Annotated in this window: 56 protein-coding genes and 1 pseudogene (2 of these 57 running past the window's edge); 25 read left to right on the forward strand and 32 right to left on the reverse strand. The window is 58.3% G+C overall.

The features are described 5' to 3' along the window. Together G5182_RS01190 and fdhD are read left to right on the forward strand one after the other, a co-directional pair. Window positions 1–775, forward strand: partial view of a sigma 54-interacting transcriptional regulator gene (locus G5182_RS01190; protein ID WP_227340642.1) — the final stretch only. The gene continues 1,358 nt to the left of window position 1, outside the view; the window shows 775 of its 2,133 coding nt (coding positions 1,359–2,133); its start codon lies off the left edge, out of view; the stop codon is at window positions 773–775. Beyond that, window positions 772–1,623 carry a formate dehydrogenase accessory sulfurtransferase FdhD gene (gene fdhD / locus G5182_RS01195; protein ID WP_227340641.1) on the forward strand — a complete coding sequence of 284 codons (852 nt, stop codon included), beginning with the start codon at window positions 772–774 and terminating at the stop codon, window positions 1,621–1,623. Before G5182_RS01190 ends, fdhD begins: the two co-directional genes overlap by 4 nt. 101 nt (window positions 1,624–1,724) lie before the next feature. Here fdhD and asd read toward each other — a convergent pair whose 3' ends face one another. The 4 genes from asd to G5182_RS01215 form a co-directional block, all read right to left on the reverse strand. Beyond that, a complete protein-coding gene (asd, locus tag G5182_RS01200; protein WP_005345266.1) occupies window positions 1,725–2,837 on the reverse strand; it encodes an aspartate-semialdehyde dehydrogenase in 1,113 nt (370 codons plus the stop codon). 361 nt (window positions 2,838–3,198) lie between these two features. After that, window positions 3,199–4,506: a D-amino acid dehydrogenase gene (locus tag G5182_RS01205; RefSeq protein ID WP_339385145.1), complete on the reverse strand. Its 1,308-nt coding sequence runs from the start codon at window positions 4,504–4,506 to the stop codon at window positions 3,199–3,201. A gap of 142 nt (window positions 4,507–4,648) precedes the next feature. Then, window positions 4,649–6,169 (reverse strand): cryptochrome/photolyase family protein, encoded by a 1,521-nt coding sequence (locus G5182_RS01210; RefSeq protein ID WP_421254116.1) that lies wholly within the window; start codon window positions 6,167–6,169, stop codon window positions 4,649–4,651. Beyond that, on the reverse strand, window positions 6,169–6,333 hold the full coding sequence (locus tag G5182_RS01215; protein ID WP_227340638.1) for a DUF2256 domain-containing protein: 165 nt from the start codon (window positions 6,331–6,333) through the stop codon (window positions 6,169–6,171). Before G5182_RS01215 ends, G5182_RS01210 begins: the two co-directional genes overlap by 1 nt. Before the next feature lie 460 nt (window positions 6,334–6,793). Between G5182_RS01215 and G5182_RS01220 the strand changes: the two genes are divergently transcribed. Beyond that, window positions 6,794–8,179, forward strand: a complete 1,386-nt coding sequence (locus G5182_RS01220; protein ID WP_227340637.1) for a tryptophanase — start codon at window positions 6,794–6,796, stop codon at window positions 8,177–8,179. A gap of 131 nt (window positions 8,180–8,310) precedes the next feature. On the opposite strand, the gene cdd is transcribed toward G5182_RS01220, so the two are convergent. The 3 genes from cdd to G5182_RS01235 all read right to left on the reverse strand — a co-directional run bounded on the left by cdd (window position 8,311) and on the right by G5182_RS01235 (window position 10,420). Further along, window positions 8,311–9,195, reverse strand: a complete 885-nt coding sequence (gene cdd / locus G5182_RS01225; RefSeq protein ID WP_005333283.1) for a cytidine deaminase — start codon at window positions 9,193–9,195, stop codon at window positions 8,311–8,313. A gap of 185 nt (window positions 9,196–9,380) precedes the next feature. Then, window positions 9,381–10,067, reverse strand: coding sequence for an LrgB family protein (locus tag G5182_RS01230; protein WP_033112624.1), 687 nt, complete (start codon window positions 10,065–10,067; stop codon window positions 9,381–9,383). Then, window positions 10,064–10,420 carry a CidA/LrgA family protein gene (locus tag G5182_RS01235; RefSeq protein ID WP_227340636.1) on the reverse strand — a complete coding sequence of 119 codons (357 nt, stop codon included), beginning with the start codon at window positions 10,418–10,420 and terminating at the stop codon, window positions 10,064–10,066. The genes G5182_RS01230 and G5182_RS01235 overlap by 4 nt, the downstream gene beginning before the upstream one ends. A 160-nt stretch (window positions 10,421–10,580) precedes the next feature. Here G5182_RS01235 and G5182_RS01240 point away from each other — a divergent pair, with 160 nt between their 5' ends. After that, a complete protein-coding gene (locus G5182_RS01240; protein WP_227340635.1) occupies window positions 10,581–12,290 on the forward strand; it encodes a glycoside hydrolase family 36 protein in 1,710 nt (569 codons plus the stop codon). A gap of 78 nt (window positions 12,291–12,368) precedes the next feature. Here G5182_RS01240 and G5182_RS01245 read toward each other — a convergent pair whose 3' ends face one another. Together G5182_RS01245 and sbcB are read right to left on the reverse strand one after the other, a co-directional pair. Continuing rightward, window positions 12,369–12,869: a hypothetical protein gene (locus tag G5182_RS01245; protein ID WP_005360277.1), complete on the reverse strand. Its 501-nt coding sequence runs from the start codon at window positions 12,867–12,869 to the stop codon at window positions 12,369–12,371. Window positions 12,870–13,024: 155 nt separating this feature from the next. Next, complete coding sequence (gene sbcB, locus G5182_RS01250) at window positions 13,025–14,440, reverse strand: exodeoxyribonuclease I (RefSeq protein WP_227340634.1); 1,416 nt, start codon at window positions 14,438–14,440, stop codon at window positions 13,025–13,027. Window positions 14,441–14,628: 188 nt separating this feature from the next. Here sbcB and G5182_RS01255 point away from each other — a divergent pair, with 188 nt between their 5' ends. After that, window positions 14,629–15,276, forward strand: a complete 648-nt coding sequence (locus tag G5182_RS01255) for an Arm DNA-binding domain-containing protein (protein ID WP_227340633.1) — start codon at window positions 14,629–14,631, stop codon at window positions 15,274–15,276. Between the two features lie 87 nt (window positions 15,277–15,363). Beyond that, window positions 15,364–15,607, forward strand: a pseudogene (locus G5182_RS01260) (IS5/IS1182 family transposase); the annotation flags it as partial. Window positions 15,608–15,687: 80 nt separating this feature from the next. Here G5182_RS01260 and G5182_RS01265 read toward each other — a convergent pair. The 4 genes from G5182_RS01265 to G5182_RS01280 all read right to left on the reverse strand — a co-directional run bounded on the left by G5182_RS01265 (window position 15,688) and on the right by G5182_RS01280 (window position 19,103). Then, window positions 15,688–15,891: a CPXCG motif-containing cysteine-rich protein gene (locus G5182_RS01265; protein ID WP_042012540.1), complete on the reverse strand. Its 204-nt coding sequence runs from the start codon at window positions 15,889–15,891 to the stop codon at window positions 15,688–15,690. Between the two features lie 271 nt (window positions 15,892–16,162). After that, the gene (gene hxpB, locus G5182_RS01270) at window positions 16,163–16,822 is read right to left on the reverse strand and encodes a hexitol phosphatase HxpB (protein ID WP_005360961.1); all 660 of its coding nucleotides are present in this window, start codon (window positions 16,820–16,822) and stop codon (window positions 16,163–16,165) included. 126 nt (window positions 16,823–16,948) lie between these two features. After that, window positions 16,949–18,127 carry a formate-dependent phosphoribosylglycinamide formyltransferase gene (gene purT / locus G5182_RS01275; RefSeq protein ID WP_227340632.1) on the reverse strand — a complete coding sequence of 393 codons (1,179 nt, stop codon included), beginning with the start codon at window positions 18,125–18,127 and terminating at the stop codon, window positions 16,949–16,951. A gap of 85 nt (window positions 18,128–18,212) precedes the next feature. Then, complete coding sequence (locus G5182_RS01280; RefSeq protein WP_100653666.1) at window positions 18,213–19,103, reverse strand: DMT family transporter; 891 nt, start codon at window positions 19,101–19,103, stop codon at window positions 18,213–18,215. Window positions 19,104–19,329: 226 nt separating this feature from the next. On the opposite strand from G5182_RS01280, the gene G5182_RS01285 reads away from it, so the two are divergent. After that, entirely contained in the window at window positions 19,330–19,917 is a 588-nt protein-coding gene (locus tag G5182_RS01285) for an FMN-dependent NADH-azoreductase (RefSeq protein WP_162506373.1), read from the forward strand. A 186-nt stretch (window positions 19,918–20,103) separates the two neighbouring features. Here G5182_RS01285 and G5182_RS01290 read toward each other — a convergent pair whose 3' ends face one another. From G5182_RS01290 to G5182_RS01305, 4 genes are all read right to left on the reverse strand, one after another. Next, window positions 20,104–20,283 (reverse strand): hypothetical protein, encoded by a 180-nt coding sequence (locus G5182_RS01290; protein WP_139741912.1) that lies wholly within the window; start codon window positions 20,281–20,283, stop codon window positions 20,104–20,106. Window positions 20,284–20,446: 163 nt separating this feature from the next. After that, on the reverse strand, window positions 20,447–20,635 hold the full coding sequence (locus G5182_RS01295; protein ID WP_227340630.1) for a DUF4250 domain-containing protein: 189 nt from the start codon (window positions 20,633–20,635) through the stop codon (window positions 20,447–20,449). A 2-nt stretch (window positions 20,636–20,637) separates the two neighbouring features. Then, window positions 20,638–21,102: a MarR family winged helix-turn-helix transcriptional regulator gene (locus tag G5182_RS01300; protein WP_005336856.1), complete on the reverse strand. Its 465-nt coding sequence runs from the start codon at window positions 21,100–21,102 to the stop codon at window positions 20,638–20,640. A gap of 170 nt (window positions 21,103–21,272) precedes the next feature. After that, the gene (locus G5182_RS01305) at window positions 21,273–22,487 is read right to left on the reverse strand and encodes a UPF0149 family protein (RefSeq protein ID WP_227340629.1); all 1,215 of its coding nucleotides are present in this window, start codon (window positions 22,485–22,487) and stop codon (window positions 21,273–21,275) included. 231 nt (window positions 22,488–22,718) lie between these two features. Here G5182_RS01305 and G5182_RS01310 point away from each other — a divergent pair, with 231 nt between their 5' ends. Continuing rightward, on the forward strand, window positions 22,719–23,579 hold the full coding sequence (locus tag G5182_RS01310; protein WP_005336853.1) for a CvfB family protein: 861 nt from the start codon (window positions 22,719–22,721) through the stop codon (window positions 23,577–23,579). A gap of 1 nt (window position 23,580) precedes the next feature. Beyond that, window positions 23,581–23,892: a DUF1289 domain-containing protein gene (locus G5182_RS01315; protein WP_107683055.1), complete on the forward strand. Its 312-nt coding sequence runs from the start codon at window positions 23,581–23,583 to the stop codon at window positions 23,890–23,892. A 57-nt stretch (window positions 23,893–23,949) separates the two neighbouring features. Here G5182_RS01315 and G5182_RS01320 read toward each other — a convergent pair whose 3' ends face one another. Further along, window positions 23,950–24,273 carry an HI1450 family dsDNA-mimic protein gene (locus tag G5182_RS01320; RefSeq protein ID WP_005336851.1) on the reverse strand — a complete coding sequence of 108 codons (324 nt, stop codon included), beginning with the start codon at window positions 24,271–24,273 and terminating at the stop codon, window positions 23,950–23,952. A 147-nt stretch (window positions 24,274–24,420) separates the two neighbouring features. Between G5182_RS01320 and G5182_RS01325 the strand changes: the two genes are divergently transcribed. Further along, window positions 24,421–24,549, forward strand: a complete 129-nt coding sequence (locus tag G5182_RS01325; protein WP_019445852.1) for a hypothetical protein — start codon at window positions 24,421–24,423, stop codon at window positions 24,547–24,549. 3 nt (window positions 24,550–24,552) lie between these two features. Here the strand turns inward: G5182_RS01325 and mtgA are convergent, their stop codons facing one another. From mtgA to minC, 5 genes are all read right to left on the reverse strand, one after another. Then, entirely contained in the window at window positions 24,553–25,344 is a 792-nt protein-coding gene (mtgA, locus tag G5182_RS01330; RefSeq protein ID WP_227340628.1) for a monofunctional biosynthetic peptidoglycan transglycosylase, read from the reverse strand. After that, window positions 25,329–25,655, reverse strand: coding sequence for an HI1450 family dsDNA-mimic protein (locus tag G5182_RS01335; RefSeq protein WP_005352317.1), 327 nt, complete (start codon window positions 25,653–25,655; stop codon window positions 25,329–25,331). Before G5182_RS01335 ends, mtgA begins: the two co-directional genes overlap by 16 nt. A 196-nt stretch (window positions 25,656–25,851) precedes the next feature. Next, window positions 25,852–26,118: a cell division topological specificity factor MinE gene (gene minE / locus G5182_RS01340; protein ID WP_005336848.1), complete on the reverse strand. Its 267-nt coding sequence runs from the start codon at window positions 26,116–26,118 to the stop codon at window positions 25,852–25,854. Window positions 26,119–26,120: 2 nt separating this feature from the next. After that, complete coding sequence (gene minD, locus G5182_RS01345; protein ID WP_005336847.1) at window positions 26,121–26,933, reverse strand: septum site-determining protein MinD; 813 nt, start codon at window positions 26,931–26,933, stop codon at window positions 26,121–26,123. An 18-nt stretch (window positions 26,934–26,951) separates the two neighbouring features. Then, window positions 26,952–27,671: a septum site-determining protein MinC gene (gene minC / locus G5182_RS01350; RefSeq protein ID WP_227340627.1), complete on the reverse strand. Its 720-nt coding sequence runs from the start codon at window positions 27,669–27,671 to the stop codon at window positions 26,952–26,954. Window positions 27,672–27,778: 107 nt separating this feature from the next. On the opposite strand from minC, the gene G5182_RS01355 reads away from it, so the two are divergent. After that, window positions 27,779–28,057 (forward strand): YcgL domain-containing protein, encoded by a 279-nt coding sequence (locus G5182_RS01355; RefSeq protein WP_005360946.1) that lies wholly within the window; start codon window positions 27,779–27,781, stop codon window positions 28,055–28,057. Between the two features lie 824 nt (window positions 28,058–28,881). Here G5182_RS01355 and G5182_RS01360 read toward each other — a convergent pair. The 3 genes from G5182_RS01360 to G5182_RS01370 all read right to left on the reverse strand — a co-directional run bounded on the left by G5182_RS01360 (window position 28,882) and on the right by G5182_RS01370 (window position 32,349). Next, window positions 28,882–30,252, reverse strand: coding sequence for an L-serine ammonia-lyase (locus G5182_RS01360; RefSeq protein WP_005336844.1), 1,371 nt, complete (start codon window positions 30,250–30,252; stop codon window positions 28,882–28,884). A gap of 275 nt (window positions 30,253–30,527) precedes the next feature. Further along, window positions 30,528–31,913, reverse strand: coding sequence for an L-serine ammonia-lyase (locus G5182_RS01365; RefSeq protein ID WP_139443603.1), 1,386 nt, complete (start codon window positions 31,911–31,913; stop codon window positions 30,528–30,530). A 151-nt stretch (window positions 31,914–32,064) separates the two neighbouring features. Continuing rightward, entirely contained in the window at window positions 32,065–32,349 is a 285-nt protein-coding gene (locus tag G5182_RS01370; protein WP_005336842.1) for a pyrimidine/purine nucleoside phosphorylase, read from the reverse strand. Window positions 32,350–32,619: 270 nt separating this feature from the next. Between G5182_RS01370 and G5182_RS01375 the strand changes: the two genes are divergently transcribed. After that, window positions 32,620–33,861 carry a dicarboxylate/amino acid:cation symporter gene (locus tag G5182_RS01375; protein ID WP_005352303.1) on the forward strand — a complete coding sequence of 414 codons (1,242 nt, stop codon included), beginning with the start codon at window positions 32,620–32,622 and terminating at the stop codon, window positions 33,859–33,861. 1,614 nt (window positions 33,862–35,475) lie between these two features. Here the strand turns inward: G5182_RS01375 and pfkA are convergent. The 3 genes from pfkA to elyC all read right to left on the reverse strand — a co-directional run bounded on the left by pfkA (window position 35,476) and on the right by elyC (window position 38,258). After that, window positions 35,476–36,447 carry a 6-phosphofructokinase gene (pfkA, locus tag G5182_RS01380; protein WP_005336840.1) on the reverse strand — a complete coding sequence of 324 codons (972 nt, stop codon included), beginning with the start codon at window positions 36,445–36,447 and terminating at the stop codon, window positions 35,476–35,478. Between the two features lie 149 nt (window positions 36,448–36,596). Next, window positions 36,597–37,352: a triose-phosphate isomerase gene (gene tpiA / locus G5182_RS01385; protein ID WP_047440675.1), complete on the reverse strand. Its 756-nt coding sequence runs from the start codon at window positions 37,350–37,352 to the stop codon at window positions 36,597–36,599. A gap of 135 nt (window positions 37,353–37,487) precedes the next feature. Further along, on the reverse strand, window positions 37,488–38,258 hold the full coding sequence (gene elyC / locus G5182_RS01390; protein WP_227340626.1) for an envelope biogenesis factor ElyC: 771 nt from the start codon (window positions 38,256–38,258) through the stop codon (window positions 37,488–37,490). A gap of 101 nt (window positions 38,259–38,359) precedes the next feature. Between elyC and cmoM the strand changes: the two genes are divergently transcribed. The 10 genes from cmoM to G5182_RS01440 all read left to right on the forward strand — a co-directional run bounded on the left by cmoM (window position 38,360) and on the right by G5182_RS01440 (window position 49,702). Further along, on the forward strand, window positions 38,360–39,136 hold the full coding sequence (cmoM, locus tag G5182_RS01395; protein ID WP_033113262.1) for a tRNA uridine 5-oxyacetic acid(34) methyltransferase CmoM: 777 nt from the start codon (window positions 38,360–38,362) through the stop codon (window positions 39,134–39,136). A gap of 100 nt (window positions 39,137–39,236) precedes the next feature. Then, window positions 39,237–40,571, forward strand: a complete 1,335-nt coding sequence (gene mukF, locus G5182_RS01400) for a chromosome partition protein MukF (RefSeq protein WP_005345760.1) — start codon at window positions 39,237–39,239, stop codon at window positions 40,569–40,571. Then, window positions 40,552–41,271, forward strand: coding sequence for a chromosome partition protein MukE (mukE, locus tag G5182_RS01405; RefSeq protein WP_005345759.1), 720 nt, complete (start codon window positions 40,552–40,554; stop codon window positions 41,269–41,271). Before mukF ends, mukE begins: the two co-directional genes overlap by 20 nt. Window positions 41,272–41,274: 3 nt before the next feature. Continuing rightward, window positions 41,275–45,702, forward strand: coding sequence for a chromosome partition protein MukB (gene mukB / locus G5182_RS01410; RefSeq protein ID WP_227340625.1), 4,428 nt, complete (start codon window positions 41,275–41,277; stop codon window positions 45,700–45,702). A gap of 260 nt (window positions 45,703–45,962) precedes the next feature. Then, on the forward strand, window positions 45,963–46,349 hold the full coding sequence (locus tag G5182_RS01415; protein ID WP_227340624.1) for a septal ring lytic transglycosylase RlpA family protein: 387 nt from the start codon (window positions 45,963–45,965) through the stop codon (window positions 46,347–46,349). A gap of 103 nt (window positions 46,350–46,452) precedes the next feature. Further along, window positions 46,453–46,950: a GNAT family N-acetyltransferase gene (locus G5182_RS01420; RefSeq protein ID WP_069528181.1), complete on the forward strand. Its 498-nt coding sequence runs from the start codon at window positions 46,453–46,455 to the stop codon at window positions 46,948–46,950. Window positions 46,951–47,068: 118 nt separating this feature from the next. Continuing rightward, a complete protein-coding gene (locus tag G5182_RS01425) occupies window positions 47,069–47,695 on the forward strand; it encodes a DJ-1/PfpI family protein (protein WP_151285952.1) in 627 nt (208 codons plus the stop codon). A gap of 141 nt (window positions 47,696–47,836) precedes the next feature. Then, entirely contained in the window at window positions 47,837–48,319 is a 483-nt protein-coding gene (locus G5182_RS01430; protein ID WP_151285953.1) for a GNAT family N-acetyltransferase, read from the forward strand. Beyond that, complete coding sequence (gene def / locus G5182_RS01435; RefSeq protein WP_151285954.1) at window positions 48,319–48,822, forward strand: peptide deformylase; 504 nt, start codon at window positions 48,319–48,321, stop codon at window positions 48,820–48,822. The genes G5182_RS01430 and def overlap by 1 nt, the downstream gene beginning before the upstream one ends. Window positions 48,823–48,871: 49 nt before the next feature. Next, on the forward strand, window positions 48,872–49,702 hold the full coding sequence (locus G5182_RS01440; protein ID WP_151285955.1) for a hypothetical protein: 831 nt from the start codon (window positions 48,872–48,874) through the stop codon (window positions 49,700–49,702). Window positions 49,703–49,781: 79 nt separating this feature from the next. Here the strand turns inward: G5182_RS01440 and G5182_RS01445 are convergent, their stop codons facing one another. After that, the gene (locus G5182_RS01445) at window positions 49,782–49,985 is read right to left on the reverse strand and encodes a hypothetical protein (protein ID WP_005352285.1); all 204 of its coding nucleotides are present in this window, start codon (window positions 49,983–49,985) and stop codon (window positions 49,782–49,784) included. Window positions 49,986–50,462: 477 nt separating this feature from the next. Next, on the reverse strand, window positions 50,463–51,704 hold the full coding sequence (locus G5182_RS01450) for an esterase/lipase family protein (RefSeq protein WP_227340622.1): 1,242 nt from the start codon (window positions 51,702–51,704) through the stop codon (window positions 50,463–50,465). Window positions 51,705–51,916: 212 nt separating this feature from the next. Here G5182_RS01450 and G5182_RS01455 point away from each other — a divergent pair, with 212 nt between their 5' ends. Continuing rightward, on the forward strand, window positions 51,917–52,921 hold the full coding sequence (locus G5182_RS01455; protein WP_227340621.1) for a Wadjet anti-phage system protein JetD domain-containing protein: 1,005 nt from the start codon (window positions 51,917–51,919) through the stop codon (window positions 52,919–52,921). 41 nt (window positions 52,922–52,962) lie between these two features. On the opposite strand, the gene G5182_RS01460 is transcribed toward G5182_RS01455, so the two are convergent. Continuing rightward, complete coding sequence (locus tag G5182_RS01460) at window positions 52,963–53,556, reverse strand: hypothetical protein (RefSeq protein ID WP_227340620.1); 594 nt, start codon at window positions 53,554–53,556, stop codon at window positions 52,963–52,965. 557 nt (window positions 53,557–54,113) lie between these two features. Here G5182_RS01460 and ygeW point away from each other — a divergent pair. Beyond that, window positions 54,114–55,301, forward strand: a complete 1,188-nt coding sequence (ygeW, locus tag G5182_RS01465) for a knotted carbamoyltransferase YgeW (protein WP_005336811.1) — start codon at window positions 54,114–54,116, stop codon at window positions 55,299–55,301. A gap of 137 nt (window positions 55,302–55,438) precedes the next feature. Then, window positions 55,439–56,029 carry the beginning of a diaminopropionate ammonia-lyase gene (gene dpaL, locus G5182_RS01470; protein ID WP_421254117.1) on the forward strand. The gene runs 609 nt beyond the window's last position, so the window shows 591 of its 1,200 coding nt (coding positions 1–591); the start codon lies at window positions 55,439–55,441; its stop codon lies off the right edge, out of view.

A 56,029-nucleotide genomic window follows, 5' to 3' on the forward strand; every position in this document is an offset into this window, starting at 1 on the left:
TGGCCACGAGAAGGGGGCCTTTACCGGCGCCTTGACCCAGCGGATCGGCCGTTTCGAGCGGGCCCACAAGGGCACCCTGTTCCTCGACGAAGTGGGGGATATGCCGCTGGACTTGCAGCCCAAACTCTTGCGGGTATTGCAGGAGCACGAGCTGGAGCGGGTGGGCAACAGCAACCCCATCGCAGTGGATGTGCGGTTGGTGGCCGCCACCAACTGTGATCTGCTCTCCATGGTCAAGAACAAGCGTTTCAGAAGCGATCTCTACTACCGTCTCAACGTCTTTCCCATCGAGTTGCCGCCCCTGCGGGAGCGGCGCGAGGATATTCCGCTCTTGGTCAATTTCTTTATCAAGAAGATTGCCAAGCGGATGCGCCGCACCATCACCTCGATCCCCGCCGATGCCATGAAGATGCTGGTGTCGCTCCCCTGGTACGGCAATATCCGCGAGCTGGAGAACGTCATCGAGCGCGCCGTGGTGATGACCCGCGGCCATGTGCTCAACCTCTCGCCCGATGAGCTGATGCCGCTCAAGGGCTACCACAAGATTGAGACCCTGGTTTATGACGAACCCGCCACGCCGCTCTTTGCCGAGGAGGGGCCGACCGATGAGCGCGAGGCGATCATCGCTGCCCTGCGTGACTGCAACGGCATCGTCGCTGGCGAACGAGGGGCGGCCAACCGCCTCGGCATGAAGCGCACCACCTTGCTTTCGAAAATGAAGCGGCTCGGCATTTCGGCCAGAGATCCCGAGATCATTGACGGGGTTGCACCATGAGAGAGGCCATAGAGCTTGAGGCGCGAAGCGAGCAGAGCAAACAGAACGAGCTGGCCCGCTGCGCCATCCACCGCGAGGTGGTGCACTACCGCGCTGATACCTTGACCTGCGACAGCGAGATGGAGCTCCCCTCCGAGACGCCGGTGGCGCTGGTCTACAACGGCATCGCCCACAGCGTGATGATGTGCTCGGCCTCTGATCTGGAGGATTTCGCCATCGGGTTTTCGCTATCCGAGGGGATCATCGACAGCCTGCTCGATATCCACGACATCGAGCAGATCGACGGCTGTCAGGGGATTGAGCTGCATATCACCCTGGCCAATCGCTGCGTCCATCGCCTCAAAGAGAAGCGGCGCACCATGGCGGGGCGCACCGGTTGCGGCATCTGTGGCAGCGAGAGTCTGGAGCAGGTGATCCGCACCCAACCAAGCTTGCCCGACAGCCAGCGTCTGGCGGTAGGGCATATCGACAAGGTGCTGAGCGCGCTGCGCCCGCTCCAGCTGCTGGGTCAGCGTACCGGCGCTACCCATGCGGCAGTGCATCTGGATGGTGAGGGCAACATTCTCGCCATCCGTGAGGATGTGGGACGCCATATTGCACTGGACAAGCTGGTAGGCCATCTGTGCCGCGTTGGCCGCCGTGACGGTGCCATTCTGGTGACCAGCCGCGCCAGTTTCGAGATGGTGCAAAAGTGCGCCAGCGCCGGCGTGGAGATCTTGCTCGCCATCTCGGCCGCTACCGAGCTTGCGGTCGAGCGGGCCGAGCAGACCGGCCTGACGCTGGTGGGTTTTTGCCGTCCCGGGCGGGCCGAAATCTACAGCGGCTGCCAGCGTATCCTGCTCAAGTAATGGCAAGGCCGCAAACCCGCTAAACGGGTAACGAAAACAGGCAATGAAAAAGGGCGGGGAGTGTGACTCCCCGCCCTTGTTGTATCTGCTGCTGTGGCGAATTAGCGCGCCAGCAGAATACGCAGCATGCGGCGCAGCGGCTCGGCGGCGCCCCACAGCAGCTGGTCACCCACGGTAAAGGCGGCCAGATACTCAGGGCCCATATTGAGCTTGCGCAGACGGCCCACCGGAATGCTGAGGGTGCCGGTGACGGCCGCCGGAGTCAGCTCGCGGGCGGTGATGTCGCGATCGTTGGGGATCACTTTCACCCAGTCGTTGTGGGCAGCCAGCAGGGCTTCGATCTCCGCCAGCGGCACATCCTTTTTCAGCTTGATGGTGAACGCCTGGCTGTGGCAGCGCAGGGCGCCGATCCGCACACAGAGACCATCCACCGGAATGACGGCATTCTCGATACCCAAAATCTTGTTGGTCTCGGCCTGACCCTTCCACTCTTCACGGCTCTGGCCGTTGTCGAGCTTGGTGTCGATCCAGGGGATAAGGCCACCGGCCAGCGGCACGCCGAAGTTGTCCACCGGCAGGGTGCCGGAGCGGGTCTTCTCGGTGATCTTGCGCTCGATGTCGAGGATGGCGGAGGCAGGGTCGGCCAGCTCGACCGCTACTTCGTCACGCAGCATCCCCATCTGGGTGACCAGCTCGCGCATATGGCGGGCACCGCCACCGGAGGCCGCCTGATAGGTGGCCACGCTCACCCACTCCACCAGGTCGGCCTTGAACAGGCCGCCGAGGGCCAGCAGCATCAGGCTGACGGTGCAGTTGCCGCCGACGAAGGTCTTGATGCCATCGTTCAGGGCCTGCTCGATGACATCGCCGTTGACCGGATCCAGAATGATGACGGCGTCTTTCTCCATCCGCAGGGAGGAGGCGGCGTCAATCCAGTAACCCTGCCAGCCAGCGGCTTTCAGGCGCGGATAGACATCCTTGGTGTAGTCGCCGCCCTGGGCTGTGATGATGATATCCTGCTTGGCCAGCGCCTCGATATCGAAGGCGTCCTGCAGAGTACCGGCATCGACGCCGAAGTTGGGGGCGGCCTCACCGGCCTGGGAGGTGGTGAAGAATGTGGGTTGAATATGGGCGAAATCCTGCTCTTCCTGCATCCGGCTCATCAGAACCGATCCCACCATGCCACGCCAACCGACCAAACCTACTTTTTTCATATTGTCCTACCCTGGATTGCTGCTAAAGAAACTCGCGATGACACCCGTAACCCCTTGTCTGGCGACGCCTGTTTACAAGCGGTTTACAGGCCATTTAAAAAATATGCGCTGCGAAAAATGCGTCTATCCACATTACGGATTGTGACGGCTTGCGCAAGTCGAATTGCGCAATATTCTGTGCCGTTTGCTGCATTAACCGGCAGCCAGAGCACCGCTCAGGCAGACGGGGAGGGAGAAGGTCAACATCAGACGAAAAGGCCACCGTTTATGGCGGTGGCCTGTCAATAAAGCGGTCGAGAACGTCCTCTGCTGTTGTCTGGGGGCGCAGTTGGCGAGTGAAACAGCCCGACAGCGTAGGCGCTTAGCCGTAACGGGCCAGGGTCAACCCCTCATCGCTGATGGCAGGTTCGCTGCCGCTGATAAGATCGCACAACAGCTGACCCGAACCGGCCGCCATGGTCCAGCCCAATGTGCCGTGGCCGGTATTGAGCCAGAGGCCGGGAATGGGGCTTGGCCCCACCAGTGGGGTGCCATCCGGCGTCATGGGGCGCAGGCCGGTCCAGAACTCGGCTTGGCTGATATCGCCCCCTTCGGGAAAGAGATCGCCCACCACCATCGCCAGAGTGTCGTGGCGTCTGGGGTTGAGAGCGAGGTTGTAGCCCGACAGCTCCGCCATGCCGCCGACCCGGATCCGCTCGTCAAAGCGGGTGATGGCCACCTTGTAGGTCTCGTCGAGCACGGTGCTGCGCGGTGCGGCCTCGGCATTGATCATCGGCAGGGTGAGGGAGTAGCCCTTGACCGGATAGACAGGTAGCTCCAGCCCGAGCGGGCGCAGCAGCGGCCGCAAAAAGCCGGTGGCATAACTGCCAAGTGCACAGACGATGGCATCGGCGCGATAGCGCTGCTCGCCCGCCCGCACCGCCACGGCGCGGCCGCGGGCTTGCTCAATCTCGTCGATGTCGCAGTTGAAGACGAACTTGACCCCGAGCTTCTCGGCTTCAAAGGCAAGTGCCTTGGTGAAGCGGAAGCAGTCGCCGGTCTCGTCGCCGGGCAGACGCAAGCCGCCGACGATTTTGCCACGCACCCGCGCCAGCGCAGGCTCTGCCGCTTCGCAGCCGCTGGCATCCAGCGACTGGTAGGGGACGCCATACTCCTCCAGCACCTCGATATCGCGTTGACTGGCATCGAGCTGGGACTGGCTGCGAAACAGCTGCAGGGTGCCGAGCTGGCGCCCTTCGTAATCGATGCTCAGCTCGTCGCGCAGCAGCTTCATACAGTCGCGACTGTATTCGGCCAGACGCACCATGCGCCCCTTGTTGGTGGCATAGGCGGTCGGAGTGCAGTTGGCGAGCATTCTGAGCATCCAGCGTAGCTGGAAGGGGTCGGCAGTGGGGCGCACAGTGAAGGGGGCATGCTTTTGCAGCATCCACTTGGCGGCCTTGAGGGGAATGCCGGGGGCCGCCCAGGGGGCCGCATAACCCGGGGATATCTGCCCGGCGTTGGCATGGCTGGTTTCAAGGGCGACGCCACCTTGTCGCTCCAGCAGGGTCACCTTGTGACCCGCTTTGGCCAGATACCAGGCGCTGGTTACCCCTATCACGCCGCCACCGAGAACCACTATCTCCATATCGTCTTTCCTTGACTGATCTCCTGATGTGGCCACCACCATAATCAGCCGCCACAGGATATTCAACCGCTCTGCGCAGGATTGGGATCTCCGTCTGCTTGCCTGTCACAGGCTGGTGTTTGGTGCGATAACGTGCCTGATTTCCAGCGTAAAGCGCTGTGATGTTGTGAGGGGCATGGCCCACTTACAGCTGCTCCAGCTTGATCAGGTACTGCTCCGCCGTCGCCAGAATGGCCTGCTGCTGTTCGGCGGCTTGGCTATCCCAGTTGGCATAGGGGAGGGCGAGGCGGGGATTGCCGCCCAGTTTGTCCCGATTGCGCCAAAGAAAGTGCCAGTAGAGGCTGTTGAAGGGGCAGCTCCCGTCGCCGTGGCGTGCTTTGACCTGATAGTGGCACCCCTTGCAGTAGTGGCCCATCCGCTCGAGATAGGCGCCGCTGCTGGCGTAGGGCTTGCTGCCCATCAGGCCACCGTCGGCAAACTGGCTCATGCCGCGGGTGTTGGGCAGCTCCACCCACTCGATGGCATCCACATAGATGCCGAGATACCACTGATCCACCTCATCGGGGTCGATCCCCGCCAGCAGGGCAAAATTGCCGGTCACCATCAGCCGCTGGATATGGTGGGCGTAGCCGTGCTCAAGGGATTGGTTGATGGCGTGGCGCACGCAGGCCATCTTGGTTTCGCCGCTCCAGAAAAAACCGGGCAGCGGCCGGTTGGCCCCGAGAAAATTGGTCTGCTGGTAGTCGGGCATCTTTTCCCAGTAGAGGGCGCGGACAAACTCGCGCCAGCCGAGGATCTGGCGGATAAAACCCTCTACCTGCGCCAACGTGATAGTGCCCTGATTGGCCTGCCAGTGGGTCTCGGCGGCGCGGATCACCTCAAGCGGATGAAGCATCTTGCTGTTGAGGGAAAACGACAGACGGCTGTGAAACAGGCTCCAGCCCCGCTCGCTCAGGGCATCCTGATAGCGGCCAAAGTGAGGCAGGCAGTGGGTGAGAAAATGGGTCAGCAGATCGCGACTCTGACGCCTTGTGATGGGCCACGGTAGTTGGCTGGCATCTGCCTCGCCGATGGTGCTGACCCCGTGGCGGGTCAGCATGGCATCAATCTCGCTCACCTTGTTGGCAAAGGTGAGGGGTTCCGGGATGGGCTGTCTCGCCGGCAGCTTGGCGCGGTTCTCGTCATCAAAATTCCAGCGCCCGCCAAGGGGTTGGCCGCGCTCATCGAGCAGCACCCTGTATTGCTTGCGCAGGGCGCGGTAGAAGAACTCCATCCGGCTGTGAGGATAGCGCTGCCAGCCATCACGGGGGGTGAGAAAATGTTCGCTATCTACCTCGGTAGCAGGGATGGCAAGGCCCGCCGCCCAGCTTTTCAACTGGCTGGCGAGGCGCCACTCATCCGGGCTCTGCCAGGCAAAGCTGTCGGCCTGATGCGCCGCGATTTGGGCTGCCAGCAGGCTGGGCAAGTCGGGCCAGCGGGCACTCTCATCGAGGGTCAGGTAACAGACGCGGTGGCCCGCTTGGGTGAGGGCTGCCGCGAAGGCGCGCATGGCGGCAAAGAAGGCCAGCACCTTCTGACGATGGTGGCGGCAGTAATCGGTCTCCTGACGCAGCTCCGCCATCAGATAGCAGATTGCCGGATCCGGGGTGCGAAACCAGCTGTGACCGGCATTCAGCTGATCGCCGAGAATCAGGCGCAGCTCCATCACACTGGCTCCCCGTTATGTTGGCAGCAGCAGTGACGAGCGTGTCGACAGCGCTCGCTGCAGTAGCGAACTTCCTCCCAACTGCGCGCCCACTTGCGTCGCCAGCTGAAGGGGCGCTGGCAGACGGGGCAGATCTTCTCGGGCAGATGGGGTTTGCGATGCATGATGGCTTCCGGCCCTGGCTGATGGGGGATGCGGCGTGTGGGTAGGGAGAATAACGAACCGGGGGCGCGGGCGGATCAACTTCACAGCCGGTTTGCCGCGCAGATGCCTACTTTGTGAGCGGGCGCACAGCCCATCGGTGCTCCCCTTGTTTGCAAATTAACCAGCCGTTAACATGGCGAGGCTGCCCGTTGGCAGCATCCATCAACGGATCTTATTGGCCATCGACTGTCTACAACCGATATGGAGGGGAGTGATGCCAATCATGACAGCTACGCCCCGGGCAGCTTGCCTGCTCGCCCACTGGTATACCCGGGATCCCATTCTCACCTTCGACTTTCCTCACCGCTGATTGGCGGCACCCGCCGTTTGAATTTGTCAGCCGGACGACCCTGATCGCCCCGGCCTCTTTGCCAATCCCGATTTCAAACACACTGGCCTTGCGCCGGTGAGGAGTCTTTTATGCGTCGTATACCCGAGCCGTTTCGTATCAAGATGGTCGAGCCCATCAAACAGACCACTGGAGCCGAGCGTCGTGCTGCCCTCGAGGCCGCTGGCTGGAACCCCTTCCTGCTGCTGGCCGAAGATGTCTATATCGATCTGCTGACTGACAGCGGTACCGGTGCCATGTCCGATCGTCAGTGGGCCGGCATCATGATGGGGGATGAGGCCTATGCGGGCAGCCGCAACTTCGTCGAGCTGGAGCGCACGGTGCGCGACATTTTTGGTTACCAGCATGTGATGCCCACCCACCAGGGGCGCGGGGCCGAGCAGATCCTCTTCCCCGAGCTGGTCAAGCGCTGCAAGGGCAAGGCACCTGTCTTTATCTCCAACTATCACTTCGACACCACCAAGGCCCATGTGGAGTTGGCTGGCGCGCGGGCCATCAACCTGCTCACCCCGAAAGCCCTCGATACCACGGCCCCCTACGCCTGGAAGGGGGATTTTGATCTTCCTCGCCTGAGCGACACCATCGAGACTATGGGGGCCGACAACGTGGCCGGTATCATCATCACGGTCACCTGCAACAGCGCCGGTGGCCAGCCGGTTTCCATGGCTAATATGGAGGCGGTCTCGGCGCTGGCCCGTCGTCACCAGATTCCGGTGGTGATCGACGCTGCCCGCTTTGCCGAGAATGCCTGGTTTATCAAGGAGCGGGATCCGGCTTATGCGAAGTGCAGCATCAAGGAAATAGTGCGCCAGATGTTTGCGCTGGGGGACATCTTCACCATGTCGGCCAAGAAGGACGGGTTGGTCAATATCGGCGGGCTCTGCTGCTTTAAAGAGGATCTCGACCTGTTCCGCGCGGTGCAGGTGCGCTGCGTGGCGATGGAGGGGTTTGTCACATACGGGGGCCTTGCCGGGCGGGACATGGCGGCGCTCGCTATCGGCCTGCGGGAGGGGATGGATGAGGAGTATCTCACCTACCGCATCAGTCAGGTGGCTTATCTCGGCGAGCGGCTGGCCGAGGCGGGGATCCCGATCCAGACCCCCACCGGCGGTCATGCAGTGTTTGTGGATGCCAAAAAGCTGCTGCCCCATATTCCGGCCGAGCAGTTCCCCGCCCATGCGCTCGCTTGCGAGCTCTATCTGGAAGGGGGCGTGCGCGGGGTGGAGATTGGCTCCCTGCTGCTGGGGCGCGATCCCGCCACCGGCAAGCAGGAGGCGGCGGACTTTGAACTGTTGCGTCTCACCATTCCGCGCCGGGTCTACACCCGGGATCACATGGACTATGTGGCCGACTGCCTGATCGCGGTGAAAGCGCGGGCCAGCGACATTCGCGGGCTCACCTTTGACTACGAGCCGCCGCTGCTGCGCCACTTCACCGCGCGGCTGAAACCGGTCTGATCAGCAATCGGTTAGACGGGGTGATCAACCACGCCAAGCTGTGAAGACTAAGAGCAGTTCCCGGTTAAACAGCCAAGTAAAAAGCCCCCGCACCAAGGTGCGGGGGCTTTCGTTTATCGAAGCAAACTGGATCAGACCGCCTGATACTCCAGCTCGACCGAGCCCAGCGCCTTGAGGGTGGACTGGGCGGAGTCACGCTGGCTGATCTGGCCGTTTTTATTCTCCAGCAGCACGGCGCGGCGGATGGTGGCGAGATCTTCGCCGTTAAGCACCGCATGGGCGCAGGCCATCTGCATCGGCGGCAGGCTGGGGTTGAAGGCGGCGTTCTCGGCGTAGCGGCCAGAGAAGATGCGGCCATCGGCAAACTGCAGCGCCACCGCGGCATAGCCCTGGCTATAGGGGGCGTAGCTTTGACGGGCGGCGGCCAGCGCGGCCTGCCACAGCGGGTCTTCGCTTTGAAGCTCAAGCTCTGCGTGATCCTGCGGGCTCATCAGCGCATCAGTGATGTCGAGATCCGCTGGGCCAAACGAGTGGGGCAGGAAGGATTGCAGGGCGCTCAGGTCATCGGGCAGAGAGACTTTCAGGATCTTAGCGGTGCTCAGCTCGTTCATGAACTGACGGCAGTGGCCACAAGGGGTGTAGTTGACGGTGATTTCAGAGATCCCGGTCTCGCCACCCAGCCAGGCGTTGGAGATGGCGGACTGCTCGGCGTGGACCGAGTGGAACAGACCTTGCCCCGCAAACTCCATGTTGGCGCCGAAGTACCAAGTGCCGCTCAGGCCACAGGCGATGGCACCGACATAAAACTTGGAGATGGGGGCTACCGAGCAGGCGGCAGCCAGCGGCAACAGGGCGAGGCGCAGGGCGCGATCATCGAGACCTGTGGCGGCTTTCAGGGTGGCGACTTGCTCCGGCGTGAAGCGGGCGTTGAAGTCGGCACTATCCAGCATGGGCTGCACGGCTGCTTTGAGCGGGGCAGAGAGGGTATCGAATGGCTTGGCAAAACGGGGATGCATAGTGTGTCCTCAAAGGCCAATTGGGCGGCCATTGTAGGGAGCAAGCTCGGGTAAATGTGTGAGCAGGCTCACGCCCTGACGGGCAAACGGAGGGGGATGGTAATGGAAACGTTTGTCTTGTGCAAATTGTGCGGCAGGTCGCACCCCGACAGCGCTGCAGAGCTGTCGGGGTGGCTAATCATCGGTCAGGTGAGCCAGTGATAGATGGCAAAGAGGAGGGGAGCGACGGCAGCGGTGAGAATGCCGCACACCACCATGGCGAGCGATGCAAAGGCGCCCTGGGTGATCCCCTTCTCGGCGGAGGTGGCGGTGCCGATGGCGTGGGCACAGGCCCCCATGGCGAGCCCTTGAGCTTCCGGGTCGGTCACTTTCAGCAGTTTGAGCAGCGGGTAGCCGATCAGGGCACCGACAATCCCCACCACCACCACCACGGCGGCCGCGATGGCGGGAATGCCGCCGATGGACTGGCTGACGCTCATGGCGAGCGGGGTGGTAATCGATTTGGTGGCAAGCGAAGCGAGCAGTGCCGGATCTGTGCCCATAAAATGACCGATCAGCAGAGTTGTGCACACCGAGATCAAGACGGAGGCGAGGGTACAGATTAGGATAGGCTTGAGCTTGGCCTGGATCTGGCGCGCCTGCTGATAGAGCGGTAGCGCCAGCGCCACCACGGCGGGCTCCAGCAGCATGGTAATGGGGCTGCTGCCGCGCTCGTACTGCTCAAGGGGCAGATCGAGCCAGAGCAGCAGGCCAATGATCACCGCAGTCGGCACCAGCACCGGATTGATGATGGGCCAGGGCAGGCGTCGATAGAGGGCGCGGGTGGCGAAATAGAGCGCCAGGGTCAGGGGAATTGCGAGCCAGAAGATCATTTGTTCATCCTCTGGTAGAGCCGACCGACGGTGGCGAGGATCAGGACGATCCCGAGCACGATGCAGAGCATGATGACGCCGAAGGATTGGCGCAGGGGCTCAAGCCAGGCCACCAGTCCGACCGCAACCGGCACGAACAGCACACCCATGTGGCGCAGCAGCAAGCCTGCCCCCAGCTCAACCCAGTGCAGCTTGATCAGTTGCAGGGAGAGCAGCACAAACAGCAGCAGCATGCCGATGATGCTGCCGGGAAAGGCGAAAGGCAGGATGGCTGCCACGGCTTTGCCTGCCAGCAGGCAGGCGACGATGACCATAAAGTCACGAAAGTACAGCAAGGCGCGTTGCGCGATCACGTGAACCTCATCGACTGGGAAGAAAAACCGCAGTTTACCAGAGAGGGCGGGTCGCAGCATTAAAACAATAACAACTGAAATCAGTTCATTTGAAGCTGATTTGATTGGCATTTTTTGAAAAGTGCCTGATAGAACCCTTTTCGAACTACAAGGAGTAGTGATGACATCCCTCTTGTCCCGAGTTCGCCAGTTGGCGAACGATACTGCGTTGCCACCCCATCTGCTGCAAACCCGCCAGTGGGAAGGGCCCCTGTGTCGGGTGCGACTCGACAACACTGGCCCTGATGCCACCCCGGTTGAGCGCTGGGTGCTGTTTGACGGCAAGCTTGGCCTGCCGGTGGAGAGTGCCATCTATGGCGAAGGATTCCAGATGCTGGCCCAGACCATGGGTAGCTGGCAATCACCGCAACATGTCGGCCGTTGCCCCGATGCCAGCGTTTATCGCATCACCGATGACAATGGCTATCACACCATTCACAACCTGTTGCTGGTGGAGCATGGCAAGGGGTGGCTGCTGCTCGCCTTTGCCAGCTGCCACCGTTTTGGCGGGGAGTTTCGCCTCTATCCTGATGGTCGCCTGCAGATCCTGATGAACTGCGAAGGGCGAAAACTTGCAGCCGGTGAGCACTGGCAGAGCGAGGCGCTGATCTGCCTCGAAGGGGCGGAGCGCGAGGATTTGCTGGCTGAGTTGGCACGGTTGATCGAGGCTGAGCACGGCTCGCTGATCGGCAAGGTGAGTGATCGCCCGAGCGGTTGGTGCTCCTGGTATCACTACTACGCCGAGGTGAGCGCTGCCGATATTCGCGAGAACCTGCAGGTGCGTGCCGAGCGTTTCCCGGCCCTGCGATATGTGCAGATCGACGACGGCTATCAGGCCAAGATGGGCGACTGGCTTACTCCATCGGCCAAGTTCGAGCAAGGAGTGGCAACACTGGCTGCGGAGATCAAACAGGCTGGCTGCGAGCCCGCCCTCTGGGTCGCTCCCTTTATCGCAGAGCCCGGTTCGCAGGTGTTTCAGGATCACCCCGACTGGTTTGTGAAGGGGGATGACGGCCTGCCGCTCCCCTCCGAGCGTGTCACCTATGGCGGTTGGCGTTGTACTCCCTGGTATGTGCTGGACGGTACCCACCCCGAGGTGCAAGCGCACCTTGAGCAGGTGTTTCGTACCCTGCGCGAGCAGTGGGACATCCACTACTTCAAGCTCGATGCCAACTTCTGGGGCGCCATCCACGGTGGCCGTTTCCACGATCCGGCCGCCACCCGGGTTGAAGCCTATCGACGCGGCATGGCGGCCATTCTGCGTGGTGCTGGTGAAGGGGCCTTCCTGCTCGGTTGCAACGCCCCCATCTGGCCAAGCCTTGGCTTGGTGCACGGCATGCGGGTGAGCGATGACGTGGAGCGCAATGGCCACCGCTATCGCCAGATCGCCCGCGAGGCCTTCTGCCGCGCCTGGCAAAATGACAAGCTCTGGGCCCTCGATCCCGACTGCATCTGTCTGCGCGATCTGCCGACCCAGCAGGCGAGCCAGGCTGAATACAGTTTTCATCTGGCTGCACTGGTGGCGAGCGGCGGCATGATGCTGGCGGGTGATCGGCTGCAAGATCTCGATGAGGAGCAGGCTGCGCAACTGTGCAAGCTGCTGGCGCTCTGCGCCGCCCGGGCACCCTCTGCCCGCTTCGAGTCGATGGATTTTGCCTGCGGCGAAGTGAGCCTGCCCGAGGGCGGCACTCTGCTCTGCCTGTTCAACTGGGAGGGGCAACCACAGGAGTTTCTGCTGCCGGAGGGGGGAACCGATTTTTGGCAGGGACAGGCAGTCGGTACGGCTGTCACCCTGCAAGGGGGCGAGGGGCGGGTGATCCGCTACACCTGATCACAGCGTCACCATAAACAATTCAGGCTCCATCACGGAGCCTGAATTGTTTCAATCAGCGGTTATCAGCCACGTTTTTCAGTAACGCCACTCAAAACCGACGGCGTATTTGGCGGAGCCATAGCCCGGGATGTCACTGCCGGAGGCGATCGCCTTGAGGGTCAGCAACGGGGTGATGGGCACCCCCAGACCAAAACCGATGGCCAGCTGATCATTGGGGTTCCCCATCAGATCGACCCGCATCACCCGATAGAGGGACATATCCTCGCTCAGGTGCATATAGGCTTGCGAAGCGCGGTTATAGACCTGACCAAACACCTCCAGCTGGAAACCTGACTGTGCGCTGATGGCCAGCGGTACCCCGACAAACTTGTAGAGATGGGAACCGTTGAAGTAGCTGTTGGTGATCAGGGGAGTGAAATCAGTCTGCTGATAAAGGGTATTGAAGTTCTGTTCTACGATGCGATAGGTCTGCTCGGGCAGGCGAGCAAGATAATCCGGCACATCGAACCGGTATGCGGCGTTGGCTGCCAGCGGCAGCAGGGCCAGTAATCCGAGCAGTGCGTGGTGACGAGGCATCAGCAAATGGCTTCCGTTCGGCCAAAGAGATCTCTTGCTTGGGAGACATCCGCTCAGGATGCTGCAAGATATTGGTTTTTGGGGAAATCCCCTTCGTCATTATGACCTGAAGAAGGGGACGGGCGGGAAGAATTTATTGTGAAACTACTCACAACTCATAAATCTTCCAGATAGTGGTAGAGACTCTTAAGAATCGCAAAGTTCCGTTCGTTACTCTGGTTCTGCTCGGCCAGTGCCTCGAGACGGGGCACGTAGTCCGGCAGACGACGGCTGAAGTAGTCGCTGCAGTGCAGGCGCCAGCGTTTCTGCTCTGCTTCGCTCAAGGTGTGCGGCCAGTTGCGGGCGCGGTAGCGGAACAGCATCTCCGGCAGCCGGACGTCGGTAAAGGCGAACTCCCGCTCACCCAGCAGATCCGCGGGGGTGGCACGCACCAGATCCATGGTGGACTTGTCGCCATGGCCAAAGAATCCGGCGTAGAGCTGGGTATCGGGATCGCTCTCATTGCTGCCGGCGAACTCCTGATTGAATACTTCCACCAGTTTTTCCCGCACTTCGGGGTGGGCGCGCAGCAGATCCAGGCTCTTGCGGCACTGCTCCCGATTGATGCCGAGCTCGTCGGCGCGCTCCGCCGTCAGGGTGGCGGCCGGCGCCAGTACCGGGCACTTGTTGATGTGTACCAGTTTCACCGGAATGCCCGCCAGATCCCCCAGCTCCTCTTTTTTGGTATAGAGGCGCTCGCGGATCTCCTCGCTGGTGAGCTCGATAAGCGGGGTGGGGTCACGGGTCAGATCCACCATGATCACCGCGTTCTGGTTGGTGGGGTGCCAGGCAAGTGGCGAGACCCAGCTTGCACAACCCTGCCAGGGGGAGAACATGCCGGAGACGTGCACCAGCGGCTTCATGGTCACCACGTCAATCAGCGCCTTCACCTTGTTTTTGTTACGCAGATCAAAGAGATAACCAAACAGCTTGGGTTGGGCTTTTTTCACCAGCTTGGCCATCTCGATGGTGGCCAGCACGTCCGAGAGTGCATCGTGAGCATTGGCGTGGGCGACGCCGTTGGCGACCGTCAGCTTCTCCAGCCGGAAACTCGGCTTGCCCTCATCGTCAAACGCCCACTCGATCCCCTCCGGCCGCAGGGCATAGCAGGCTCGCAGCATGTCGAGAATATCCCAGCGGGAGTTGCCGTTCTGCCAGCTGTAGGCATAGGGGTCATAGAAGTTGCGATAGAGGGTGTAGCGGGTCACCTCATCATCGAAGCGGATGCTGTTGTAGCCAAGCACACAGGTATTCGGCGTGGCGAACTGCTCGTGGATCTGGCGAATGAAATCCGCCTCGCACAGCCCATCCTTCATCGCCTTTTGCGGCGTGATACCGGTAATCAGGCACGCCTCCGGATCCGGCAGGTAGTCTGCCGGAGGCTTGCAATAGATGACCAGCGGCTCGCCAATGATGTTGAAATCCGCATCGGTACGAATACCGGCAAACTGCGACGGCCTGTCCTTGGCGGGGCTGATGCCGAAGGTTTCGTAGTCGTGAAAATAGAAGGTAGGATTTGTCTGCTGGTTCATTACGTGGTTCTGAATTGTGTCTATATGTTTGAAAAACAAGTCGTTATACGAGGTGTTATCTCAGATTGTCTCACTTTGTCCGATCTTGATTCAGTCCGTTCCAGACCAGTTTGGTACATATCTGTGTACACGTTAGGACGCGTTAATGTGTCAGTGAAAAATCAGATAACCAGTCACATGAGAGTCATATGCCACTTACTGATACGAAGCTACGGGCCCTCTATGGTAAGCCCTACTTTGGCAAGACGGAATTGTCAGACCGTGATGGATTGTCAGCTCGGATCACCGAGCGAGGCACCATCTCGTGGCAATATCGCTATCGCTGGCAAGGAAAAGCGGCGAGACTCAAAATTGGACGCTATCCCGACCTTAAACTCGCTGATGCCAGGGCGTTGATCCCTGCTATCCGTGGCGCTCTTGAACGTAATGAACATCCCAGAGTTTTTTGGGATAAACTCCACCAGAAGCATGATGTCACCCTGAAACAGTGCTGCGAGCATTTTCGTGAGCACCATTTGCCCAAGCTGCGGCCTCGTACGGTCATGCTCTATGAGCATACCATGCAGCGCTATTTCGAACCTCTGTTTATTGGTATTCCGGTGGAACAGATCCCGTTTTCGAGCTGGCTGGAGTGGTTTGATAAGATTGGCAAGAAAAAGCCGAAAAACGCAGGGCATTTATTGCGCAGGTTAAAGTCCATTCTGAGTTTTTGTATGCGACGTAATCTCATGGGTGGCTCTCCGAAGTCGAAATTACGTATCGAACATGTTGGCTTTCAACCCGAGAGAGAGCCTCGCGTGCCGACCAAGCGAGAGCTGGCTCACCTGCTGGGTTGATAACGAGGTCATGAACAACTGGTTTTACCACGACCATCATGGGCATCAGTCTCTATTCCTCCTCGTTAAAATACGGGGGTATAGGTAAAGGAGCATACGAGGAATGAGGCGGTGCAAACGGAGAGAGTGGTGCACCGAAAGAAGATATTAGGGAGGGGAAGCACCATCGCCCGTTGGCAGTGACGGTAATTTACCGGTTCAAGCAGTTGCTGGCAGGAAATAGCATTCTCAGGAAATGCAACGGTCAGGTAGGAGAAGTGGTGGCGCATATGAGTGCGATAAACAAACGGAACTCCTTGCTCTGCCTGTAAAGAAGCCCCAAGTGTTGTAGCAGCACATGGGGCTTCGGAAGTCATGACTTGCTGGCTGAGTTAGGCAACAATGCCCTGCTCGACATTTTGTGACTCGCAATCAAAACAGTTGCTCGTCGTCGGCATCCACAAAGAGCTGCAGACGGTCGCGTTCCTCATCCCGATGCAGCCGCAGGTGGATTGGATTGCAACAGGCCATGCAATCTTCGTAAAACTCCTGATCACCCTGGCTGGCATCCAGCTCGACCCGGGTATGGTGACCGCAGTGGGGGCAGACGATGCGCTTGCTGGTGTACTCGATCATGATAACCTCCTCGGGCCCTCAGGCCGCCTATCTACCCTGATTCTAGTCGGGCTGCAGGGGGTTAACCGCGAGCAAACGCACGTTTATGACAGAGATCAAGGCTGAGGGATGGCAAGGTGCAACCGGTTGGACTGGTCGTGTGCGAGAGGAACAATCTGGTTGAGAATGACAGGTGAAAAGAGGGAAATTGCCAACGGTTGTTTGGCAATCACAGGGGGCAGGAGCCCCCTGCGGGTATGAGAACGCGAGCGCAACAAGGCGTCGATAGGCGCTACTTGACCCAGCTGGCCAACATGTCGGCATTGAGCTCGGCCAGCGAGCCGAGCTGGTAGTTGGCGATGGCCAAGCGTGGGTCACCCACTAAAGCGGGATCCGGCACGATCAACGCGGTCATGGAGGCCGCCTTGGCCGCCAGCAGACCGGTAAAGCTATCTTCGATGGCCAGACAGTGTACCGGTTCCACTCCCAGCTTTTCGGCGGCGTGGATGTAGACATCCGGGTGCGGTTTGCCGAAACGCTCTACTTCAGCGGAGTGAACCGCCATAAAGCGATCGCGAATGCCAAGTTTGCCGAGCACCGCTTCTACCATCGCAAAGGGTGATGAGGTAGCCAGACCCACTTTCAGCCCGCGGGCCTCGATAAGGTCGAGCGCTTCCAGCACACCTGCTTTGGCCTGACCTTCGGAGAGGATCAGGGCGTTGACCCGATCCAGAATGCGCTGTACTACCTCTTCCTGAGTTGGGCCGCTCCACGGGCGCAGGCGATACCAGTGGGCAACCAGCTGATCGATGCGCACGCCTATGGTCGATTCACAATCCTCAACGGTGTGGGGGTGACCCAGTTCGGAGAAAACGGCGATTTGGGCCCGTTGCCAAAAGGGTTCCGAGTCGATCAGAACACCATCCATATCGAAGATCACGGCAGCTAACATCTTGTACTCCTGACAAATTTGAAGAGGGGATTATAAGCCTGACGGGGAAATGCAAAAGGGGCATTGCCATGCCCCTTGCGCCCGATCACATCGGCAAACGTTTGTTTTGCTGTGGCAAAAAAGCACTTAGAACAGTACTTCGACCTTGGCGGCCACGGCTTTGGCTTTCTCTACCGCATCCTGGCAATCCTCTGCGCGGGCCAGCGCCACGCCAAGACGGCGGCGACCGGCGATCTCCGGCTTGCCAAACAGCCGCAGCTGGGCACCCGGCACCAGCGCCAATGCCTCACCAATCCCCTGATAGCGGATATTCTGGCTGTGCCCTTCGCGCAGCACCACGGCAGAGGCGCTCGGCCCGTACTGGGTGATGGTGCCGACCGGCAGCCCCAGAATGGCGCGCACGTGCAGGGCGAACTCGGAGAGATCCTGGGAGATCAGGGTCACCATGCCGGTATCGTGGGGACGCGGCGATACCTCGCTGAACCACACTTCATCGCCTTTTATAAAGAGCTCGACTCCGAACAGGCCGTAACCACCGAGGGCCTCGACCACCTTGGCGGCCACCTCTTTGGAGCGGGCCAGCGCCAGCTCGCTCATCACCTGTGGCTGCCAGGATTCGCGGTAGTCGCCATCTTCCTGCCGGTGGCCGATAGGGTCGCAGAAGTGAATGCCATCGACGGCGCGTACCGTGAGCAGGGTGATCTCGTACTCGAAGGGAACGAAGCCCTCGACGATCACCTTGCCACGACCGGCGCGGCCACCCTCCTGGGCGTATGTCCAGCTCTCATCCAGCTTGGCGAGATCGCGCAGTACACTCTGCCCCTTGCCGGACGAACTCATCACAGGTTTCACCACGCAGGGCAGGCCGATAGCCTCGACTGCGGCGACAAACTCCTCCTTGCTCTGGGCAAAGCGGTAGGGGGAGGTGGGCAGACCCAGGGTCTCGGCGGCGAGGCGGCGGATCCCTTCCCGGTTCATGGTGAGCTGGGTAGCGCGGGCGTTGGGCACTACCTTGACCCCTTCTTGCTCAAGGGCAGCAAGGGTATCGGTGGCAATCGCTTCAATCTCGGGGATGATGAGGTCGGGTTTAACCTCGGCAACCAGGGCACGCAGGGCGTTGCCATCGAGCATGTCCAGCACGTGGGCTGCGTGGGCCACCTGCATTGCGGGGGCGTTGGCATAGCGGTCGGCGGCGATCACTTCGATCCCGAACCGTTGCAACTCGATGGCGACCTCTTTGCCAAGTTCGCCGGAGCCCAGCAGCAGGGCACGGGTGGCGCCGGGGCGGGTTGCGGTTCCAAACATACGATCTCTCCTGATGTCGATGGTCATTGTTGATGATCGCTATCGCACGAATAGCGGACAAAAAAAGAGGCACGCATGGCGTACCTCAGGAAACGGGTTTGTGAGCGCGCTGCTCCAGATGGGTCAGCAAGGTAATGGCGCCAATGATGATGGCGGCGCCAAGCCACAGACGGCCTGGGGGCGCCCAGCCAAATACCAGCCAGCCCGCCAGCACGTTCATCGGCAGCTTGGCAAAATCGAAAGGTTGTACGAAGGAGGCCTCCGCCACGCTGTAGGCGCGAGCGATGGACATCTGGGCCAGTGCCGTCAGTACGCCGGAGGCGGCTACCAGCAGCCATTGGCTCTCGCTTGGCCACTGCCACTCCGGCAGGGCCAGCATGACGTTGAACGGGGTACTGAAGATAAGCAGATACACCACTATGGTGTGGGATGATTCGTTGGCTGCCTGATAGCGCACCATCAGGGAGTAACCTGCCCAGAACAGCGCCGCCGCCACCGGCAGCAGGGAGGCCCAGTTGAATTCGTCAGTCCAGGGGGCGAGGATCAGCATGGCGCCGGCAAAGCCCGCCAGGGTGGCCAGAATGCGGGCGCGGCTCACCTGCTCCTTGAGCAGCAGGGCGGAGCCCAGGGTGGCAAACAGCGGTGAGGTCATCAGCAGGGCGATCCCCTGCCAGATGGGGACGGGGTACGCCAGTGCCCAGAGCCAGAGCTGGATGCCGATCACTGCCAGCAATACCCGCAACAGGTGCAACCGGAACTGATTGGTCATCAGGGATTGGCGCAGGCCATGACGAACCAGCCAGGGCAGCAGGCAGATCAGGGCGATCAGGTATTGATGAAAAGCGACTTGGGTCGATGGGAGGCCAAGCTTGAAGCTGACATACTGGCTCAGGCTGTTGACGGCGGCGAAGCAGAGTCCTGCCACCATCATCCAGACTGCACCGGCCAGAGGAGAGTGCCTGCGCGAGGGTATCATGGGATCCGGGTCGCTGGAAAAAAGTGCGGCGGATCATAACGGCAATCGTTTGTTCTGCCAAGGGTTGAGGCGTGGCCGCGTGGCTGGCTGGCGAGGAAGTGGCCTTTCATCAAAAATTTTGAACAAGTTGAGCATCTATTTTCGCTATCAGCAAAGAAGCGCAATGTTTAGAGTGACCTCCATCGACAGCGCAGCTGTTCAACCGACAACCAAATGGAGTTTCACCATGGCCAATATCCTCGTTCTCAAATCCAGCATCCTGGGTCAATATTCCCAATCCAACGCCCTGATCGACGGCTTCCTGGCTGACCATCAGGATGATGTCGTCACCGTACGTGATCTGGCTGCCCTCAACCTGCCGGTGCTGGATGGCGAGCTGGCCTCCGGCCTGCGCGGTGGTGACAACCTCAATGAGCGTCAACTGGCGGTGATCGCCCAGTCCGACGAGCTGATCGCCGAACTCAAAGCGAGCGACTTGGTGGTGATTGCGGCCCCCATGTACAACTTCAACATCCCGACCCAGCTGAAGAACTGGATCGATCTGGTTGCCCGTGCCGGCGTCACCTTCCGCTATACCGAGACCGGTCCGGTCGGTCTGGTTGAAAATACCCGTGCGCTGGTGATCAGCCCTCGCGGCGGCATGCACGTTGGTAGCGCCACCGATCTGGTCACTCCCTACATGCGTACCGTGCTAGGTTTCATCGGTATCAAAGAGGTGGATTTCATCTACGCCGAAGGGATGGGGATGGGCCCGGATGCCCAGAGCAAGGGGATGGAAGCGGCTAAAGCGCAGCTTGAGGCTCTGGCTATCTAAGGGCTCTCTTCTATAAGGGCTATCTATCCCGTCAGGGGTTATCTCTTCAAGGGGTTGCCCTGCGAGATACAAGAACGCAGCCATCAGGCTGCGTTTGTTTTTTTGGCTTGGTGTGATTGCGACAAGACCGTAATGCTACAGAGAGTATCGCGGCAAGCGGTCGGTATAGACGCTCTGGCGGAGTCACTACTCCATCATAAAGCGGCGACAACCACGCACCAGCAGCAATGCCACCATGACCAGCAGGCCAAGCAAGAGGGTGGTCAGCCACTGTTCGGTACTTTGCGGCAAGTGGGGCGTGAAGAGGCTGATCATCAACAGGGTACAGAGCGTGATCAACAGGCTCTGGCGGGTCATCAATATCATGGGGTCATCCTTGGTTTGCTCACCTGAAACGATTTTAATGCCCTCTTGTGACAGGGTGATGTATCCGTGCATCACCCTGTTGGGGCTCTTCAGACCATATCAGGTTTTTACCGCAGAGCCAGCGCCATCACTGGCGCTGTGATCCCGATCCCGCTAGCTCTCTTTATCTGAACTGCTTTTGCTCTGGCTGATAGTGAAAATCGCCGCTGGCGAGCCGCGCTTCCAGTGCCGCCTGATCGATCTCCTGCGCTTTGCAGAGATCATCCAGATCGTCATAGCGATCACGCAGCTGCATATTGACGACGCTCAGCAGCATGTTGATGTCCATGGTGGCAAACTTTTTCAAATCCATGATTATTTCTCCCGATCCAGTGATTGCAGCTGCTCGATGGCGGCGCTGACGCTGTGCAGATGCTGGCGGATCGCCTCGCGGGATTCGCTAGGCAAATAGTCTGTCAGGGTATGTTGCCAGCTGCCCGCTTCACTCTTGAGCTGCAGGAAGAGGGCGAGCCCGGCATTGGTGAGGGAGACCAGGCTGATGCGTTTGTCCTGCTCGCTGCTCTCGGTAAAGATGATCCCTTTTTCGACCAGACGGCGGATCTCGCGGGAGATGCGCACCTTGTCCATGCCGCTCGCCTCGACCAGCTCTTTCTGGCTGATGGGGTAGTTGGGGCCGAGCACCATCATCAGGCGCCATTGCGGCACGGTCAGCTGGTAACGCTGTTCATAAAACTGTTCGAAGGTATCCCGTAGCATCTCGGCGGCATGTACCAACTGATAGGGCGGGTAGTGAGCGAGTAACGCTATGATTTTTGACATATTACACCCTGCTGTGACGGCTGCATCAGATGCAGTTTCTTTTGATACTTTGACATTGATGATACGAAACTCAAGCTGATTTGTCTGACCCGGTTGCGATGAAATGTGCGGTGGCGCACGCCCTCAAGGAAAAACCGGGTCTGACCGACGGGATTTTAAGCCAACGCTGTTCAGCCTTTACGCAACCAGATGAGGGCGTTCTGCTTGAGCCAGGCCTCGCGAGTGTGGATAGCGTAGAGCGCGGCCTCGTCGCGGCTGCCCGCTTGCCAGCTTTGTGGCTCCTGTTTGGGCAGCTTGCGCTGACCCAGCAGGCAGGCCGGAATGTGCGGGTTGGCCTCGATGGCGACCAGCAGATGGGGCTTGGCTGCCTCGGCACCCTCGGTAGCAAAGACCATCAGCGCTTTGTTATAGAGCAACCAGCTGGAGGCTTCATCGAAGCGCACCAGCAGGGCGGCCAGCGCCTGCCAATCCCCTTGCAGTGCATAGAGGGTGGAGAGGTTGTAGCGGCAACCCAGCTCATCGGCCACGCAGATTGTCAGCAGCGCCAGATACTCCGCTTTGGCCTCGCCCAGCTTGCCAAGGCGCAGCAGGCAGTCGGCGCGGCCGGCTCTGGCGGCCAGCAGGGGGCGCAGTTCGGGGGCACTCCAGCCGTGACCGGCGATTTGCTGCCAGAAGGCTTCATCAAAGAGCGGAGTGGCATCAGCGATGATCTTCTCGAACCAGCCGAGGCGGGCCTGATGATCGCGGCAGCTGTCGGCCAGCTCGAACCAGGTCTGCCACTGTTGGGCCTGCTCGCCATTGAGGGCCACATCAGCGCTGGGGGCGGCCTGATACTGGTCGAGGTTGAGCAACTGGTTGAGGGCGGTTTTCATATTCTGGCGCTGGCGTTTGCAGAACTCGACAAAGGGGAGTTCGCTGGCGGCGGCGCTATAGAGCATCTGGGCCATCTGCTTGTCGCGAAACAGGCTCAGCTCGGCGGCCAGACTGAAGCGGTACTGGGTGGTCGGGTCGTTCAAATCCTTCGGCTTGGGCCAGGTGGCAAAACCCATGCTGAAGCCATAACACCATTGACCGAGGGGGTGGCTCTGTTCGAACACCTGCTCGGGGTTATCGCTGGGCAGGCGGCACTGGCTGGGCAGGGCCAGCTGGGCGTCGTCGGCTTGGGATTCCAGTTCGGCGATCAGGTGGTTGAGGGCTTCTGCGCTTTTTTCATCCAACTCGGCATCCTGTTCCAGCAGACCAGTCAGCGGGCGTTGCCAGTCAGGGGTCTCTGGCCCCACCAGACGGGCACAGAGAAAACCGTGCAGGGCCGGGTAGGTCATGTCCTGATCGCTGTGGCTCTGGATCCATTGATTAAGATGGCGGGTACGAGTGGATGGGTTCATCGACAGTTCCTCTGGATTTGAACAGCCGCGAAGTCTACCTAAAAGTGGGGTTATTTGCAGCAAATGGCCGCCTGTTTGGCGATTTAATCACCATTGGCGGATAAGATAGGGGCGAAAGGGCGGCTCGTGGTGGCTTGGGGACTAGGCCGGATCACCGCTCTTGAGGTAACATGCGCGCCCATAGGGGCCATGTTCAGTTGGCCCATCCGGGTAATGAAAAAAGAGAGCACCATGATACAGATTGGCAAGATGAACACCCTCACCGTTGTTGAACTCGAAGATCGCGGCGCCTGGCTTGCGGCCGATGAGTACGGTGAACTGCTGCTGCCCAAGCGTCAACTGCCGGAAGGGGTGAAAGAGGGGGATAGCGTGCAGGTCTTCCTCTATCTGGATGCCGATTGCGAACCGGTGATCACCACCGACAAGCCATTTGCCATGGTGGACGAATTTGCCGGTCTGAAAGTGGTCAATGCCAACAAGATTGGTGCTTTCCTCGACTGGGGCATGAAAAAGGATCTGTTTGTGCCGAGCCGCGAGCAGAACAAGCCGATGCAGGTGGGCCACGTTTATCTGGTGCGTCTGCAACTGGATAACGAAGGGCGCATGGTCGGCACCAGCCGCATCGAGCGTTTCCTGACCCCGGCCGGCAGTAACTTCAAGGTCGGTGACGAAGTGACCGCGCTGCCGGGCGAGCACTCGCCCCTTGGCATCAAGGTGATCGTCAACGGTCAGTATCCCGGCATGCTGTTCAAGAACGAAGTGTTTGGCCGGGTGATGACCGGTCGGCCGCAAACCGCCTGGGTCAAGCAGGTGCGCGAGGATGGCAAGCTCGATCTGACCCTGCAAAAGCCGGGTCTTGCGCGGGTTGATGACGCCGGTGAACGCATTCTGAGCCGGATGAAAAAGCAGGGCGGCAGTCTGGCGGTGGGTGACAAGAGCGAACCCGAGCTCATCTACAAGCTGTTCAGCATGAGCAAGGGTACCTTCAAGAAGGCGATCGGCGGCCTCTACAAGCAGGGCAAGATTGTCATCGAAGACAATGCCATCACTCTGGTGGCCACAGAGACCGACTCGGCAGTGGATAGCGAATAAGATGCCGAGCCCCTGTGTTGGCCTCTGCAAGGCGAAAGATGGGCTTTGCCTTGGTTGTGGCCGCACCCTGAGCGAGATCGGCCACTGGTCGGCGATGGATAGCAAGGCCCAGCTGGCGGTGATGGCCGAGCTGAATGGCTCGAAAAGCACCCACTGCTGTCCGGGTTGTGGCGAACCGGCCTATTGCGCCGTCTCTGCCGGTCAGACTATTGCGCAGTGCTGGTGCAGCCAGTTGCCGGTATTGCCGATGCAGGAGGCCAGCGCTTGCTGGTGCCGCCGCTGTCTGGCCAAGGCCATCGCGGCGCAGGATTAGCAGAGAACAGAAATAAAAGAGAATACAGAAACAAGAAAGGCGCCGATGGCGCCTTTTTTATGCCTGCTGCTGGCGATGCCAGCGCACATGCACTTGATCTTCGGTCAACAGACGGGGCAGCAGGAAGGTGGCGAAGATCACCTCAAACTCATCCTGATGATCCAGCAAACCGACCCACACTTCGACCCAGCGCTCCATATCGACCGGCTCACCAAGCTCGGTCGACCAGTCGGCATTGGGCAGAGTCGCCTCCACGGCGCCACGCTGCTCAAACTCCAGGGTGATGTCGACTATTTGTTCGGGGGCCAGCATATCGGCGGCCTGCTCAAGAAACTGATCATAGGCCCATTCGACCAGCTGATCCGGGGTACGCTGTTCCATGAAATCACTCCAGATACATCGAGGTTCGCTACTGTAACAATTATTGGCTGTGGCGGCCAGACCAGTGCGCCGGGCGTGCCTGACCTGTCCAAGTTGCCGTTGGGGGAGTATGGTTAAGGCGCGGATCATCTGGCAGGGAGTAAGGGGATGAAGCAGCGGGGACGGCGGCAACAGATCAAGCGACGGCGCGAGGCCTGGTGGTGGCACTATCTGCCGCTTCACCGCGAGACGGTGGGCGGTCATCTGGGTCCACCGGAGAAACCCGATGAGCCCTGAGGATCAGTCTGCCTGATGCACCCGATTGAGGGTGATCTGGCCCAGTTGACCCATTTGGCGGCGGATCCAGACCGAGCGCTTCTGCACATAGAGTGAAGGGGGCTTGACCCGATAACGCCACGGATTGGGCAGGGCGGCGGCCAGCAGGGATGACTCGTAGCGGGTCAAGCGGCTGGCCGGTTTGCCGAAGTAGGTACGGGCCGCGGCTTCGGCGCCATAGATGCCGGGGCCGAACTCCACGATATTGAGATAGACCTCGAGAATGCGGGCCTTGTCCCAACCCAGCTCCATCAGTAGGGTAAACCAGGCCTCCAGCCCCTTGCGCAGGAAGCTGCGATCACTCCACATAAAGAGGTTCTTGGCGGTCTGCTGGCTGAGGGTGCTGGCGCCGCGTACCCGTTCGCTGTGCTGGTTGTGCTTGAGCGCCGCGTTGATGGCATCCATGTCAAAGCCGTTGTGATCGGCAAAGCGCTGATCCTCGGCGGCGATCACCGCCAGTTGCAGCTCTTTGGAGATGGACTCCAGGTCTACCCATTCATGGCGTACCTGGGTGATCTTGGCGGGCGGAAAGAGGGCCCGCTCGATACGCCAGCTCCACATCGGCGGATCGATAAAACGCAGCAAGGCGACCGAGCCGACCGAGCAGAGCAGCCCGGCCAGCGCGATCTTGCCTGCCCACCTCAACACCCGGCGCCCAAGGGATGCAGATGGACGCTCAGGGGCCACAGAGTCAGGGTCAGACTCCCACTGATAATGGCTGGGATCATCGGGATCCGGAATTATTGGGGCAGCCATTCGATGTGGCAGAACTTCTCGTCAACACGGCGGGAGAGCAGCATGCGGGCAAACAGGTGCTCATACTCTTGTTCTTCATTGCCAAGGCCGACCCAGATCTCGGCATAGTCGGTGTCGCTCACCGCAAAACCCACGTCCGCTTCCCAGTCATCGGCCGGGTCGGTTTCGGCCAGCAGGCCGCGGTCGTTGAACTCCTGATTGAAACGGGCGATCTCCTGCTCCGGCAGGTTGTCAGAGGCCAGCTCCATAAAGAGTTCGAGGGCGGTATCGAGCAGTTCCTCGACGCTGTGCATTTCGTCATTCATAGACATAAGCGGTCTGTTCCAGAAAAGAGAAAAGGTGCCGACGCAGATCACAGCCTGCGGGGCGGCGCTATTCTAGCGGTCGGCAGACCCCTTGGCGAGATGATGCGAGCCGCTGTGACCTGTTTTTGTGCCAATAAAAAACCGGATCCAGTGACAGGATCCGGTCTTCATTGGGGGAAGGGGTCACGCATAGGGCGTCAGCTCATCCCTTCTTGTCATCGGCGAAGGTGATGTTGAGCTCCAGTACCGACAGCTCATCACTCTTCTGATCCAGTTGGACGGTTATCTTCTCCGGATCAATGTTGACGTATTTGCGGATCACATCGAGGATGTCCTGCTTGAGCTGGGGCAGGTAATCCGGCCCCCCTCTGGATGAACGCTCGTGAGCAACAATGATCTGCAACCGCTCTTTGGCCAGTTGTGCGGTGTTCTGTTTCTTGTTGGAACGAAAATAATCCAATAATGACATGTTTAACTCCCGAACAGTCGGCTAAAGAAGCCCTTCTTCTCTTCTTCCAGAAAACGAAATTCCTTGGCATCGCCCAGCAGGCGGGACACCGCATCTTCGTAGGCCTGACCTGCATCGGACTCCTTGTCCAGAATGACCGGTTCGCCGGAGTTGGAGGCGCGCAGCACCGCCTGGGACTCCGGGATCACCCCGAGCAGCGGGATGGCCAAGATCTCCTGCACATCCTGCACGCTCAGCATGTCGCCGCGGTTGACGCGGGTCGGGCAGTAGCGGGTCAGCAGCAGGTGCTCCTTGATGGGGTCTTCACCACGCTCGGCGCGGCGGGACTTGGAGGCCAGGATGCCAAGGATGCGGTCGGAGTCACGCACGGAAGAGACTTCCGGGTTGGTGGTGACGATCGCCTCGTCGGCAAAATAGAGCGCCATCAGCGCGCCCGCCTCGATCCCCGCCGGGGAGTCGCAGACGATGTAATCGAACTTCATCTCCGCCAGTTGATCCAGGATCTTCTCGACCCCCTCACGGGTGAGGGCATCTTTGTCCCGGGTCTGGGAGGCGGGCAGGATAAACAGATTTTCCGAGCGTTTGTCCTTGATCAGCGCCTGATTGAGGTTTGCTTCCCCATTGATGACGTTGACGAAGTCATACACCACGCGCCGCTCGCAGCCCATGATGAGATCCAGGTTTCTCAGACCGATGTCAAAGTCAATGACCACTGTCTTGTGACCACGCTGGGCTAAGCCGGTGCTCAGGGCCGCACTGGTTGTGGTCTTGCCAACGCCACCTTTACCCGATGTAACGACTATGATTCGCGCCATTCTCGCTTCCTTGTAACTCTATTTGATACGGTCTATTCGGAGTTGTTCGTTGTCCAGCCGGACGTGTACCGGTTGCTGGATCAGGCCTGCCGGCAGTGCATCGCTCAGCTGGAATGTGCCCGCGATGGAGAGCAGCTCGGCCTGTAATTGCTGGCAATAGATCCGGGCCTGGGTGTTTCCCCGGGCACCGGCAATGGCTCTGCCACGCAGGGTGCCATAAATATGAATGCTGTCGTCGGCGAGCACTTCAGCTCCCGGACTGACGGACCCCAGCACCACCAGCGAGGTGCCGGCGGCATAAATCTGCTGGCCGGAACGAACCGGTCCCACATGTACCTTGCTCGGGATCAAGGGGACGGGTTCGGGCTCGGGAACCACCTCTGGGGCGGCTGGCGCGGGGGCAGGCTCGGGTTCCGGTTCGCTCTTGCGACTCTTGCCCGAGGCCATCACGGCTAGTCCCACCGCCTTGGCGGCTGTCTTCATCTCTTCACTGCGCGCCCCCGTGATGCCGACCAGCACAAACTCTTCGGACTCCACCAGCTCCTTGAGCTGTTCGAAATCGGGAATATGTTCCAGTCGGGAAACATTGATCACCAGCGGTGCGCAATTAAAAAAGTAGGGTGCCTGGGCCACTTTTTCGGCCAACAACTGACGTATCCGCTCAGGCTCGCCATCGCTGATATGCAACACAGAAATAGTGAAGGTGGTCCCTTTCAATTCGTTATCGCGCTCAACCATGAATCTTCCCCGAGGCAGAGATGCTAATCCGTTATTGTTATTCAATTCCTGATGTTATAGTTTGCCCCCATCAGAGGCAATAAACTCGTCGGATTATATCAATTTCCATGTTGTGTGCAGTCTATAAAAGTCGCAAAAAAGCCGAGACCTACCTTTTTGTTGAAAAAAGAGAGGATTTCTCCCGCGTTCCCGAGCCACTGCTGAGCGCATTCGGGCGTCCCGAGCTGGTGTTGATGACCAAGCTGGATCCGGCCAAGCCCTTGGGGCTGGCTGATGTCGGCAAGGTGATGGCCGCGCTGACCAACCAGGGGTTCTACCTGCAGGTGCCGCCGCCTCCCGAGAATTTGCTGGAGCAGCACAAGGCCAGCCTGAAAAAGCCATCCTGAATATCCAGCCCCGTGGTGCGTTCTGCCCAGCGGGGCTAATTCTTTGTGACTCTGCATGACGCATTCCGGCCCCGGAGAGGTGGCCTGCGATAATCCCGTGACAGGATTTGGCCAAATTAAACCCTCCCTTTGGTGATATTCACTTTTCGCTGTTTAAATAGAAAGTCAATCTGCTCCCAACACCATATCGTCAACCTTTGCTGGCGCTCACAAAAATAGCGAGTAGCGCGCACTCATATCCGCCATTCCAACGGCTATTGGCCCATTCATCGATTATTTTCAGCCTCTTCCTTGGGCGCTTTTTTTGTCTCCACTGCGCGATGAGTTATCCATCAAATGGGGCGCAAAGAGGGCGATGATAACTGTGCTAAAACCAGTTTGCGCGATGTGCTGTGGCCAAAATGATGAGCTAACCCACTGTTTGTGTGCTTGATTGTTTGCCCTGATCACGAAAGTGCCACATAGGTGGAAATCAAAGTGGCGGCGTGATATCCGCAGGGTGAGCGGTAACCGCATTTTGCCAGGCAAGGGTATGCCCAAAGGGGAGGATATTGAGCTGAGGGGCCATCTTGATATCAATTAGTTGTGAAAGCGTGGCAGGGGCAGAACGTCGCTTCCAATCCATTGAGACGAGTTAATCAAGGTATGTAATTAGAGAGGCATTTAGACAAGGCAATCCACATTGCGGTGGCGTAGCAGGGGTATATCAGCAACGCCCTACAGTGAAATGGTCGGTATGCCGTTATAAGTGCCCGGCATCCCATTCGGGCAATAAAAAAGGCGGGATATCCCGCCTTTGTTCAGATGAGGGTCGCAACCCTTATTTATTCGCAAGCAACCTGCATCACCTTGATGGCCAGACCACCACGGGAGGTTTCACGGTACTTGGAGTCCATGTCCTTGCCGGTGATGTACATGGTCTCGATCACCTTGTCCAGAGAGACGCGCGGCTTGGAGGTACGACGCAGGGCCATACGGGAGGCGTTGACAGCCTTCATGGCTGCGATGGCGTTACGCTCGATGCAAGGCACCTGTACCTGACCGGCAACCGGATCACAGGTCAGACCCAGGTTGTGTTCCATGCCGATCTCGGCAGCTTCGCAGACGTGCTCCGGGCTACCGCCCATCAGCTCGGTCAGACCGGCAGCGGCCATGGAGCAGGAGACACCCACTTCACCCTGACAGCCTACTTCGGCGCCGGAGATGGAGGCGTTCATCTTGTAGAGGATGCCGACGGCACCGGCAGCCAGATAGAAGCGGGTGTACTCGTCGCGGCCAACCGGCTGGATGAACTTGTCGTAGTAGGCCAGTACGGCCGGGATGATACCGGCAGCGCCGTTGGTCGGGGCAGTGACCACGCGGCCACCGGCAGCGTTCTCTTCACTCACCGCCAGAGCGAACATGTTGACCCAGTCAACGATGTTCATCGGGTCACTCGAGAGGTTCTCGTTGGTGTTGAGCTGACGGTAGAGCGGTGCGGCACGACGGGGTACACGCAGCGGGCCGGAGAGAACGCCTTCGGTACGGCAGCCGCGCTCGATACCTTCGCGCATGGTGTTCCAGATCTTGCCGAACTTCTTGTAGATCTCTTCCGGAGTGTTGAAGCACTTCTCGTTTTCCATCATCAGGGCAGAGATGGAGAGACCGGTCTGGCTGCAATGGGCAACCAGCTCGGCGGCGCTCTTGAACGGATAGCGTACGGACATGTCGCCGCTGTCAGCCTTGCCGAAGTTCTCTTCGTCAACGATGAAACCACCACCGATGGAGTAGTAGGTCTTGCTGTAAACCACTTCATCTTCAATCAGGGCGGTCAGCTTCATGCCGTTTTCGTGCAGCGGCAGGGCTTCGTCGTGGAATACCATGGCGTCGCGCGGGAAGCTGACGGTGTGGCAGTGCAGGCCGATCGGCAGGCGCTCGGTCTGTTCAACACGGGAGATAAACTCGGGGATGGCATCGATATCGACATTTTCCGGCAGGTTGCCAGCCAGGCCCATGATGATGGCAGTGTCGGTATGGTGGCCTTTGCCAGTCCAGGAGAGGGAGCCGTAGACGTCGACATTGATCCGGGTTACATCGCGGATCTTGCCGCCCGCGCGCAGCTCGTCAACAAACTGTTTGGCCGCTTTCATCGGGCCAACAGTGTGGGAAGAAGAGGGGCCTACACCGATTTTGAAGATATCAAAAACGCTGATCATGTCACTATTACCTCAGGGTAGAAGGGGGCGGCATGCCCACTCACAGAAATTTGGGAGATCCATGGAACGCGCTTGTCAGCGCAGGTCACAGAACCAGATAACCGTAGTGTAACGGCTCCAGACCTAAAAAAAGTTGAAATAGATCTATTTTTGTTGAATCTGAGGCGCGAGTATAAAATTTATTTTTGTGCTTATCCATTTTGTTAAGCGTTTGCCCATAAAAATACCCGGCGATGCCGGGCATTTCGGAACCAAATGGAGTCATTTGCCGTTTTTTAACATTCGGTAATGTTAACGGCGAGGCCGCCACGGGCCGTCTCCTTGTATTTGGTCTTCATGTCGTTGCCGGTCTCCCACATGGTCTTGATCACCTTGTCGAGCGACACCTTGTGCTCACCGGTGCCGCGCAGGGCGAGGCGGGCGGCATTGATCGCCTTGACCGCCCCCATGGCGTTGCGCTCGATGCAGGGCACCTGCACCAGTCCGCCGATGGGATCGCAGGTGAGGCCGAGATTGTGCTCCATGCCTATTTCGGCGGCGTTCTCCACCATGGCCGGACTACCCCCCAGCAGTTCGGTCAGCGCGCCAGCCGCCATGGAGCAGGCAACCCCAACTTCACCCTGACAGCCCACTTCGGCCCCGGAGAGGGAGGCGTTCTTCTTATATAAGATGCCGATGGCAGCCGCGGTGAGGAAGTAGCGGATCAGCGTCTCGTCATCCACCTTGTGAACGAAGCGATCGTAGTAGTGCAGCACGGCGGGAATGATGCCCGCGGCGCCATTGGTGGGGGCGGTCACCACCCGGCCACCGGCGGCGTTCTCTTCGTTGACCGCCAGCGCAAAGAGATCGACCCACTCCATCACCATCAGCGGATCCTTGTTGAAGTTGGTCTCGCAGCTTAACTGGCGGAACAGCCCCGGGGCGCGGCGCCGAACCTTGAGGCCGCCCGGCAGCACCCCTTCGCTTTTGCAGCCTCGCTCGACGCAGCCCTGCATCGCCTGCCAGATCTTGCGCAGCCCCGCTTTTATCTGCTCATCGCTGCGAAAGACCCGCTCGTTGGCCAGGATCAGCCCCGAGATGGAGAGGCCGCTCTCCTGACAGTGGGCCAGCAGTTGGGCGCCGCTGTCGAACGGGTAGGGGACAGGATGTTCGGCATCGGACTTGGCGGCCTCTTCTTTGGCGGTGGCAAAGTGGCTCTCTTCAATGATGAAGCCTCCCCCGATGGAGTAGTAGGTCTGGCTGAAGCGCAGGTTTTCCTCTTTATCAAAGGCCCGCAGAGTCATGCCGTTGGTGTGGGCCGGCAGGGTCTTGCGGCGGTTGAAGATGATGGCACCGGTGCGCGGAAAATGGCTTGGTTGCTCGCCTGCCAGCGGCAGGCTCTGCTCCTTTTCCACTCGAGCCAGAATGGCGGGAATCGCATCGATATCGACCGATTCCGGTTCAAAGCCCGATAACCCTAGAATGATTGCCTTGCCGGTACCGTGCCCTTTGCCGGTCTGGCCCAGCGAGCCGTAACACTCCACTTCGACCCGCGTGACCTGTGGCAGATGGCCTTGCAGCTTGAGCTGCTGGACGAAGGCATAAGAGGCACGCATGGGGCCGACGGTATGGGAAGAGGAGGGGCCAATTCCGATGGAAAACAGGTCAAACACGCTGATCATGACATCAATCCGGTGATGGTTTATGTCTGTTTATTCTAGGATTTTTGCCATGGATAGGAAGCGGGGATGTGCGGTGCTGTGACATGGACACAGATAATGGGGCTGGGGTGGCCAATAAGGTTGAAGGGGGGGGCCCCTTCAACCGGCCTGATCAGTCGAGAAATTCGCACAGGTAGGCGGTGGGGGTTTTCACTTCCAGTTTGAAGGAAGAGTGACCGGCCACCAGGAAGGATTCACCCTGGCTGTAGGTGTGCCACTCATCTTCATCAGCCAGCTGGATGGTGAGGGCGCCCTTGATCACTGTCATCCGTTCGGGGGCGGCGGTGTTGAACAGGTAGTCACCGGCGTTCATCACCCCGACGGTTGATTTCTCGCCTTTTTGTTCGAAACCGATGGATTTTACATTTCCGTCGAAATACTCGTTAACTTTCAGCATCTTTACATCCCTGTGTGTACGTTTGTGCAGCCAAACTAGCACAATCTTTTGCCAGTTGTCATGGGGAATGAGGTAAAAATCGCCGAGACCGCTTTGAATCTTCACTTTTTCGCAAACTTATTAATAGCCAAGGTTAATGATTTGCTGATTTAAAACAGCAATTAAATGTGAGATAACACGCGCAAACAGGGGAATGGGCAGCCGCTCATTCCCCTGTTTGGTTAATTGCACTGGGAAAAGTGTGAATTTTGCTACATAAAGGAACATATTGTGTTAACTAAAGGACTCATTAAAAACATCGGCTTCCAGGTTGTGGTCGCCATGGTACTGGGCGCAGTGGTCGGCGCGTTCATGGGTGAACAAGCCACCGTGTTTGCACCGCTCGGTACCCTGTTTATCCAGCTGATCAAGATGCTGGTGATCCCGCTGGTGGCGGTTGCCATCCTCTCCGGCGCCGCCAATCTGGGCGCCAGCCCGGCTGCGGGCAAGATCGGTGCGGCTACGCTGGCCTTCTTCCTCGTGACCTCAGCGTTGGCCGTGTTGCTGGCACTGGTGATGGGGCAGATCTTCAAACCGGGTGTCGGGGTCGATTTCGCTTCCGTCGCCTCCATGTTTGGTGGTGACTACGCCGATAAAGGGGCGTTGCCGGATGCAGTCGCCACCTTGCTTGGCATGATCCCCACCAACGTCTTCAACTCCCTCAACGAAGCGAACATCCTGCAGATCCTGGTGTTCTGCATGTTCCTCGGCATTGCGCTGGCCAAACAGCCGCGCGAGCGGGCCAAGCCACTGGTCGATGGGCTCAATACCCTGGTGGATGCCTTCGTCTGGATGATCAACAAGGTGATGATCATCGCGCCGCTCGGGGTGTTCGGTCTGATGGCGGAAGCCATCGGTACCTATGGCTTCGATGTGCTGACCCTGGTACTCAAGCTATTCGTGGTCTATGTGGCTGCCATCCTCATCTTCGGCTTCGTGGTCTATCCGCTGCTGGTGATGATGTTCTCCAACACGCCGGTGATGAAGTACCTCTCTGCCATGAAGAAGCCGCAGATCGTGGCCTTCTCCACCGCCTCTTCCATGGCGACCCTGCCGGTCAATATGGAGACCTGCGAGCATGATCTGAAAGTGACCAACGCGACCGCCTCCTTCGTGTTGCCGTTGGGTGCCACTATCAATATGAGCGGCAACGCCATCTATTACGGTCTGGTCGCCATCTTCTTCGCGCAGGTTTACAACATCGATCTGAGCGTCGGTGCCTGGGCGGCCATCATTGTGACCTCCACTCTGGGGGCGATCGGTCAGGCCGGTGTGCCGGGCCCAAGCTTCCTGGTGGTTGCCGTGCTGCTGGCGGCCGGGATCCCCATCGAAGGGTTGCCGCTGCTGTTCGCGCTGGACCGTCTGTTCGACATGATCCGCACCTCCCTCAATATCACCGGCGATGCGGCCTGTGCTGTCATTGTTGACCGCTTCAGCCCGGAATATGACCCGCAGCGCTGGAACAAGGCATAACGGCTTTGAGCTGGACTGAGATATAACAGCCCTAAGCTGACACTGAGAAACGCGAGCCCCTGCCATGATGGCGGGGGCTTTTTTATATCTGCCGGACAAGTATCAGAGCAAAGGTGTGCACAAGAGATTGCTGACGGATGTAGCTGTGTTGAATGGAGAGCACGGGAGGGAAAACATCAGTTGTGGGCATGGGCCTTGTGACGGATGGCTGCCTGTGTGGCCGCCGGGGCAATGGGGTTGTCAAAGACAGGTAACAAAAAGGGGAGCCTCGCTCCCCTCGGATATGATTTGCTGCTGGTTCTACTCCATCAGGCCATATGGTTAAACCATCCTGGTTACACCCTTGTGGCGAAAGAAACAGCGTCAACGTGATGAAATCATATCTATGTTGACCATCTCGGCATTGTCACTGAAAAGCGCCAGTTGGTGGCGATTAAACAGACATGGCAAAGAGGGTCGGTCCGGATTGATGCCTCTCTATCCGGCTCAGAACTGTGACAGTGAGGGCAGAGAGACAGCAACCAGGGTGAAAAACACCGTGAAAACGGCAGTAACGACAAACTCTTTCATTTTTCTCTCCCTAAGTTGTTGGTTGATGTAGTCAAGATACCATAACAAGGGGGTAAAACAAGGTGTAAATTGATAAAATAGCTTCTTTGTGTGCGTGGTTGGTTGAGATGTCTATTTTTGTCATATTGAGCTTATTTTATCACCTTATCTGGCAGGGGAGGCATTCAAGACGCTGTCCTTATGATTATTTCATTTAAATTCAATTGGTTGGTGAGCTGCTGGTTGGCTTGGTAATGGGTTTTGCATGGGGCTTCAATGGGGTTTTATAAGTTTTCACCCTCGTAATGGCGTCATTAAGGCCATAAAAAGTGTGCGAGGCAATGATTTGACGATTCATGACGTAGATAGTCCATCCAAAAGAAGTCTATGGAGAGAGTCTGGTTGCCAGCCCTTGTCGTACCATGACTTTATCAGGCCGGAGTCTCAGCACTTTTACAGCAATACACTGGGTTCATAGGGAGGATAGCCGTACATCGGGGGGATACAGAGTGGCAACTGGCTGTTTTATAACCGCCAATTTTCCCGTCGGCCTCGGAATAGACATGGCCGCAGCAAGAGTGAGGTGCGCAATAGGCCCGAGGCGTATTCTCTGGCTGGGCTGGGCTGGGCTGGGCTGGGCTGGGCGCGAGTAGCGATCTGTGTGGGCGATGCATCTGCGTGAGTCATGTGAGTGCAATACGAGAGCTGCGCCGGAGCATGGTTGGGGAAGATATCTGAATCCCTTCAACAAGATTGAGATATAAAAAGCGGCATATGACGAGGAGGCTGAACAAGCTCGCTTCAGGGTCGACAGAGCACAGGTCAACGCAATCCGGTTCGCAGTGATAAAACATCCACGACAATACCGGAACGGTATCTTGGCTGATATCGGTTGGTGCGAGGAGGTGGACGTTAACGATCCGTCAGACGGAGCAAGGGTTGGGGATCAGGCAACCCATATGGTGAGGGGCACACAGCGTGCCGATGCCCCCGTTTTTGTAAGATATTAAAAAACCCTCCGATGGAGGGTTTTTGTCATCAACAGCCGGTTAAAAGCCGCGAGGCTTAGAACAGGGTGGTGGAGAGGTTGTAAAGCTCCTGATCGAACGGACGCTTCATGTTCTCGATGCAGTCGATGATGTCGTGGTGTACCAGCTCGTTGCGCTGGATACCGACGCAGCGACCACCGTGACCAGCCAGCAGCTGCTCAACGGCATAAGCACCCATACGGCTGGACATGATGCGGTCACGAGCAGTCGGGGCTCCGCCACGCTGGATATGACCCAGGATGGTGGCGCGGGTTTCACGACCGGTCAGGGCTTCGATGTCTTTCGCTAGGGCGTTCACGTCGGTAACGTGCTCGCAGATGGTGATGATGGCGTGCTTCTTGCCCTTGGCTTCGCCTTCCTTGATCTGCTTGAGCAGCTTCTCTTTGTCGAAGGCTACTTCCGGCACGATCACATACTCGGCACCACCGGCAACGGCGGCAGACATGGCCAGATCGCCACAGTGGCGACCCATGATCTCGACCACGGAGATACGGTGGTGGGAGCTGCAGGTGTCGCGCAGGCGGTCGATGGCGTCAACAACCACGTTCAGGGCAGTATCAAAGCCGATGGTGAAGTCGGTACCGGCGATGTCGTTGTCGATGGTGCCCGGCAGGCCGATGCAGGGGAAACCCTCTTCGGTCAGCTTCTTGGCACCCATGTAGGAGCCGTCACCACCGATGACGACCAGCGCATCGATACCGTGCTTTTTCAGGTTTTCGATCGCTTCGGCACGCACCGCGGGGTCTTTGAAGGCAGGGAAACGGGCGGAGCCGAGGAAAGTACCACCACGGTTCACCACGTCGGAGACGCTGTGACGCTCCAGCTTGACGATGCGATCCTGGTGCAGGCCGAGGTAGCCATCATAAATACCGTAAACTTCCAGGCCATGATGCAAACCGGCGCGAACCACGGCGCGAATGGCTGCGTTCATACCCGGTGCGTCGCCACCACTGGTCAAAACACCAATACGTTTGATTTGTTTGGTCATGAGTGCCTCTGGATCTGAGTTGTCAAATACGAATGTTTAAATAGACAAGCCACTTTTACTATATCGGCTTTCATATGGGATGCGGGGGCCACCATAGGAAAAGCGATACAAGAGAGGGGACGAGCCCCTCTCTTTGCCGTAATCAGCGATTACTTGGCAGCGCCAGCGATGATCTGGGAGAAGTCGTCCACTTTCAGGGACGCACCACCGACCAGGCCACCGTCGATGTCCGGCTGACCGAACAGGTCGGCAGCAGTGGCGCCAGTGACGGAACCGCCGTACAGGATTTGTACTTTGGCAGCAACGGCGGCATCAAAACCGGCCAGGTACTGACGGATGTGGGCGTGAACGGACTGAGCGATCTCCGGAGTGGCAGTCTTGCCAGTACCGATGGCCCATACCGGCTCGTAAGCGATAACGGCGTTGTTGAAGGAGGCGATGCCGCAACGGTCGATAACGGCTTTCAGCTGGGTCTCAACCACGTTCTTGGTCACGCCGGCTTCGAACTGCTCCAGAGTTTCACCGATGCACAGAACCGGGATCAGGCCGCCTTTCTGGATCGCTTCGTACTTGGCAGCAACCACGTCGTCAGTCTCTGCGTGCAGGGTACGACGCTCGCTGTGGCCGACCAGAGAGTAGGTGCAACCAAAGGCTTTCAGCATGGAGGGGGCGTTTTCGCCGGTGAAGGCACCAGACTCGTGAACGTCAGCGTTCTGGGCACCGTAGGCAATCTTGCTGCCAGCGGTCAGTTGCTCAACCAGACCCAAAAAGATAACCGGCGGGCAGACGGCGACTTGTACAGAAGGATGAGCGGCAGCAGCCGGGGTCAGTCCTTTGATCAGAGCTTCTACAGAAGCCTTGGTGCCGTTCAGTTTCCAGTTACCCATTACCAGGTGCTGTCTCATCTTGTATATCTCCTAGGCATTTGATTGCGCGACATTATATGAATTGAACCGAGCCCAAGATAGCTGACCCGGCGGCAAATGACGTAATTTTTTTTCGCTTTCCTGATCCAAATCAGGAATGAAACGCTTGATCGCTCATTCGTTAACCTGCCCCCGCAAGCGAGCCCACCATACCCCAATCCATTCGTGGATGGCAGCTTCGGAATACATCAGATAGCGCCCTTTGGGCAAATAACTGTAGAGCGGCTGGGGTACCTGGCTCTGCTTGGCGGTGTAATCGGTGGGGGCCGGCACGGCCTTGAGTCCCTGACCCTGATAGAGGGCCATGGCGCGCGGCAGGTGGGTGGCCGAACTGACCAGCGCCACCTCTTTTCCTTTCAGATGTTGGCTGATACTGACCGCCTCATCATGAGTGTCTTTGTTGTTTTCAAACAACGTCATCCGCGAACGGGGAATACCAAGGCTCTCGGCCATCCGGGCATTGACCTCGGCATTGGAGAGGGTATCCCCCGACACATAGCCGGAGAAAACCAGCTCGGCTTCGGGATAGGCCTGGGCGAGGCGAATCCCCTCCAGAGTGCGAGCCAGCGAGATATTGTTCTGCCAACTGCGCATCGGCAGCGCCGGATCGCTGACATGGCCATTGCCAAGCACCACGATGGCGTCGATGTTGGGATGCTGGCTCACCTCGAACGGCGGGAAGGTCTGCTCCAGCCCGCGGGCCAGTTCGTAGCTCACCGGCCGCATTCCCAGCAGGGCGACCAGCAGCAGCGAGAGAGTCGCCAGCAGCTTGCCGGTTTTCTGAAATCGGGTGAACCAGAGCAGCAGCAGGGCGACCAGCAGCAGGGAGAGGGAGAAGGGGAGCGGCATCAACAGTTGACCCAGCCACTTTTTGAGCACAAACACGGCAGACACTTCCTTGAGTTTTCAGCAAATTCGGGATGTGACAGAATACCTCTCTTTTTTGGGATGGCCACAACCCTGTGGCGCTAATGTTGAGTTTCTCCTTGAAGCACGATCAGAGTTTTGACGGGCGCGCCGACAAGTTCGCCCGCAACATTTACGACTCCACCAAGGGGCGCATCCGCACCACCATTGTCTGGAGCGACATCGAAGCCTGCTTGGCCCGCCTTGGCAACCGACCGCTGCGCATCCTCGATGCGGGGGGCGGTTTTGGCTATTTCGCCCAGAAGTTGGCGGCCATGGGCCATCAGGTGGAGCTGTGCGATCTGTCAGCAGAAATGCTGGAACTGGCCCGCAGCCAGATCGCTGAGAAGGGGCTGGAAGACAAAATCCGTCTCATCCATTGCCCCATCCAGGATCTGAAGCAACACGTGACCGGGACCTTTGATCTGGTGCTCTGCCATGCGGTGCTGGAGTGGCTTGCCGAGCCGCGCCAGACCTTGCTGGGTCTGTTCCCTTTCGTCAATGCCGGGGGCATACTGTCGCTGCTTTTCTACAACCGTCATGGTTTGCTGTTCCAGAGCCTGGTGGTGGGCAATTTTGACTATGTGCGCCTTGGCCTTCGCAAGAAGCGCCAGACAGCGCTTACGCCCACCAATCCCCAATTGCCGGAGCAGGTCTATGACTGGATTGGTCGCGGGGGGCTGCGCATCATCGGCAAGACCGGGGTGCGGGTGATCCACGACTATATGCGTCACAAGCAGGATCAGGTGGAGAAGTTCGACGATCTGCTGGCCATGGAGCAGCAATATTGCCGTCAGGAGCCTTTTGTCTCCCTCGGTCGCTATATCCATGTGATGGCCCAGAAGCCGGCCAGCTGATTGCTCGCGGTTCACGTCGATGTGAACCATGTTTTCGATGCTACCGGATGTAGCCGCGCGCACGATTTTGCGCCCAATACAACAACGAGATGACAACATCATGATGAGTACATCCCGTACCCTGCCAGAGCGTTCTTTGCCGGAGCTAGTAGGGTGGGTCAGGCAGGAGGGGTTGGCGTTGAGCCTGCCGACCGACCGGCTGGCCTTTCTGATTGCAATCAAGACGCTATCCGAAGATGAGTCGGACCTGTCGGAAGCGGCGCTGCACGATGCCTTTGGCTATGTCAGCAGCGCCTTCGGCCAGATGGACGAGACCCTCACCGGTCGCGCCAACAACGCCATCAACGATCTCATTCGCCAGCAGCTGCTGTCGCGTTTCAACACCGACATGGTGGCGGGGGAGAGCCTCTACCGCCTGTCTCGCCTGGGTGTGAGCATCGTCGACTTCTTTATGGATCAGCGTCAGGTTGACTCCATCAAGCTCTCCATTCTGCTAGAACACCTGGCTGCCGAGCTCGACACCGCCCGCAAGGCAGCGCTTGAGACCAACACCCGTGAACAGTGGGATGCCGAGGTGCTGCCGCGCCTCACCTTCTCGCTGGAAGAGACCTTGGGGCGGATCGATCTCACCCAGCGCGCCATGGATGAGCAGCAGAATCAGGTCAAAAGCGAGATCGCGGCCCTGCTGACCCAGAACTGGGTCGATGCCATTCACAGCTGCGAAAAACTGCTGCACGAGACCGGCCAGACCCTGCGCGAGCTGCAGGATACCCTGGACGCTGCCGGCCACCGCTTGCAGGCGGGGCTGCTCAACATTCAGGAAGCTGCGCAAGGGCGCGATGACCTGTTTCACGTCGAGGAGCTGACTCACGCCTTGCAAGGTCGTCTTGATGTGATTACCAGCTGGGGTCAGCAGTGCATCGAGCTCTGGTCTCGCTACGACAGACACGTCCACAAATTTATCCGCAACGCTATCGACATGGACAAGAACCGCGCCTTCAGCCAGCGGCTGCGCGAGTCCATCCGCAATTTCGAGCAGCACAACTGGCAGTTGCGGGTGGCCGAAGAGCCCCGTCTGCTGGAGCTGCGCGATGAAACCATCGCCATCCACGACGAGGAGGTGACCGGCGAGGTGCCCCTCGAGATGGAGTACGTCGAGATGGTGGATATCAACCAGGAGCTGGCCGAGCGCATCGAGCGCTATCTGGCCCGCTACCCCGAGCAGGGGCAGCAGCTGGACTTGGCCGATGTGCTGCGGGAATACCTGCTGGACTACCCGGCTCATGCCCACTTCGATGTGGCGCGTCTTCTGATCGACCAGGCCGTGCGCCTGGGCCATGCCAGCGGCGAGCGCGAACTGCATCGCCAACCCGCATGGAAACCCATTAACCAAGCTGGATCCAAGGTTCAGGCCTATGTCATTGATCAATACTGAGTTTCCCTTGCCGCTGCGGCTTGCAGAGGCGATTGCCAACCCCTTGTTTCCGCGCATCGACACCGCCTTGCGCTCCGGTCGCCACATCAGTGCCGACGAGTTCGAGCAGCATTCGGCGCTGGTCGAATATCACAGCGAGCTGGAGATCTTCTACGGCCGCTATCAGGTGGAGCTGATCAAGGCGCCGGAAGGCTTCTTCTACCTGCGTCCGCGCCCGAGCTCCGACATCGGCACCACTGTGCTCTCCGAGCTCGATATGCTGGTGGGCAAGGTGCTCTGCTACCTCTACCTGAGCCCGGATCGTCTGGCTTCGGAAGGGGTATTCGCCATGGCCGAGCTGCAGGAGGAGGTGCTGAGCCTCGCCGACGAGAAGCAGCTGCTGCGGATGGTCAACAGTCGCTCCGGCGGTACCGATCTCGACAAGAAGAAGTTGCTCGAAAAGATCCGTACCTCCATGCGCCGTCTGCGCCGTCTTGGCATGATCACCGCCCTTGGCAACGGGGATAAGTTCCGGGTTAACGAATCGGTGTTCCGTTTCGCCGCCGATGTGCGTTCCGATGAAGATCCGCGCGCCGTCCAGCTGCGGATGATCCAGGAGGGGGAAGCCATCTTCCACGACGACGAAATGCCGAGCAGCGACTCGCTCTTTGATGACATCGAGGCGGATCTCGATGAAGAACAACTGGATCTGGAGGTATAACCGGTGCGAGGCAAGTTCAAATCCCTGACTATGGTCAACTGGAACGGCTTCTTTGCCCGGACCTTCGATCTCGATCAGCTGGTCACTACCCTTTCTGGCGGCAACGGCGCGGGCAAGTCCACCACCATGGCGGCCTTTATCGCGGCGCTCATCCCCGACCAGTCACTGCTTCACTTCCGCAATACCACGGAAGCGGGTTCCAGCAGTGCATCCCGTGACAAGGGGCTCTACGGCAAGCTGCAGCGAGGTCACTGCTATTCCCTGCTGGAAGTGATGAACAGCCGCGAACAGCGGATCTGGGTCGGCGTGCACCTCGAGCAGGTGGCCAACCGTGACAACAAGGTCAACATCACCCCGTTCGCGCTGGTGGATGTGCCGGAGAATCTGGCACCGACCGATCTGCTGCTGGAGAAGCTTGATGGCGGCAAGGGACGGGTACGCGCCTTTACCGACCTGAAAGGGGCGGCCGCCGAGCTGGGTGCGCTGAAAGTCGCCAAATTCAATACGGTGACCGACTATCACAACTTCATGTTCGAGTTCGGCATCACCCCGAAGAAGTTGCGCGATCAAAAAGATCGCGGCAAGTTCTATCGACTGATCGAAGCCTCCCTCTACGGCGGCATCTCCTCATCCATCAGCCGTTCCCTGCGTGAATACCTGCTGCCGGAGAACTCCGGGGTGCGCAAGGCGTTTGCAGACATGGAGGCGGCCATCTATGAAAACCGCCGCACGTTGGAAGCGATCAAGGAGACGCAAGGTCAGCGGGATCTGTTCAAGAACCTGATCACCGAGACCACCCACTATGTGGCCGCGGACTATGTACGCAACGCCGCCGAGAAGAGCCGCCTCTCCGAGCTGGCCCTCAAGGCGCGTCAGGAGCTGGCCGACAAGCGCCGCATTCTGGCCGAAGAGAAGCAGCGCGCTATCTATCTGGCCGACGAGGTGGAGCAGCTCACCAACCGCGAGAAACTGCTGACCGACGAGCTGGAGTCTGCCTCCGAGCATCTGGCCAAGGTGATGGCGGCGGTTTCTCTGCAGAAGAAGATCGAGATGTACCGCGCCGATCTGGCGGATCTCTCTGACAAACTCGAGCAGCAGCAGGCGGTGGTGGAGGAGATCCACAGCCAGCTGCTGGAAGTGGAAGAGCGCAAGGAGTTGGCGCAGGCAGAAGTCGACAGCCTCAAGACCCAGCTGGCCGACTACCAGCAGGCGCTCGATATTCAGCAGACCCGCGCCATCCAGTACCGTCAGGCGGTGCAGGCCCTCGATGCTGCCCGCGAGCAGTGCGAGCTGCCGGGGCTGACCGCCGAACAGGCGAGCGACACCCTGCACCAGTTCCGCGCCGCCGAGCAGAGCCTCACCAGCCGGGTGCTGGGGGCCGAACAGCAATTGGCGCTGGCCAAGGCGGCAGTGGCCGAGCACGAAGCGGCGCTGGCGCTGCTTTTGAGCATCGCCCCCGAGACAGTGCGCGAGGCCGCCTGGCCCACCGCGCAGGCGCTGCTCAAGCGTCATATCGAAGACAAGGCCCGTATTGCCCAGGGGCAGGGGCTGCGCGCCGCGCTGGTTCGCCTCGAGAAAGAGAGCGAAAGCCAGAAGAGTCTCTTCAAGCTGCGCGACGAGCTGCAGCAGGCCTCTGGCCAGCTGATTGCCAGCAGCGATGAGTTGGAGATCTTCCTCGAAGCCCAGCGCACCCGTCAGGAGGAGCTCTCCGAGCAGCAGGCGGAGGTGAACCAGCGCCGCGCCAGCCTCGAGCATCAGGGCACCCAGCTCGGCCGTGATATTGCGGAGCTCACCAAACTGGCGCCGCGCTGGCTGAAATCCTTTGAAAAACTCGAGCAACTGCGTGAGCAGAGCGGTTTACCGCTCGCCACTGCTGAAGAGCTTTCGGCCGGTATGCAGACAGTGCTCGACAAGGAGCGCGAGTTCGAGCAGGAGAGCAACCGCATCGCGGCGCAGAAACAGGCGCTGGAGCTGCAAATTCGCAACCTGCAGCTGGGGGCTGGCGAGGCGGATCCCCGTCTTGCCCGCATTGCCGAGCAGGTGGGGGGTGTGCTGCTCTCCGATGTCTACGACGACATCTCCATCGACGATGCCCCTTACTACTCGGCGCTCTACGGCCCGGCTCGCAGCGCTTTGGTGGTGCTCGACCTTGAGGGTGCCATCGAGCGGCTGAAAAAGCTGGAAGATTGCCCAGAGGATATCTACCTCATCCAGGGCAACCCCGACTCCTTTGACGAGGATCTGGTGGAAGCGGACGAGCTGGGGGACGCCGTGCTGGTGCGCACCAGCAAGCGTCAGGTGCGCTTCTCCCGCTACCCCGAGCTGCCGCTGTTTGGCCGCGCCGCCCGGGAAAAACGGATCGAGCAGCTCGACCTTGAACGCGAAGGGCTGATCGAGGGCTACGCCAAGGCCGCTTTCGAGCAGCAGAAGTACCACCGTCTCTACGGTCACTTCCGCGACTTTATCGGCCAGCATCTGGATATCGCCTTCCGCCCCGACCCCGAAGCCGAAGTGCAAGCCAAACAGGCCGAACTGCGCGCGCTGCAAGGTGCCATCGGTGAGTGTGACAAGCAGCTGAGTGATGCCAAAGCGGCCGCCGCCCAGCTGACTCGCCATATCCAGCTGGTGCAGGGGATGCTGCCCTTTGCTCACCTGTTTGCCGAGACAGAGCTGGCAGCCCGCCTCGAGGCGGCTCACGCCGATGTGGAAGCGCTGAAACAGGCCGAAGCCTTTATCGCCAAACACGGCAAGTCGCTGGAAAAACTGGAAACCATGGTACAGGTGCTGCGTCAGGATCCGCAGGATCTGGCCGCGCTGCAGGCAGCTTACGATGAGGTGAGTGACCTGCTGGCCGAGCAGAAACGCCGTTGCTACGCCCTCGATCAGCTGGTGGCCCGTCTGCCGCACTTTGCCTATCAGGATGCGCAAGACCTGCTGGGCAAGGCCTCCGAGATGAGCGAGCGACTCAAAGAGAAGCTGAAAGCGGCTGAGCTGGCTGCCCGCACCGCTGGCGAGCAGCACAAGCAGATTGCCCAGCGCCACACCGAGGCGTTGCAGTTGCGCACTGCGCTGAACTCTAGCGTCGAGGCCAAGCGCCAGACCCTGACCGAGTTCGAGCAGGAGCTGGCGGCCATGGGGCTGACCCTCTCTGACGATATGGAAGAGAAGGCGCGCGCCCACAAGAAAGAGATTGAAGAGCTGCTGATCCGCACCCGTTCCCGTCGCACCAGCGCCGAGGCCCAGTTGCAGGTCACCAAGCGCGAGATCGAATCCCTTGGCGGCCGTCTCAAGCTGGAAGGCAAGGATTACTACAGCGCCCGTAAATCTCTGGTGGGTCACAAGGCGAGCTGGTCACGGGTGGTACGATTGGCGCGGGAGACCGACGTCGAGAAGCGCCTCAACAAGCGCGAGCTGGCCTACCTTGACAGCGACGAGCTGCGTTCCATGTCGGACAAGGCCCTTGGCGCCCTGCGGGTGGCGGTGGCCCACGACGAGGCCCTGCGCGATGCGCTGCGTCTCTCCGAGGGCAACCGCAGCACCGAGCAGAAGGTGGCCTTTTACGTGCAGGTCTACCGTTACCTCAAGGATCGCATTCGCAACGACATCATCCGCTCCGATGATCCGGTCGAAGCGATCGAAGAGATGGAGATCGAGCTGGCCCGTCTGGCTGACGAGCTCAAGCAGCGGGAAACCCATCTGTCGCTCTCCTCCCACGAGGTGGCGGCCAAGATCACCAACATCATCCGCCGCGAGCAGAACCGCATCCGGGTGCTCAACCAGGGCTTGCAGAACATCGCCTTCGGTCTGGTGCGCGGGGTGCGCCTCAACGTCAATATCCGCGAGGCCCACACCCGTCTGCTGACGGCGCTTGCCGATCAAACTGCCATGCACAACGATCTGTTCGCCGACAAGGAGCTCAGCTTCTCCGAGGCGATGGCCAAGCTGTTCCAGCGTCTCAATCCGCAGATCGAGCAGGGGGATCGCAGCTATCAGGTGATGGGCGACGTGCTGCTCGACTATCGCAACTATCTGGAGCTGGAGATCGAGGTGCAGCGCGGGGCTGATGGCTGGCTGCGTGCCGAGAGCGGTGCGCTCTCCACCGGCGAGGCGATCGGTACCGGTCAGGCCATTCTGCTGATGGTGCTGATCAGCTGGGAGGAGGAGTCCCGCCGTCTGCGCGGCAAGGATATCGCCCCCTGCCGTCTGTTGTTCCTCGACGAAGCGGCCCGTCTGGATGGCAAATCTATCGCCACCCTGTTCGAGCTGTGCGAGCGGCAGGATATGCAACTGCTTATCGCGGCACCCGAGAACATCAGCCCCGAGAAGGGAACTACCTACAAGCTCATCCGCAAGGTGCAGGGCAAGCACGAGCATGTGCATGTGGTGGGTCTGCGTGGCTTTGGCTTTAGCGATGACAAGCTGATTGCCTAAGAAGTCTCTGGCCCATCCCGACAAGGGATGACCGGTAACTAGTTGAAAGGGAGGCATTTGCCTCCCTTTTTGCATGGAAGATATGGCAAAGTAGCCGCGCGGTCGCTGTTGCCTGACAACAAGGCGAGTAACATGATGAGTGCCTTGGAGCTATGGCAAGGTGAGAGCTCCCGCCTGCAAACGTGTCGCCAGCGTCACCGGCCGCATCGAAGATGCAAAAATAGCGCAGAGTGTAAAGAAGAAGAGAGGAGAGGGGAAAGGTGCAACATATCCAGAAAGGGCTGCTGTTATCTCTTTGCCTGCTGCTGGCGGCCTGTAGCAGCCGTTATGACGAGAGTCACGGCGGCAGCTGGCGCGGCTATAGCGAAACCGGCTATGCCAGCTATTATGCCGACCGCTATCACGGCAAAAAGACTGCTAGCGGCGAGATCTATCGCAACAACCTCAATAGCGCCGCCCATATGGAATTGCCCTTTGGCGCCATGGTGCGGGTGACCAACCTCGCCAACGGCAAGAGCGTAGTGGTCAAGGTCAATGACCGCGGCGCCTTTAAAAAAGGGCGTATTATCGATCTCTCCAAATCGGCTTTTAGCGCCATCGGCAATATTCGTGATGGCATTATCAAGGTAAAGGTTGAGGTTCTTTAATATCGAACAACTGGAAGTGGATAACTTCAGATGATATAAAATCGATAAACCTTCATAAATATTTGCATAACTTGACATTAACTATTTAATCTGAGGCCATCATATGGAAGTGAGAAAAGTTAGTGTATCTGATGCGCATAATATATTGGCGTTAATGAACCGACTCGACAGTGAAACAACCTTTATGCTCTATGAACCGGGAGAGCGAACTACGACAGAAGTTGAGCAAGCTCAAATATTGGCTTCGTTTGTCGATGCAAACAACAAAGTCATGCTGGTACTGGCAGAGCACGATGAGATTGCAGGCTTTATTGTCGGCATTGGTCAACCAGCAAATCGCAATAAACATGTCTTGTATTGTGTTATCGGTATTCAACAATCTACAACCGGACAGGGATTTGGTAAAAAGTTGTTTTCTGCGCTGGAAGAGTGGGCAACAGCGCGGACTTTTACCCGTATGGAGTTAAATGTCATGTGTCATAATGTCCGAGCTTGTGCTCTTTATCACGCTTGTGGTTTTGAGGTCGAGGGAATAAAGCGAAACTCGATGAAAGTTGATGGTGAATATGTTGATGAATACTTAATGGCTAAGCTGATTTAAGTTATGTCACAATTTAGAGTTTTGATTACCTTTCTTCGTGAAAAATTAGCATGGTATATTACCATGCAACGGTTATTAAAGTGTTTTGTGGTAAATGTTAGTTCATGTTGATTACAGGATGGATAGAGTGAACTCAGAAAGGAAGCGAAATTCAAAAGTAATTCTATTTTTGTGTAATGGGGTTGAAGAGTATGAGGCATCAGTATTTACAGATGCCTTTGGTTGGACGACAACTTATGGCCTTGAGCCCATACAGTTAACTACAGTTGGTTTTCACCAACGAGTTAAATGTGCATGGAATTTTACGATCGAACCGGAATGTCTGTTTGATGAAATAGATATCGAAGAGTTTGATGCCCTAGTAATACCGGGAGGTATGAGCCGTGCAGGCTTTTATAATGATGCGTATGATCCAAGGCTATTGGCATGGATTAAAGATTTTGATGCCAAGGGAAAAGTTGTTGCTTCGGTGTGCGTGGGGGCATTGCCTATTGCCAAAAGTGGTGTGCTAAGTGGTCGCAATGGTACGACTTATCATCTGAGTCAGAAACGGCAACTGCAGATGCAAGAGTATGGTGTACAGGTACTGAATCAACCTATCGTTATCGATGGGAATATTATCACTTCACGTAGCCCGTCCACTGCAATGGACGTTGCGTTTCTTGTCGTGGAGATGCTTACCTCAAAAGCCAATCTGGAGAGAATTAAAGAGGGGATGGGGTTTCTCGAAGATGGTATCTGCTAAATATACGTATTTTTGTTGAAGTAATACAAAATAGCTTGGTGTTTTATATAGGGTGTTCAGGGTAGAGCTTTGTGGCTATCAGTATGTTTTAATCATTTATCTGTTGGTTTATTTTTCAATATGGCTTGAGCAGGGAAAGAGATGGATATTGAGCTGATTAATGTGCCGCAAAGTGAATTTGAGCTGGTCTTTACTGCCGTGAAACAGGGGATTTTTCCCTATGTTGAGTCGCTCTTTGGCTGGGATGACCAATTTCAACGCGAGCGACTAACCAGCTCATATCGGCCGCAATGGTTTTCGTGGATCCTGCATGGGGGAGAACGCATTGGTCTGTTATGTAGCAAGCCATATGAGGATGCCCAGCATGTTCATCTGCTGATCATTTTCCCTCAGTATCAGGGGTGGCAGCTTGGCGCTGCCGTGATGGAACGGCTGCATCAGGAGGCTGAGCGTGAGGGGAAATGCCGGGTCACCTTGTCCAGCTTCACAGAGAACCATGGGGCGATACGGTTTTATGAGCGCCTTGGTTACAACGTGGTCGAAGAGGATCAGGCGTTTGTCTCCATGTCCCGGCCGTTGGGCTGTGACCTCGGATTGAAAAAAGTGGTTAATGGAGAGTTGTGATGGCGATTTTGAATATCTTGACGGCTCCCGATCCCAGGTTGAGGATAAAGGCCGAGCGAGTTGAGGATATCGCTGCCGTACAGGGGCTGATCGATGACATGCTGGAGACCCTGTATGCGACGGAAAACGGGATTGGTTTGGCCGCGACCCAAGTCGGGCGTAAAGAGGCCGTCGTTATTATCGACTTGTCCGAGAGCAGGGATCAGCCGCTGGTTTTGATTAATCCACAAGTGATAAGCGGTACTGAAAAGGTGCTTGGACAAGAGGGCTGTCTCTCCGTGCCGTATTACTACGCGGATGTCGAGCGTTACAGCTCGGTGGTGGTATCTGCTCTGGATCGAAAAGGCAATCCGATCACCATCGAGAGCTGCGATTTTTTGGCCATTGTCATGCAGCATGAAATTGATCATCTGGATGGCAACTTGTTCATTGATTACCTGTCACCGCTCAAGCGGCAGATGGCACTCAAACGAGTTAAAAAATCTCTGAAGTCCGCCAGCTAATGTCTGCGGATAGTGGCTGGCCGTTTTAGTTATGTGGAGAGCAGGCAGAATGAAAGTGGCAAGATGGAATGTCAGGGCACTGTTTGGCCGCAATAGCAATGAGGTGCGGGGACGTTATGGGCTGAAGGCCCTGCTGTTGCTGGGAACATTGTGGGCCGCACTCCCCGTATCAGCCGATGAAGAGCAGCTGCCGGCCGAATATCGCCCCTTTGTGCAGCAGTTGGTCGATGCGGCAGAAGCCCGGGATCATCAGGCCCTTGCCAACCAGATGAAGTACCCCTTCAAGCAGGAGTATCCCATTCCCGCCATCAAAACCCCGGCGGAGATGATGAACCGATTTGGCGAGGTATTTGATGACGCCATATTAAAAAGCATCGCTACCTCCCGGGTCGGGCAGGATTGGCAGACCATGGGCTGGCGCGGCATCATGCTGGGCAGTGGCGAGGTCTGGATGGATTTTGATGGCAAGGTGATCGGTATCAATCATCAGACGGCGCAGGCAGCCAAATTGAAAGCCGAGCTTATCGCCAGGGAGAAGAGCGGTCTGCATCCCAGTGTGCGGGAGTACAAGAGCCCCGAGCTGATGTGGCAGACCGAGAAATTTACCATCCGCATCGACGAGTTGGATGATGGCCACTATCGCTACGCCTCCTGGGCCAAGGGCAAGACGCTCGCCGACAAGCCGGATCTGGTGCTAAAAAATGGCACCGTCAGGGTGGAGGGGACGGGGGGCAATCATACCTATCTGTTCACGAGCGGCCCCTATCGCTACGAGTGCGTTGTCACCGTATTGGGTGAGCGAGGAGTGCCACCGGGTGAGCTGGTGGTCTATAAAGACGACGTCGAGATAGTGCACCAACCGGTGATCAAGGTGCTGTGACAGCAAATCCATATAAAGAGAGATCAAGGAGCGGCCAGGTGCCGCTCTTCTGCTTTCGCGAACTGAGGGATGAGCTGCGCTAGCTTTGCGGCACCCTGACCCCTTTATCGAGATAGAGGCTGCTGTAGTGGGCGCGGTGGGTGACAAACATCACCTGATGGCGGCTGCCGTCGGAGAGGATAATAAAATCCCCCGCCTGAGCGGGGCTCTGCAAGGTGATCTCTTGCTCGGGGGCAGTCAGGCGATCGACATCTTCCTTGAAGGTGAGGGTGTAAGAGTACATATGGCGCTCCACTGCTGGCTCATATCAAACACTCCGTTGAAGGTAGTTGCTGGCATGGGCGCGCGCGGCGCCCGATTGGCGCTGTTAGACCAAATATCAGCGATGAGAACGTGCGTGGCTTCAGTCGGGTTGTTCTGCTGAGGTGCGCTTGAGGCGTTTACATCAAGGCCATTGGTATCAAAACGATGGTAAAGGGGCGAAAGGGGGATGAAAAAACCGCCTTTTGGCGGTTTCTCTTATGCGATGGGCTCTACTTCAGGGCCTTCTTCAGCTTCTTGATCTTGCCTTCATGCTTGGCAATTTTCTCAAGACGAGCGGCGATCTTCTTCTTGATCTCTTTCTTGCTTGCTTTGGCCATCGGTGGCGCTCCTTTGCAGTGGGGACACATGAGGTGTCAGTGTGGGTCTTCCCTTTGACGTCCCAGAGTGCCACAGGGATACCTTGTGAACCAGCACTCTGTTGCTTTAATAGCCTGTGTTATGGCTGCAAGTGGTCGAGCCAGCGCAGCAGTTGCTGGCCAACCTGCGGGTTGGCCAGCAGGGCCATATGGCTGGAGCGATAGACAATCAGGGTATGGGCGGGGAGGAAGGCAAGCTGATGGCGCGCTTCGTTGTGCTGGCCGAGGGCGCTGCGTAGCGGCACCAGTCCATCGCCAATCAGCCGGTCGGCAAGCAGGCTGCGCTTGGCGGCAGTGGTCGCGGCAATGGCATAGCAGTTGACACCACAGGGAAGGGGAAGCTGCTCGCGGGGATCGCGCAAGGGCGCGGCGGGGTCGGGTGCGGCAACGGCATCGATCACCTTGCCGTGGCGTAAATCCTTGATGCCAGCACTGCGCAGCCGCGCCAGCCTGACGAAGGGCTCGCTGTAGGCGGTAGCGGGCAACAACTGTTCCAGCCAGTGACCTGCATGTTCGAGCGGTGCGCCGTGGTGTGGTGTGCCGAGAAATATCAGGTTGGCAAGGTGCGCAGGCCAGGTGAGCCCGGCCACGCCGGCATGGTGGCAGGCGCTGCGGGCAACCAGTCCCCCCATGCTGTAGCCCATTATCGTTATCTCTTTGAGCTCTCCCGGCCAGTGGGCGAGCAACTGCTCCAGCAACAGGGCAAGTTGCTGCCCGTTTTGTGCGATGGGCAGGCCCGAGTTGTAGCGCAAATAAAGAGGCTGATAGCCAAGCGCGTTGGCAAGTTGCTCCCCGTGATTGACCGGCTTGCCTTGGTGCTCGGTCTGCCACTGCAGATCGTTCATGCAGAGGCCATGGATCATCAGCAGCACCCGTCCCTCGCGGGGTAGATCCTCCGGCATTGCTTGCCAATCGAGGGGCTTGCCCTGATAGCGCAGGGTCATGGGGGTGGCGAGAGCATTGTGGCGCTCGACCAGCTTGTCCCCCAACACGCCGTTGAGCGTGGCGATCAGGGCCGCACGTTTGGGCGTCTCGGGAATATGGTGGAGTGGCGGGGTCGGCGGCAGCCGGGTCAGCAACCCGTTTATGCCGCTGCCGAGGGTATTGGCCGCGCCGTGAACCCCCTTGTAGACCAGCCCGGTGATCCCGGCTGTTTTTCCCTCATCCCGTCCCTTGAACCCCATACCGCTAAGTACCGCCTGATGTACCGCTTCGGTGATCTCTACCGCGGCGGGCAGCGCCAGAGTCAGCAGGTGCGCCAGCTCGCGGATATCCGAAAGATGCCAGGAAGAGGATGGCGAGGGGTCTGTGGCGTCGGTCATGGCAAGCCCTTGTGAAAGCGGGTATCGCGTTGTCGTGCCGCGAAGAGCGCAGCGTATCTCTATATCAAACCAGCTTGCGCCCTTTGTGGTGGGTTTACCAGTAACGGGCCATGCATGGCGGGGTTGATAAGAACCGCTCGTGAAGCCGGTCACGGTAATGACAGGGAAAATCACCTCTACTTCGTCATATGAAGCCACATGGAGAGGTGAGGATGTCGCTGTTTGATGAGGTGCGGGTACAGGATTTGTGTGCACGGTTGCTCGATAGCCAGAACGAGAAGGGCTGCTCCCTTGAGAGTCGGCATGGCCGCGAGTTGAAGCATCTGTTGCAGGCAGTGGCCGGGATCAAGCCGGTTGGCCGAGGTGCTCATTATGCGTTGACCGACGCGGGGCGGACTTATCTGACCGGACAACTGGCACGGGCAGCGCCCCCCGAACCGGACAAGGGTGAGCTGCTGCAACGTTTGGGAGTGAGTTTGCCTGCACGGCTCAATCAGGCCTGCTTTTATGCCCTCTGGCATGGGGACAGCAAGCATTCGCGGTCAGCATCCCTTGCAGCGCCAATGCTTGCGGACTTGACGCTCACGCAAGATGAGGTGATCCGCATCCGCACCCTCGAACTGCTCTCGCTGGTCGATCGGCAGGGTCAGCAGCACGATATGACGGCAATGATGGCACTGCTGGGGGAGTTGGCGTTGCCGGAGCGGACTCTGGGCACGCTGGCGGCCATCGGCTGGCAGGGGGAGCGGGTCATTACGGTGGAGAACAAGGGGGCTTTTGTCGACTACCCGTTGCAACCCGGGCAACTGCTGCTCTTTGCTCCCGGTCGCAATACCACCCTGGCCAAACAGCTGATCCCGCTGCTGCCTGCGGGCGTGCAGTGGGCCCATTTTGGCGATCTCGATCAACGGGGTATCGATATTGCCATCGAGCTGGCGCGTGAGCTACAGCGTCCTGCCATGCTCTGGCTTCCCTGTGAGCTGCGGCCTTATCTGGAGCACTATGCCCGTCCGGTGCGCACCTTTGCGACGGACAGTGGCAAGGTGCCCTGGCGTGTGACGACGCAGGCTGATCAGGTTGATGGTCATGGCACGCCGGTAGGCGTTCCCTGGCTCGATAAACTGATCACAGACGGGACTTGGCTGGAGCAGGAGGTATTGATTCTGGCCCCTCATTGGCGGAGCTGGTCATTGGAAGAGATGGGCAATCAGGTGTGAAACGGGGTGCCCGCGCTCCCCGTCATTTCGTGGTCAGCTGCTTACTTGGCGTTGATGGGCCCCTTGGTGCCGGCATCATTATCGACCCAGCCGTCTTCACCCTTGATGCGGCGATCACCCTGAATGGTGTAGATGACCATGCCATCCTTGAACACCAGCGCGCCATCGGATTTCTTGGCATTGACCTTCTTGTCGTTGACCCACACCTGATCCTTGCCATCGATGCGGATATTGGCCACGGTGGCGCCGGTTTGGGGGAAGGTGGCGATCCAGTTGCCCGCATAGGGGCTGGCGCTGGTTGCCGCGGCCGGAGCATTGCCAACACTGGCAGCCGCGTTCTCAGCCTTGGTTTTGTTGATATCGCAGCCATTGAGCTCGCTCACCTGAGTGCAGCCCGAGCGCTCCAGCTTCTGCTCATAGCTCAGATTCAGACCGCCCTCCGCCGCAGGGGCGGCCGTGCCAAATCCCGCCTTGGCATTTTCCGCTTTGGTTTTGTGAATGTCACAGCCCTGCGCCTCGGTGACCTGGGTGCAGCCGGATCGCTCCAGTTGCTCGGCATATTTGGCACTAATGGCGTGGGCAGGGGTGATACCGAGCAGGGTCAGGGTGATGAGCAGAGCAGCATTCCTGGACATAGATAATCCCTCAAAGATGTAAGTCATGCAGGTTCTTCCGCGCAGTTGCGGCAGTAAACGTCGGCCTCTCCTGAGCATCCGAGACAGATGCACAGCTGGCGTATTCACGTTAGCACCTTGGGCCAACCGCGCCCAGCAATGTGGCCGAGACATTTCTGCAGAAGAGGTGGTAACAAAAGAGCAAGTCACTGCACGGCATTATCATAATGATAACGGCAACCCCGCTGATATCATTTCAGCCCCTGAAACTGACCTTTGATGATAATTCTCACCGATACCGAGATATTGCCTCTAGTTATTATCAATCGGCTATTTTATGGCTTGGCTGATCCGCTCACCTTTTTATTGAATAAACCGCTTAAATAGCCGCTGATTTTGTGGGTGGCATCACACACTTTCGCCATTTATTAATATCTGCCTGCATTTTATTGGTTTGGCACGGTTATTGATTGCCTCATATCGACGCTAACCGACGCGCTCACCCACAACCGGGATGCTGGTGACATCGTGAGTGAAAGGGGAGCTATCCATATCTCATCCAATGATTGGGGCGAACGATGAAAGCAGTTAACGAATTAATCAAAGAGATCAGAGCACTCAAATCCAACCTGCATGAAAAAGATTTTCTGCTGACCTGGGAGCAAACCCCTCAGGAGCTGGAGCTGGTATTGAAACTGGCCGAATCCCTCAAGACCCTGCGCGCCGAAAATATCTGCACCAAACTGTTTAACAGCGGGCTCGGTATCTCGGTTTTCCGCGATAACTCCACCCGAACCCGCTTCTCTTACGCCTCTGCCCTGAACCTGCTCGGTCTGGCCCAGCAGGATCTGGATGAGGGCAAATCCCAGATCGCCCACGGCGAGACCGTCCGTGAAACCGCCAACATGATCTCCTTCTGCGCCGATGCCATCGGGATCCGTGACGACATGTTCCTCGGTGCTGGCAACGCCTATATGCGCGAAGTGGGCGCCGCGCTGGATGAAGGGTTCGAGAAGGGGGTGCTGCCCCAGCGTCCGGCACTGGTCAACCTGCAGTGCGACATTGATCACCCGACCCAGTCGATGGCTGATCTCGCCTGGTTGCAGGAGCACTTCGGCAGTCTGGAGAGCCTCAAGGGCAAGAAGATTGCCATGACCTGGGCTTACTCCCCCAGCTACGGCAAGCCGCTCTCCGTGCCCCAGGGCATCATCGGCTTGATGACCCGTTTCGGTATGGATGTGACCCTGGCCCATCCGGAAGGGTATGACCTGATCCCGGACGTGATCGAAGTAGCCAAGGAGAATGCCAAGGCCTCCGGTGGCAGCTTCCGTCAGGTCACCTCCATGGAAGAGGCGTTCAAGGATGCAGATATCGTCTATCCCAAGTCCTGGGCCCCCTACAAGGTGATGGAGCAGCGCACCGAGCTGCTGCGTGCCAATGACCACGCCGGCCTCAAGGAGCTGGAGAAACATTGTCTGGAGCAGAACGCCAAGCACAAGGATTGGCACTGCACCGAGGAGATGATGAAGCTCACCAAGGGGGGCGAGGCGCTCTATATGCACTGCCTGCCCGCCGATATTTCCGGCGTCTCCTGCAAGGAAGGGGAAGTAACCGAAGGGGTATTCGAGAAATACCGTATCGCCACTTACAAAGAGGCGAGCTGGAAGCCCTATATTATCGCCGCCATGATCATGGCCCGTAAATTCTCAGCCCCGGCAGAAACCCTGGAAAATCTGATTAAAGAGGCGCAAAAGCGGGTGAAATAAATAACGGCAGGGCAGGGTGAATATTCATCCTGCCCACACTGTCGAACCCATTATTTCGAGTTTTCTCCCCGTGGTATCTGAATAACGGATCTCCCGGCGAGGCAGCTCTTTGTCAGGTAACGCCTAGTGAGGTAAGCATGTCCCAATTTTCGCTGAAGATGGATATTGCCGATAACCGCTTTTTTACCGCTGAGTCATCTCCGCTGTTTTCTCGCGCCGAAGCACAAAAAGCTCGCGCTTTTCATAAAAAACTGGCCGGTTATGAGCCGACCCCATTGTGCAACCTGAAAGATCTGGCCGCCTATATCGGGGTGAAAAATATATTGGTCAAGGACGAGTCAAAGCGCTTTGGTCTCAACGCTTTCAAAATGCTGGGTGGCGTTTATGCCATCGCCAACCTGCTCTGTGAAAAGTACGGGGTGGCCATCGAGGATTTCTCCTTCGATCTCATCAAACGCACCATCAAGGAGCCGATGACCTTCGCCACCACCACAGATGGCAACCACGGTCGTGGCGTCGCCTGGGCCGCCAAGCAGGTGGGCCAGCATGCGGTGGTCTACATGCCCAAGGGCTCCGCCCAGGAGCGGGTTGACCACATTCTCAATCTCGGTGCCGAGTGCATCGTCACCGACATGAACTACGACGACACCGTGCGTCTCACCATGAAGATGGCCGAAGAGCGCGGCTGGCACATAGTGCAAGACACCGCCTGGGAGGGCTACACCAAG

It is taken from the genome of Aeromonas sp. 600948, assembly GCF_049174875.1.
Classification (GTDB): Bacteria; Pseudomonadota; Gammaproteobacteria; order Enterobacterales; family Aeromonadaceae; genus Aeromonas; species Aeromonas veronii_A.

Bases quoted from the DNA above. Each gene is read 5' to 3' on its own strand.
- fdhD (WP_227340641.1), top strand. From the start codon at position 772: ATGAGAGAGGCCATAGAGCTTGAGGCGCGAAGCGAGCAGAGCAAACAG.
- asd (WP_005345266.1), bottom strand. From the start codon at position 2,837: ATGAAAAAAGTAGGTTTGGTCGGTTGGCGTGGCATGGTGGGATCGGTT.
- G5182_RS01205 (WP_339385145.1), bottom strand. From the start codon at position 4,506: ATGGTGGTGGCCACATCAGGAGATCAGTCAAGGAAAGACGATATGGAG.
- G5182_RS01210 (WP_421254116.1), bottom strand. From the start codon at position 6,169: ATGGAGCTGCGCCTGATTCTCGGCGATCAGCTGAATGCCGGTCACAGC.
- G5182_RS01215 (WP_227340638.1), bottom strand. From the start codon at position 6,333: ATGCATCGCAAACCCCATCTGCCCGAGAAGATCTGCCCCGTCTGCCAG.
- G5182_RS01220 (WP_227340637.1), top strand. From the start codon at position 6,794: ATGCGTCGTATACCCGAGCCGTTTCGTATCAAGATGGTCGAGCCCATC.
- cdd (WP_005333283.1), bottom strand. From the start codon at position 9,195: ATGCATCCCCGTTTTGCCAAGCCATTCGATACCCTCTCTGCCCCGCTC.
- G5182_RS01230 (WP_033112624.1), bottom strand. From the start codon at position 10,067: ATGATCTTCTGGCTCGCAATTCCCCTGACCCTGGCGCTCTATTTCGCC.
- G5182_RS01240 (WP_227340635.1), top strand. From the start codon at position 10,581: ATGACATCCCTCTTGTCCCGAGTTCGCCAGTTGGCGAACGATACTGCG.
- G5182_RS01245 (WP_005360277.1), bottom strand. From the start codon at position 12,869: ATGCCTCGTCACCACGCACTGCTCGGATTACTGGCCCTGCTGCCGCTG.
- sbcB (WP_227340634.1), bottom strand. From the start codon at position 14,440: ATGAACCAGCAGACAAATCCTACCTTCTATTTTCACGACTACGAAACC.
- G5182_RS01255 (WP_227340633.1), top strand. From the start codon at position 14,629: ATGCCACTTACTGATACGAAGCTACGGGCCCTCTATGGTAAGCCCTAC.
- G5182_RS01265 (WP_042012540.1), bottom strand. From the start codon at position 15,891: ATGATCGAGTACACCAGCAAGCGCATCGTCTGCCCCCACTGCGGTCAC.
- hxpB (WP_005360961.1), bottom strand. From the start codon at position 16,822: ATGTTAGCTGCCGTGATCTTCGATATGGATGGTGTTCTGATCGACTCG.
- purT (WP_227340632.1), bottom strand. From the start codon at position 18,127: ATGTTTGGAACCGCAACCCGCCCCGGCGCCACCCGTGCCCTGCTGCTG.
- G5182_RS01280 (WP_100653666.1), bottom strand. From the start codon at position 19,103: ATGATACCCTCGCGCAGGCACTCTCCTCTGGCCGGTGCAGTCTGGATG.
- G5182_RS01285 (WP_162506373.1), top strand. From the start codon at position 19,330: ATGGCCAATATCCTCGTTCTCAAATCCAGCATCCTGGGTCAATATTCC.
- G5182_RS01290 (WP_139741912.1), bottom strand. From the start codon at position 20,283: ATGATATTGATGACCCGCCAGAGCCTGTTGATCACGCTCTGTACCCTG.
- G5182_RS01295 (WP_227340630.1), bottom strand. From the start codon at position 20,635: ATGGATTTGAAAAAGTTTGCCACCATGGACATCAACATGCTGCTGAGC.
- G5182_RS01300 (WP_005336856.1), bottom strand. From the start codon at position 21,102: ATGTCAAAAATCATAGCGTTACTCGCTCACTACCCGCCCTATCAGTTG.
- G5182_RS01305 (WP_227340629.1), bottom strand. From the start codon at position 22,487: ATGAACCCATCCACTCGTACCCGCCATCTTAATCAATGGATCCAGAGC.
- G5182_RS01310 (WP_005336853.1), top strand. From the start codon at position 22,719: ATGATACAGATTGGCAAGATGAACACCCTCACCGTTGTTGAACTCGAA.
- G5182_RS01315 (WP_107683055.1), top strand. From the start codon at position 23,581: ATGCCGAGCCCCTGTGTTGGCCTCTGCAAGGCGAAAGATGGGCTTTGC.
- G5182_RS01320 (WP_005336851.1), bottom strand. From the start codon at position 24,273: ATGGAACAGCGTACCCCGGATCAGCTGGTCGAATGGGCCTATGATCAG.
- G5182_RS01325 (WP_019445852.1), top strand. From the start codon at position 24,421: ATGAAGCAGCGGGGACGGCGGCAACAGATCAAGCGACGGCGCGAGGCC.
- mtgA (WP_227340628.1), bottom strand. From the start codon at position 25,344: ATGGCTGCCCCAATAATTCCGGATCCCGATGATCCCAGCCATTATCAG.
- G5182_RS01335 (WP_005352317.1), bottom strand. From the start codon at position 25,655: ATGTCTATGAATGACGAAATGCACAGCGTCGAGGAACTGCTCGATACC.
- minE (WP_005336848.1), bottom strand. From the start codon at position 26,118: ATGTCATTATTGGATTATTTTCGTTCCAACAAGAAACAGAACACCGCA.
- minD (WP_005336847.1), bottom strand. From the start codon at position 26,933: ATGGCGCGAATCATAGTCGTTACATCGGGTAAAGGTGGCGTTGGCAAG.
- minC (WP_227340627.1), bottom strand. From the start codon at position 27,671: ATGGTTGAGCGCGATAACGAATTGAAAGGGACCACCTTCACTATTTCT.
- G5182_RS01355 (WP_005360946.1), top strand. From the start codon at position 27,779: ATGTTGTGTGCAGTCTATAAAAGTCGCAAAAAAGCCGAGACCTACCTT.
- G5182_RS01360 (WP_005336844.1), bottom strand. From the start codon at position 30,252: ATGATCAGCGTTTTTGATATCTTCAAAATCGGTGTAGGCCCCTCTTCT.
- G5182_RS01365 (WP_139443603.1), bottom strand. From the start codon at position 31,913: ATGATCAGCGTGTTTGACCTGTTTTCCATCGGAATTGGCCCCTCCTCT.
- G5182_RS01370 (WP_005336842.1), bottom strand. From the start codon at position 32,349: ATGCTGAAAGTTAACGAGTATTTCGACGGAAATGTAAAATCCATCGGT.
- pfkA (WP_005336840.1), bottom strand. From the start codon at position 36,447: ATGACCAAACAAATCAAACGTATTGGTGTTTTGACCAGTGGTGGCGAC.
- tpiA (WP_047440675.1), bottom strand. From the start codon at position 37,352: ATGAGACAGCACCTGGTAATGGGTAACTGGAAACTGAACGGCACCAAG.
- mukF (WP_005345760.1), top strand. From the start codon at position 39,237: ATGATGAGTACATCCCGTACCCTGCCAGAGCGTTCTTTGCCGGAGCTA.
- mukE (WP_005345759.1), top strand. From the start codon at position 40,552: ATGTCATTGATCAATACTGAGTTTCCCTTGCCGCTGCGGCTTGCAGAG.
- G5182_RS01420 (WP_069528181.1), top strand. From the start codon at position 46,453: ATGGAAGTGAGAAAAGTTAGTGTATCTGATGCGCATAATATATTGGCG.
- G5182_RS01425 (WP_151285952.1), top strand. From the start codon at position 47,069: ATGGATAGAGTGAACTCAGAAAGGAAGCGAAATTCAAAAGTAATTCTA.
- G5182_RS01430 (WP_151285953.1), top strand. From the start codon at position 47,837: ATGGATATTGAGCTGATTAATGTGCCGCAAAGTGAATTTGAGCTGGTC.
- def (WP_151285954.1), top strand. From the start codon at position 48,319: ATGGCGATTTTGAATATCTTGACGGCTCCCGATCCCAGGTTGAGGATA.
- G5182_RS01440 (WP_151285955.1), top strand. From the start codon at position 48,872: ATGAAAGTGGCAAGATGGAATGTCAGGGCACTGTTTGGCCGCAATAGC.
- G5182_RS01445 (WP_005352285.1), bottom strand. From the start codon at position 49,985: ATGTACTCTTACACCCTCACCTTCAAGGAAGATGTCGATCGCCTGACT.
- G5182_RS01450 (WP_227340622.1), bottom strand. From the start codon at position 51,704: ATGACCGACGCCACAGACCCCTCGCCATCCTCTTCCTGGCATCTTTCG.
- G5182_RS01455 (WP_227340621.1), top strand. From the start codon at position 51,917: ATGTCGCTGTTTGATGAGGTGCGGGTACAGGATTTGTGTGCACGGTTG.
- G5182_RS01460 (WP_227340620.1), bottom strand. From the start codon at position 53,556: ATGTCCAGGAATGCTGCTCTGCTCATCACCCTGACCCTGCTCGGTATC.
- ygeW (WP_005336811.1), top strand. From the start codon at position 54,114: ATGAAAGCAGTTAACGAATTAATCAAAGAGATCAGAGCACTCAAATCC.